The organism is Asticcacaulis tiandongensis, from assembly GCF_006475605.1.
GTDB lineage: Bacteria > Pseudomonadota > Alphaproteobacteria > Caulobacterales > Caulobacteraceae > Asticcacaulis > Asticcacaulis tiandongensis.
In genome coordinates this window covers 1-57,671 of sequence record NZ_SSBC01000021.1, presented here as the reverse complement: position 1 = coordinate 57,671, position 57,671 = coordinate 1, and the positions used below count along the sequence as shown (strand labels likewise).

General features: G+C 54.9%; 50 protein-coding genes, 2 pseudogenes and 1 other annotated feature (1 of these 53 running past the window's edge). Of the genes and pseudogenes, 41 read left to right on the top strand and 11 right to left on the bottom strand.

Annotated elements, in window-relative coordinates; all coding sequences use genetic code 11:
• A protein-coding gene (locus E5201_RS13635; RefSeq protein WP_140986968.1) for a sensor histidine kinase crosses the window boundary here: on the bottom strand, positions 1 to 358 show its start. 422 nt of this gene lie to the left of the window's left edge; 358 of the gene's 780 nt are visible here — the first part of the coding sequence; the start codon lies at positions 356 to 358; its stop codon lies beyond the left edge, outside the window.
• Positions 359 to 621: 263 nt separating this feature from the next.
• Here E5201_RS13635 and E5201_RS13630 point away from each other — a divergent pair, with 263 nt between their 5' ends.
• Positions 622 to 2,334 carry a sensor histidine kinase gene (locus E5201_RS13630; RefSeq protein ID WP_246050799.1) on the top strand — a complete coding sequence of 571 codons (1,713 nt, stop codon included), beginning with the start codon at positions 622 to 624 and terminating at the stop codon, positions 2,332 to 2,334.
• Here E5201_RS13630 and E5201_RS13625 read toward each other — a convergent pair.
• Complete coding sequence (locus E5201_RS13625) at positions 2,331 to 3,317, bottom strand: 2-hydroxyacid dehydrogenase (RefSeq protein WP_140986966.1); 987 nt, start codon at positions 3,315 to 3,317, stop codon at positions 2,331 to 2,333. The two genes, E5201_RS13630 and E5201_RS13625, sit on opposite strands and share 4 nt — an antisense overlap.
• Positions 3,318 to 3,500: 183 nt before the next feature.
• Between E5201_RS13625 and E5201_RS13620 the strand changes: the two genes are divergently transcribed.
• The 9 genes and pseudogenes from E5201_RS13620 to E5201_RS13585 all read left to right on the top strand — a co-directional run bounded on the left by E5201_RS13620 (position 3,501) and on the right by E5201_RS13585 (position 11,785).
• The gene (locus tag E5201_RS13620) at positions 3,501 to 4,121 is read left to right on the top strand and encodes an SH3 domain-containing protein (RefSeq protein ID WP_246050784.1); all 621 of its coding nucleotides are present in this window, start codon (positions 3,501 to 3,503) and stop codon (positions 4,119 to 4,121) included.
• Positions 4,122 to 4,233: 112 nt separating this feature from the next.
• Positions 4,234 to 4,752 carry a 3-hydroxyacyl-[acyl-carrier-protein] dehydratase FabA gene (gene fabA, locus E5201_RS13615; protein ID WP_140986962.1) on the top strand — a complete coding sequence of 173 codons (519 nt, stop codon included), beginning with the start codon at positions 4,234 to 4,236 and terminating at the stop codon, positions 4,750 to 4,752.
• A 29-nt stretch (positions 4,753 to 4,781) separates the two neighbouring features.
• On the top strand, positions 4,782 to 6,002 hold the full coding sequence (gene fabB, locus E5201_RS13610) for a beta-ketoacyl-ACP synthase I (protein WP_140986960.1): 1,221 nt from the start codon (positions 4,782 to 4,784) through the stop codon (positions 6,000 to 6,002).
• A 169-nt stretch (positions 6,003 to 6,171) separates the two neighbouring features.
• Positions 6,172 to 6,987, top strand: a complete 816-nt coding sequence (locus E5201_RS13605) for an enoyl-ACP reductase FabI (RefSeq protein ID WP_140987077.1) — start codon at positions 6,172 to 6,174, stop codon at positions 6,985 to 6,987.
• 2 nt (positions 6,988 to 6,989) lie between these two features.
• Positions 6,990 to 7,559, top strand: a complete 570-nt coding sequence (locus tag E5201_RS13600; RefSeq protein WP_140986958.1) for an ATPase — start codon at positions 6,990 to 6,992, stop codon at positions 7,557 to 7,559.
• Positions 7,556 to 7,723 (top strand): hypothetical protein, encoded by a 168-nt coding sequence (locus E5201_RS14820; protein WP_181404644.1) that lies wholly within the window; start codon positions 7,556 to 7,558, stop codon positions 7,721 to 7,723. Before E5201_RS13600 ends, E5201_RS14820 begins: the two co-directional genes overlap by 4 nt.
• Complete coding sequence (locus E5201_RS13595) at positions 7,720 to 8,118, top strand: metallopeptidase family protein (protein ID WP_246050774.1); 399 nt, start codon at positions 7,720 to 7,722, stop codon at positions 8,116 to 8,118. Before E5201_RS14820 ends, E5201_RS13595 begins: the two co-directional genes overlap by 4 nt.
• A gap of 295 nt (positions 8,119 to 8,413) precedes the next feature.
• A complete protein-coding gene (locus E5201_RS13590; protein ID WP_140986956.1) occupies positions 8,414 to 10,393 on the top strand; it encodes a rhamnogalacturonan lyase in 1,980 nt (659 codons plus the stop codon).
• Positions 10,394 to 10,555: 162 nt separating this feature from the next.
• Positions 10,556 to 11,785: pseudogene (locus E5201_RS13585) on the top strand (IS3 family transposase).
• Positions 10,840 to 10,956: a sequence feature (AL1L pseudoknot), on the top strand. Its footprint overlaps the pseudogene before it by 117 nt.
• On the opposite strand, the gene E5201_RS13580 reads toward E5201_RS13585, so the two are convergent.
• Positions 11,749 to 12,168, bottom strand: a complete 420-nt coding sequence (locus tag E5201_RS13580) for a hypothetical protein (protein ID WP_140986954.1) — start codon at positions 12,166 to 12,168, stop codon at positions 11,749 to 11,751. The pseudogene E5201_RS13585 and the gene E5201_RS13580 sit on opposite strands and share 37 nt — an antisense overlap.
• Positions 12,169 to 12,542: 374 nt before the next feature.
• On the opposite strand from E5201_RS13580, the gene E5201_RS13575 reads away from it, so the two are divergent.
• Both E5201_RS13575 and E5201_RS13570 read left to right on the top strand, forming a co-directional pair.
• Positions 12,543 to 14,897: a TonB-dependent receptor gene (locus tag E5201_RS13575; RefSeq protein ID WP_219993644.1), complete on the top strand. Its 2,355-nt coding sequence runs from the start codon at positions 12,543 to 12,545 to the stop codon at positions 14,895 to 14,897.
• A gap of 77 nt (positions 14,898 to 14,974) precedes the next feature.
• Positions 14,975 to 16,516, top strand: coding sequence for an esterase-like activity of phytase family protein (locus E5201_RS13570; protein WP_219993643.1), 1,542 nt, complete (start codon positions 14,975 to 14,977; stop codon positions 16,514 to 16,516).
• 87 nt (positions 16,517 to 16,603) lie between these two features.
• Here the strand turns inward: E5201_RS13570 and E5201_RS13565 are convergent, their stop codons facing one another.
• The gene (locus E5201_RS13565) at positions 16,604 to 17,782 is read right to left on the bottom strand and encodes a zinc-dependent alcohol dehydrogenase (protein WP_140986952.1); all 1,179 of its coding nucleotides are present in this window, start codon (positions 17,780 to 17,782) and stop codon (positions 16,604 to 16,606) included.
• A 231-nt stretch (positions 17,783 to 18,013) separates the two neighbouring features.
• Between E5201_RS13565 and E5201_RS13560 the strand changes: the two genes are divergently transcribed.
• On the top strand, positions 18,014 to 18,886 hold the full coding sequence (locus tag E5201_RS13560; protein ID WP_140986950.1) for an SDR family NAD(P)-dependent oxidoreductase: 873 nt from the start codon (positions 18,014 to 18,016) through the stop codon (positions 18,884 to 18,886).
• Between the two features lie 125 nt (positions 18,887 to 19,011).
• Here the strand turns inward: E5201_RS13560 and E5201_RS13555 are convergent, their stop codons facing one another.
• A complete protein-coding gene (locus E5201_RS13555) occupies positions 19,012 to 19,899 on the bottom strand; it encodes a LysR family transcriptional regulator (RefSeq protein WP_140986948.1) in 888 nt (295 codons plus the stop codon).
• Positions 19,900 to 19,996: 97 nt separating this feature from the next.
• Here E5201_RS13555 and E5201_RS13550 point away from each other — a divergent pair, with 97 nt between their 5' ends.
• The 6 genes from E5201_RS13550 (at position 19,997) to terL (ending at position 25,157) form a co-directional block, all read left to right on the top strand.
• A complete protein-coding gene (locus E5201_RS13550; RefSeq protein WP_140986946.1) occupies positions 19,997 to 20,719 on the top strand; it encodes an SDR family oxidoreductase in 723 nt (240 codons plus the stop codon).
• A 22-nt stretch (positions 20,720 to 20,741) separates the two neighbouring features.
• Entirely contained in the window at positions 20,742 to 21,092 is a 351-nt protein-coding gene (locus tag E5201_RS13545) for a hypothetical protein (protein WP_219993642.1), read from the top strand.
• Positions 21,093 to 21,856: 764 nt separating this feature from the next.
• Positions 21,857 to 23,323 (top strand): site-specific DNA-methyltransferase, encoded by a 1,467-nt coding sequence (locus tag E5201_RS13540; protein WP_140986944.1) that lies wholly within the window; start codon positions 21,857 to 21,859, stop codon positions 23,321 to 23,323.
• Positions 23,320 to 23,724, top strand: coding sequence for a DUF5681 domain-containing protein (locus E5201_RS13535; RefSeq protein ID WP_140986942.1), 405 nt, complete (start codon positions 23,320 to 23,322; stop codon positions 23,722 to 23,724). Before E5201_RS13540 ends, E5201_RS13535 begins: the two co-directional genes overlap by 4 nt.
• Position 23,725: 1 nt before the next feature.
• Positions 23,726 to 24,766 carry a terminase large subunit domain-containing protein gene (locus E5201_RS13530; RefSeq protein ID WP_140986940.1) on the top strand — a complete coding sequence of 347 codons (1,041 nt, stop codon included), beginning with the start codon at positions 23,726 to 23,728 and terminating at the stop codon, positions 24,764 to 24,766.
• 16 nt (positions 24,767 to 24,782) lie between these two features.
• Positions 24,783 to 25,157 carry a phage terminase large subunit gene (gene terL / locus E5201_RS13525; RefSeq protein WP_181404643.1) on the top strand — a complete coding sequence of 125 codons (375 nt, stop codon included), beginning with the start codon at positions 24,783 to 24,785 and terminating at the stop codon, positions 25,155 to 25,157.
• A gap of 3 nt (positions 25,158 to 25,160) precedes the next feature.
• On the opposite strand, the gene E5201_RS13520 is transcribed toward terL, so the two are convergent.
• Together E5201_RS13520 and E5201_RS13515 are read right to left on the bottom strand one after the other, a co-directional pair.
• A complete protein-coding gene (locus E5201_RS13520; RefSeq protein WP_140986935.1) occupies positions 25,161 to 26,282 on the bottom strand; it encodes a PDDEXK family nuclease in 1,122 nt (373 codons plus the stop codon).
• Positions 26,283 to 26,286: 4 nt separating this feature from the next.
• Positions 26,287 to 27,144, bottom strand: coding sequence for a hypothetical protein (locus E5201_RS13515; protein ID WP_140986933.1), 858 nt, complete (start codon positions 27,142 to 27,144; stop codon positions 26,287 to 26,289).
• Between the two features lie 120 nt (positions 27,145 to 27,264).
• Here E5201_RS13515 and E5201_RS13510 point away from each other — a divergent pair, with 120 nt between their 5' ends.
• From E5201_RS13510 to E5201_RS13455, 12 genes are all read left to right on the top strand, one after another.
• Positions 27,265 to 27,468, top strand: a complete 204-nt coding sequence (locus tag E5201_RS13510) for a helix-turn-helix domain-containing protein (protein WP_140986931.1) — start codon at positions 27,265 to 27,267, stop codon at positions 27,466 to 27,468.
• 92 nt (positions 27,469 to 27,560) lie between these two features.
• Positions 27,561 to 27,854, top strand: a complete 294-nt coding sequence (locus E5201_RS13505) for an RHS repeat domain-containing protein (protein ID WP_219993641.1) — start codon at positions 27,561 to 27,563, stop codon at positions 27,852 to 27,854.
• A 72-nt stretch (positions 27,855 to 27,926) separates the two neighbouring features.
• Entirely contained in the window at positions 27,927 to 28,328 is a 402-nt protein-coding gene (locus tag E5201_RS13500; protein ID WP_140986927.1) for a hypothetical protein, read from the top strand.
• A gap of 46 nt (positions 28,329 to 28,374) precedes the next feature.
• The gene (gene gspG, locus E5201_RS13495) at positions 28,375 to 28,800 is read left to right on the top strand and encodes a type II secretion system major pseudopilin GspG (RefSeq protein WP_140986925.1); all 426 of its coding nucleotides are present in this window, start codon (positions 28,375 to 28,377) and stop codon (positions 28,798 to 28,800) included.
• The gene (locus E5201_RS13490) at positions 28,800 to 29,540 is read left to right on the top strand and encodes a prepilin peptidase (RefSeq protein ID WP_140986923.1); all 741 of its coding nucleotides are present in this window, start codon (positions 28,800 to 28,802) and stop codon (positions 29,538 to 29,540) included. Before gspG ends, E5201_RS13490 begins: the two co-directional genes overlap by 1 nt.
• Positions 29,528 to 31,204 carry a GspE/PulE family protein gene (locus E5201_RS13485; protein WP_181404642.1) on the top strand — a complete coding sequence of 559 codons (1,677 nt, stop codon included), beginning with the start codon at positions 29,528 to 29,530 and terminating at the stop codon, positions 31,202 to 31,204. Before E5201_RS13490 ends, E5201_RS13485 begins: the two co-directional genes overlap by 13 nt.
• Entirely contained in the window at positions 31,197 to 32,414 is a 1,218-nt protein-coding gene (locus E5201_RS13480) for a type II secretion system F family protein (RefSeq protein WP_246050772.1), read from the top strand. The genes E5201_RS13485 and E5201_RS13480 overlap by 8 nt, the downstream gene beginning before the upstream one ends.
• A gap of 215 nt (positions 32,415 to 32,629) precedes the next feature.
• Positions 32,630 to 35,014 carry a beta strand repeat-containing protein gene (locus tag E5201_RS13475; protein WP_140986919.1) on the top strand — a complete coding sequence of 795 codons (2,385 nt, stop codon included), beginning with the start codon at positions 32,630 to 32,632 and terminating at the stop codon, positions 35,012 to 35,014.
• A 52-nt stretch (positions 35,015 to 35,066) separates the two neighbouring features.
• Positions 35,067 to 37,367 carry an RHS repeat domain-containing protein gene (locus E5201_RS13470; protein ID WP_140986917.1) on the top strand — a complete coding sequence of 767 codons (2,301 nt, stop codon included), beginning with the start codon at positions 35,067 to 35,069 and terminating at the stop codon, positions 37,365 to 37,367.
• Positions 37,368 to 37,381: 14 nt separating this feature from the next.
• Positions 37,382 to 39,730 carry a hypothetical protein gene (locus E5201_RS13465; RefSeq protein ID WP_140986915.1) on the top strand — a complete coding sequence of 783 codons (2,349 nt, stop codon included), beginning with the start codon at positions 37,382 to 37,384 and terminating at the stop codon, positions 39,728 to 39,730.
• On the top strand, positions 39,643 to 42,063 hold the full coding sequence (locus E5201_RS13460; protein WP_140986913.1) for an RHS repeat-associated core domain-containing protein: 2,421 nt from the start codon (positions 39,643 to 39,645) through the stop codon (positions 42,061 to 42,063). Before E5201_RS13465 ends, E5201_RS13460 begins: the two co-directional genes overlap by 88 nt.
• Positions 42,064 to 42,080: 17 nt before the next feature.
• Complete coding sequence (locus E5201_RS13455; RefSeq protein WP_140986911.1) at positions 42,081 to 42,410, top strand: ribonuclease E inhibitor RraB; 330 nt, start codon at positions 42,081 to 42,083, stop codon at positions 42,408 to 42,410.
• Between the two features lie 123 nt (positions 42,411 to 42,533).
• On the opposite strand, the gene E5201_RS13450 is transcribed toward E5201_RS13455, so the two are convergent.
• On the bottom strand, positions 42,534 to 43,187 hold the full coding sequence (locus tag E5201_RS13450) for a hypothetical protein (RefSeq protein ID WP_140986909.1): 654 nt from the start codon (positions 43,185 to 43,187) through the stop codon (positions 42,534 to 42,536).
• Positions 43,188 to 43,351: 164 nt separating this feature from the next.
• Here E5201_RS13450 and E5201_RS13445 point away from each other — a divergent pair, with 164 nt between their 5' ends.
• From E5201_RS13445 to E5201_RS13400, 10 genes are all read left to right on the top strand, one after another.
• Positions 43,352 to 43,681, top strand: coding sequence for a hypothetical protein (locus E5201_RS13445; protein WP_140986907.1), 330 nt, complete (start codon positions 43,352 to 43,354; stop codon positions 43,679 to 43,681).
• Positions 43,678 to 44,196, top strand: coding sequence for a prepilin-type N-terminal cleavage/methylation domain-containing protein (locus tag E5201_RS13440; RefSeq protein ID WP_140986905.1), 519 nt, complete (start codon positions 43,678 to 43,680; stop codon positions 44,194 to 44,196). The genes E5201_RS13445 and E5201_RS13440 overlap by 4 nt, the downstream gene beginning before the upstream one ends.
• A 118-nt stretch (positions 44,197 to 44,314) precedes the next feature.
• The gene (locus tag E5201_RS13435) at positions 44,315 to 45,061 is read left to right on the top strand and encodes a hypothetical protein (protein WP_140986903.1); all 747 of its coding nucleotides are present in this window, start codon (positions 44,315 to 44,317) and stop codon (positions 45,059 to 45,061) included.
• On the top strand, positions 45,058 to 45,561 hold the full coding sequence (locus E5201_RS13430; RefSeq protein ID WP_140986901.1) for a hypothetical protein: 504 nt from the start codon (positions 45,058 to 45,060) through the stop codon (positions 45,559 to 45,561). Before E5201_RS13435 ends, E5201_RS13430 begins: the two co-directional genes overlap by 4 nt.
• Positions 45,558 to 46,028 carry a hypothetical protein gene (locus E5201_RS13425; protein ID WP_140986899.1) on the top strand — a complete coding sequence of 157 codons (471 nt, stop codon included), beginning with the start codon at positions 45,558 to 45,560 and terminating at the stop codon, positions 46,026 to 46,028. Before E5201_RS13430 ends, E5201_RS13425 begins: the two co-directional genes overlap by 4 nt.
• 109 nt (positions 46,029 to 46,137) lie before the next feature.
• Positions 46,138 to 48,003 (top strand): type II secretion system secretin GspD, encoded by a 1,866-nt coding sequence (gspD, locus tag E5201_RS13420; protein ID WP_246050770.1) that lies wholly within the window; start codon positions 46,138 to 46,140, stop codon positions 48,001 to 48,003.
• Positions 47,990 to 48,718, top strand: coding sequence for a hypothetical protein (locus E5201_RS13415; protein WP_140986895.1), 729 nt, complete (start codon positions 47,990 to 47,992; stop codon positions 48,716 to 48,718). The genes gspD and E5201_RS13415 overlap by 14 nt, the downstream gene beginning before the upstream one ends.
• 161 nt (positions 48,719 to 48,879) lie before the next feature.
• Positions 48,880 to 49,419: an RHS repeat domain-containing protein gene (locus tag E5201_RS13410; RefSeq protein ID WP_140986893.1), complete on the top strand. Its 540-nt coding sequence runs from the start codon at positions 48,880 to 48,882 to the stop codon at positions 49,417 to 49,419.
• 394 nt (positions 49,420 to 49,813) lie between these two features.
• Positions 49,814 to 54,280 carry an RHS repeat domain-containing protein gene (locus tag E5201_RS13405; protein ID WP_140986891.1) on the top strand — a complete coding sequence of 1,489 codons (4,467 nt, stop codon included), beginning with the start codon at positions 49,814 to 49,816 and terminating at the stop codon, positions 54,278 to 54,280.
• Between the two features lie 14 nt (positions 54,281 to 54,294).
• Positions 54,295 to 54,708, top strand: coding sequence for a hypothetical protein (locus E5201_RS13400; RefSeq protein ID WP_140986889.1), 414 nt, complete (start codon positions 54,295 to 54,297; stop codon positions 54,706 to 54,708).
• 116 nt (positions 54,709 to 54,824) lie between these two features.
• Here the strand turns inward: E5201_RS13400 and E5201_RS13395 are convergent, their stop codons facing one another.
• From E5201_RS13395 to tnpC, 3 genes and pseudogenes are all read right to left on the bottom strand, one after another.
• Positions 54,825 to 55,664: an IS3 family transposase gene (locus E5201_RS13395; RefSeq protein WP_425456585.1), complete on the bottom strand. Its 840-nt coding sequence runs from the start codon at positions 55,662 to 55,664 to the stop codon at positions 54,825 to 54,827.
• A 60-nt stretch (positions 55,665 to 55,724) separates the two neighbouring features.
• Positions 55,725 to 55,868 (bottom strand): annotated as a pseudogene (locus E5201_RS15150) (transposase); the annotation flags it as partial.
• An 18-nt stretch (positions 55,869 to 55,886) separates the two neighbouring features.
• Positions 55,887 to 57,446 carry an IS66 family transposase gene (gene tnpC / locus E5201_RS13390; RefSeq protein ID WP_140986887.1) on the bottom strand — a complete coding sequence of 520 codons (1,560 nt, stop codon included), beginning with the start codon at positions 57,444 to 57,446 and terminating at the stop codon, positions 55,887 to 55,889.
• Positions 57,447 to 57,671: the final 225 nt, after the last annotated feature.

The following is a 57,671-nucleotide window of genomic DNA, read 5'->3' as shown; positions in this document are numbered from 1 at the left end:
GGCTGTCATCGATATGCGACAAAACCGCGTCTGCGGACGGCCTGAGGAGATCGGGTTCGCTTTCAAGGCGTACGATCTCAAGCACATTGTTGAACAAGCCCAGCAATTGCGTGCCGCTGTCACGGATAATACCGGCATATTCCAGATATTCCGGCGCCCCCAGCGGACCATGTAATTCGTTTTTCAGAACCTCGGCAAAGCCTATGATGGAATTGAGCGGCGTGCGCAGCTCATGGCTGGCCATGCGCAAAAAGGCCTGCTTACCCATATCCGTCGTTCCGGTATCGAAAGCGGCGCTATGGGCGGCGTCATCGTCTGCCCCAAACGGCGGTGAGGACGGGTGATCGGACGAAGGCATGTTACAGGGTCCTGTCAGTACAATGCACAGAATACGCGTGCAGATAATTATTGCGCTAACGCAGAGGGCGTTTTCAAGCGGATAATCAGACAAAGGCAACTATGGCTGTGCGTAAGCCTCTAATGAGACATTTCGATTAACTAAAAGCCATTATTATTAGGTTTATACTCCAAATCTTCGCCAATTGCGCGATAGGCTTTCATATAATATGCCTCAATCAGTACAGTTACATTTTTCGCCAGTTACCAAAGGGGCTACACCGTTTGCCGCTTAGAGCTTTGAGGGATTTCAGTCGTCAGGAACACCGGCGCACAGGCGTACGGCTGGGGGTGCTTGTCTGGCATTTCATCTGGACGGGTGTGATGCTGTGCGCCTTTGCCGGATTGCTGTTCCTGCCGGTGTCGCTGTTTGGTCTGATTGCGCTTCTGGTGGCGGGTATTCCCGGTGTCAGTTCCGTTTTATTGCTGTCAAAAAACAACCGGTGGATACGTCCGGTACTGGTCTGGATATGGGGCGGTTGTGCTCTGGTGGCGGTAGGCCTGACCGGCGGCATTGCCGGGCCTCTGGCGGCCTGGGTGGTGATGCCTCTGGCGGCGGCGGTGGCCCTTAATCAGCGTCGGCTGATTTCCCTTGGGGCGGCCTTGAGTTTTACCATTGGTCTGATCGCCATTGCCCTGTCGTTGTCGCATATTATGCCCTTGCCGTCACTCATTGAGCGGTTATGGCTATCTTCGGTGGCTTTTCTGACGCTTATCGGCAGCTTCGGGCTGGCGCTTATGCCTGCCCTGAGGGCGCGGGTTGAGCGCACCCATGATGCCGAGGAAGCGCGGGCGCGTCTGTTCAGGCTACTGAGTGAGCAACCGCAACTGATCGTCTCCCTGACCGACGAAGGCCGCGTCATTTCCGCGTTTGGCGAAGCCCCGAGAGGCCTTGATCTCAACCGTCTGCTGACGCAGGGCCTATACCCCTCGGCGCATGCGCCCGACCGGCTGGCGCTGATGCAGGCGGTCGGGCAGGCCATGACCACGGGGCGGGGTGAGGCGGGCTTTCATCCCCATGCCGCGCTTGAAGCCTATGTGCGCCTGTCGGTGCGTAAGGCCAGCGATGGCCGCCTCTATGCAGTTCTGGCCGATGCGTCCGGTCAAAAGCAACGCGAAGCCGCGCTTGAGGCCGCGCGTTTTGAAGCTGAATCGCTTAATCGCGGCAAGACACAGTTTGTCGCCTCTATGAGCCATGAACTGCGCACGCCGCTCAATGCCGTGATTGGTTTCTCGGATATCATGCGGCAAAAGCTGTTTGGCCCCTTAAGCGATAAATATACCGAATATGCGCAGCTGATCTGGGAATCGGGCCAGCACGTGCTCGATCTGGTCAATGATGTGCTCGATATGTCGAAGATTGAGGCGCAGAAATACGAACTGAGCCTTGAACGTTTCGATGTGCGCGATCCGGTGGCTTCGGCGCTGCGGCTGATTATGGCCACGGCGCAGGAAAAGGGCGTGGCGCTCAAGGCGGTATTGCCGCCGGTGCCGCTTGAGGTCACTGCCGACAAACGCGCCGTGAAACAGATTTGCCTCAACCTCCTGTCCAATGCCGTGAAATTCACGCCCAATGGTGGTGAAATCGGCCTGATCCTGACGGAGGCCGGACGCGATGGCATAGAGATTCAGGTCAATGACACCGGCGTCGGTATTGCCCCCGAAGACCTCGACCGGCTGGGCAAACCCTATCAGCAGACAGGCCCCTTGGAACAACGCGTTATGGGGACGGGGCTTGGCCTGTCGCTCGTGCAGGCACTGGCGGTATTGCACAAGGGTCATATGACCATCGAGAGTGAACCGGGCACCGGCACCAGCGTCAGCGTCATCCTGCCGGTGGCCACGCCGTCCGATCAGCCGGAACTGCCGCTGGAAGACAGCTTAAGAACCATCGCGATACAGGATTACCGGTCGGATAATCCGTTCATTAACCGCTAAAGCATCGCCGGAATAATGCGATCAGGCGGGCGGTGCCCATCCTGAAGCGTCTTGATATTCAGGATGACCCGATCACCCATATCGGTACGCGCCTCGATGGTGCTTGAGGCCATGTGCGGCAGCATAACCGCATTGGGCAGGCCGAACAGGGCAGGGGCAATGGCCGGTGCGCGCTCATAGACATCCAGCCCGACACCGGCGATCTTGTGATCCTTCAGAAGCTGGGCCAGCGCGTCCTCGTCAACGATCTGCCCGCGGGCGGTATTCACCAGAATGGCGTGCGGCTGCAACAGCGCCAGACGTTCGGCATTGAGCAGGTGATAGGTTTCCGGTGTGCGCGGGCAATTGATGGAAATGACATCCATCCGCGCCAGCATCTGATCGAGGTCATCCCAGTAGGTGGCCTCAAGCTCATCGGAAATGCGCGGCGATACCGGCTTGCGGTTATGATAATGCACCTGCATGCCAAAGGCGCGGGCGCGTCGGGCCAGTGCCTGACCGATGCGGCCCATGCCGACAATCCCCAGACGCTTGCCATAGATGCGCCTTCCCATCATGAAGGTCGGCGACCAGGCGGAAAATTCACCGCGCTGCACCGTACCTGCACCTTCGACGAAGCGACGGGCGACGGCGATAATCAGGCCCATGGTCATTTCGGCGGTGTCTTCGGTCAGAACGCCGGGTGTGTTGGTGACAATAATGCCTTTTTCAACGGCCTTGGCGACATCGATATGGTCATGGCCGACGCCAAAATTGGCGATCATCTTAAGCTGCTCGCCAGCGGCGGCAAAAAAGTCTTCGTCAATGCGATCATTGATCGAGGAGACCACGACTTCGGCAGTGGCGGCGGCCTCAAGCAGCTTTTCGCGCGGCATGGGTTCCTTGGTCAGCCACAGGGTCGTGTTGAACAGTTCACGAAAACGCGTCTCGACCCCATCCGGCAATTTGACGGTCATGACAACGTTAAGTTTCTTCGTACCCATAGGCCCTCTTTCTTTTCCCCAGACAACTGTTCTGCCGACGGTTCTGCATAGGCAGGCATTTTTGTTTTTGTAGCTTGTCTTAGGGTCTTGTTAACCAAATCTGAAGCTTTGCAACCGATTCATGTTCTGGCCTTTAAGCCCTTATCCTGTCCGCTGCAAACCGATATGAGCAGATTCCTCTTTATGACCGGATTTTCAAGTCCAGACGGTGTTTTCCTGCGCTCCGCAGCAGACCACACACAGACAAAGATCGTCAAGATAGCCTTGGTTGTGGCTGCACTGATGATAGGGCTGTGCGCCCTGTTTATGGCGGCGCCTGCGCAGGCACAGACGATATATGATACGCCGTCAAAACAGCCGATCCCGCGCTGGGCCAGTCTTAAGTTCAATGAAACCAATGCCCGCTCGGGCCCGTCGCGCGACAACAAGATCCTCTGGACCTATCGCCAGAAGGGCCTGCCGGTTCAGATTATTACCGAAACCAAGGAATGGCGCATGATCTGTGATCCTGACGGCGGGATTGCGTGGGTCAGCAAAAACCTGTTGTCGCCGCGTCGCGCGGTGATGATAACCGGTACGCAGTCTCAGGAACTACGTACCCAGCCAAAAGACGATGCGCGCATCAAATCAAATGTGCGCCCGCGCGCTCTGGCTTTCCTTGATAAATGCCGTGACGGTCATTGTCGGGTGGCCATTGGTCGCGAGAGCGGCTGGCTTGAGGAACGCATTCTGTGGGGCACACAAAGCCATGCAGTCTGCAAGCGGCCGGACATCCTGACGCGGCTTGGGGCCGGAAGAGAGTGAAGGCAGGTTGAAAAAGGGTTGAGCCTGCGCCTCCGGTCGTGTAACGCATCCTTACAACATGTAACTTGATGCCGGATGAGCTTTCATCCGTAGCGATTCTACCGGAGCCTTCATGAGCGAGCGTCCTTCTTCTTTCGATTACGAAGCCCTTTTGGCTTGTTCGCGTGGTGAGATGTATGGCCCGGGCAATGCCCAGTTGCCGGCACCGCCCATGCTGATGATGGATCGCATCACCACCATCACCAAAGATGGCGGCGCCTTCAACAAAGGCTATATCGAAGCGGAGCTGGATATTAATCCCGATCTCTGGTTCTTCGCCTGTCACTTCCTTGGCGATCCGGTCATGCCGGGCTGTCTCGGGCTTGATGCCATGTGGCAGCTGGTTGGCTTCTTCCTTGGCTGGTCGGGTAATCCGGGCCGTGGGCGCGCCCTTGGGGTTGGCGAAGTGAAGTTCACCGGTCAGGTCACACCGAACGTCAAAAAGGTCACCTACCGTATCGATATGAAGCGCGTCATCACCGGCAAGCTGATCATGGGCATTGGCGAAGGCGTTGTGCTGGCGGATGACAAGCCTATCTATAGTGCGTCGGGTCTTCGCGTCGGCCTGTTTGACGCCAAGGATCTGGTTTAGTTTAAGCATAAAGACGAGGAACGGGTTTCATGCGTAGGGTAGTTGTCACAGGACTGGGCATCGTCTCTTCCATCGGTACGGGTGCCGATGAGGTCACCGCTTCTTTGCGGGACGCAAAATCGGGTATCGTTAAGGCGCCTGAATATGCCGAGCTTGGGTTCAAAAGTCAGGTACATGCGCCGCCGACCATAGGCGACTGGACACCGTTCGTTGATCGCCGTGCCGCCCGTTTCCTGTCCGATGGTCTGGCCTATGGCCATGTGGCACTGGAGCAGGCTATTGCCTCCGCCGGTCTTGAAGCCTCTGACATTTCCAATGAACGCACAGGCATCATCTTCGGTGCCGGTGGCCCCTCGACCCGCACCATCGTCGAAGCCGCGCAAACCACGCGTGACAAAGGCCCCAAGCGTATCGGGCCGTTTGCGGTCCCTAAAGCCATGTCGTCCGGCCCGTCGGCGGTTCTGGCGACCTGGTTCAAAATCCGCGGCGTCAACTATTCCATCTCATCAGCCTGCGCGACCTCGGTACACTGCATTGGCGCGGCGGCGGAGCAAATCGCCTGGGGCAAGCAGGATGTGATGCTGGCCGGTGGCACCGAAGAACTGGACTGGACCCTGTCCAACCTGTTCGATGCCATGGGGGCGATGTCCACCAAATATAATGATACGCCTTCGGTGGCTTCGCGCGCCTATGACGTTAACCGCGACGGTTTTGTCATTGCCGGTGGCGCAGGCGCTCTGGTGCTTGAAGAATATGAACACGCCAAGGCGCGTGGAGCTGATATCTGGGCCGAGATCGTGGGCTATGCCGCCAATTCGGACGGCTATGACATGGTGGCTCCGTCCGGTGAAGGGGCAGAGCGCTGTATGCGCGAAGCCCTGCGTCTGGCCGGTGGCCGCAAGATCGATTACCTCAACCCGCACGGCACCTCGACGCCGGTCGGCGACGAAAAGGAAATCGGAGCCATCCGCAATGTGTTCGGCAATGCTCTGCCGCTGATTTCTTCGACCAAATCCCTGACGGGCCACAGCCTTGGGGCCGCCGGTGCGCAGGAAGCCATCTACAGCCTGCTGATGATGCGCCACAGCTTCGCCACCAAAAGCGCCAATATCGACATGCTTGATCCGGCCTTTGAGGGCGTGCCCATCCTGCGCGAACGCCGTGACGGGGCGCTTGAGACGGTGATGTCGAACTCGTTCGGCTTCGGTGGCACCAACGGTTCGATCATCCTATCGCAGGCTGATCTGTAGAATACGCGGGTAAAAGTCCTTCGGCATTCGCCTCAGTGTACTTTTACCTCAAATTGGAAAAGCCGGAAAATCTCTGAAGGGCCGCCCCGAAGAGATTTTTCACGATATTGATTTCGCGGAAAAAGTACACTGAGCGCAGCGAGGGACTTTTTCGCGTACGGAGGTTATGATGGAAGACGGCTGGAAATTCCCCAAAGGCGACCTGATGAAGGGCAAGAAGGGCCTTGTCATGGGCGTGGCCAATGAAAAGTCCATCGCCTGGGGCATTGCCTCGCAACTGGCGGCGCAGGGCGCGGACATGGCCTTCTCCTATATGGGGGAAAGCCTTTTGCGTCGCGTGGAGCCTCTGGCACAATCCATAGGCGTCAAGCATCTGATCGAATGTGATGTGACCGACGATGCCTCGATGGATGCGGCCTTTGCCAAACTCAAAGAGATTTACGGCGAGATCGATTTCGTCATTCACTCGGTGGCCTTCGCCAACAAGAACGAACTTCAGGGGTCGTTTGTAGAAAACACTACCCGCGAAGGCTTCCTGCTGGCGCTGAACGTGTCGGCCTTCTCGTTTGTGGATGTATCGCGTCGTGCGGCCGAACTGATGCCCAATGGCGGCTCGCTGATCACCCTGACCTATCTTGGGTCTGAGCGTGTCATTCCGAACTATAACACCATGGGTGTTGCCAAGGCCGCGCTTGAGGCCTCAACACGCTACATTGCCCGCGATCTGGGTCCAAAGGGCATCCGCGCCAACGCTATTTCTGCAGGGGCCATGCGCACCTTGTCACTGGCGGGCATCAGCGGCGGTCGCGGCCTGCATGCCAAGTCGGGTCAGTTCTCGCTGATGAAGGAAGAAACCTCTATGGAGGGCGTCGCTGGCGCAGCTCTGTGGCTGGCCTCTGACCTTGGTTTCTCGACGACGGGTGAAGTTGTCCACGTCGATGCCGGTTTCCACGCGGTTGGCCTGCCCGAAGACATTCAGGGCTGATTGTGCCGAGGTGCCTGATCATTGCAGGCCCGAATGGTGCAGGCAAAACCACCTTTGCGATGGAATACCTGCCAGAACTGGGCGTCAGGCATTTTATAAACGCGGATATGATTGCGGCTGGCTTATCACCTTTCAGACCTGAAACTCAGGCGGTGACGGCCAGCCGTTTATTTTTACGCGAAATGGAACAGAAGATACAGGCGCGTGACGATTTCGCCTTTGAAACCACGCTTTCCGGTCGGGTTTATCTGAGGCTTATTGAACGCTTGCAAAAGATGGGCTGGTCCGTCGATCTTTATTATCTGGCCTTGCCATCGATTGACATGTCGTTGCTGCGGGTAGCGGAGCGTGTGCGTCACGGCGGGCACGATATTCCTGAGAACGTTATTCGCAGACGTTTTCCGCGCAGCCTGTACAATCTTTTCAACGGCTACACAGACGCGGTTAACCGTTGCAGCTGTTTCATCAATGCAGGCGGTGAAGTGATGCAGGTCTTTGAAAGTGACACGTCAGGTGTTAGAATTGACCATCAAGCGGCGTATCACGCGTTGAAGGAGATGGCGCGAGCATGAGTGAAAAATCTTCCCTTGAGTCTCTTAAGGCCCTGCGCGCACTGCAATCGGCGGCCACCAAGACGATTGAGCGTAAACGCCGCCTCGGGCAATACTGGGTTGTCTGGGATGGTCAGAAGCCGCTGATTGTTAATCCTGAGAATGGCGACGCACCGGTAAAATGAGTTATGCCGCCGCGCCGACCCTTAAGGACATAGACACACTTGCGCGAGAGGCTCTCGCAAAACTGCCGGAGCCTTTTGCCGGTTACCTTAAGGGTGTGGTTCTGATTATCGAAGACCTGCCCTCCGAAGACCTCCTGCGTGAGCTGGAGATAGACGATCCCTTCGAACTGACTGGTCTCTATTCCGGTAGGCCGGCAGAGCATGAGGCCTTCACCGGTGATCTGCCGCCGATGGTGCATCTGTTTCGTCGTCCCATCCTTGAGGAATGGTTAGATACCGGCGTCAGGCTTGAGGAACTGGTCAGCCTGATCTTGATCCATGAGGTCGGCCACAATTTTTGGTCTGTCGGACGCGGATATGGCCTGGCTGGAGGACACCCTCAAGGCCCCGTCTGAAGCCTAGAGCATTTTCCGACCAAGTGGATACCGCTTGGGCGTTAGAAAATGCGACAAAACAAAAGACTTAGAGCCTGATTTCGATTCAATATGAACGAAATCGGCTCTAGGCGCTCGCGCCTGAAAAGGGTTGTAAAGGCCAGAATATCATCAGCAGCAAAAACGCTGCCGCCGGATTTTTACCGGTTGTACGCGGCGGTCTCAAACCTTGATTCTTTTCAGTATTCCGTGTTGTCTACAGACGGAAACCGTCCATAGAGACGTACCAAAAATAATGCCATAAAAAGGGAAACACATGACGGGATTCAAAACAAAACTATGGGCCGGTGCCTCCGCAGCGGTGCTGATGGTCGGATCAGGCGTATCAGCACAGGCGCAGGCCCCTGTCATGCAGGCGGAAGCGCTGGATCGTGGCGTGGTGGCGGTCACCGCTTCAAAGGGCGTGCTGATCAGCTGGCGGGCGCTGGCCAATGACGCTGACGGCCTCGGGTTCAATGTCTATCGTGACGGCAAAAAGCTGAATGTCCGCCCGATTACCGATCGTACCAATTTTGCCGATGAAAAAGGCACAGCCAACGCTGTCTATGAGGTCAGCGAAGTGACTGGCCGGAAGGAAGGCCCGCGCAGCAAGGCCATCACTATCGACGGCTATCTGAACATCCCGCTCAATAAGCCCGCCGACGGCGTAACGCCGGATAACAAGGCCTACAGCTATACGGCCAATGATGCCTCTGTCGCTGATCTGGATGGCGACGGGCAGTATGAAATCATCCTCAAATGGGACCCGGATAATTCACGCGACAATGCCCAGAACGGCTATACCGGCCCGACCTATCTCGATGCCTATAAGCTTGATGGCACACAACTCTGGCGCATTGATCTGGGGCGTAATATCCGTTCCGGCGCGCATTACACACAGTTTCAGGTGGCTGACTATGATGGAGACGGCTTTGCCGAACTGATCGTCAAGACGGCGGACGGTACGGTGGACGGTCAGGGTAAGGTCATCGGCGATGCCCGCGCCAACTGGTTGTCAGGGCCGGGGCCATTTGTACCGATTACTGACCCCTATGCGCCAACCCCGCAACCGGAAGCGACCAACGGCGAGCCGCCGACCCAGAGATTTGCCGGCAGGGCCTTGCACGGGCCGGAATATCTCAGCCTGTTTGACGGACGTACCGGTGCTGTGCGTGACACTATTCCTTATCCGGCGACGCGCGGGCCGAACGGCGACAATCCGACCCCCGAAGAAGCGCAGGCGCGTTGGGGCGATGCCTATAGCAACCGCGCGGATCGTTTTCTGGCCGGTACGGCCTGGCTTGATGGGGTGAAACCGAGTGCCATATTTGCCCGTGGCTACTATACCCTGACCACCGTGGCCGCGATTGATGTGCGCGACGGCAAGCTGGTGAAGCGCTGGTATTTCGATTCCTCAGCCCCGGATGCCCCCAAAGGCTCCGGCGGGCAGGGGAACCACCAGCTCAGCGTCGCTGATGTCGATGGCGATGGCAGGCATGAGATCATCTACGGTGCCATGACGCTGGATGATGACGGCAAGGTTCTATGGAACACTGGCATGGGGCATGGCGATGCCATGCACGTTTCAGCTTTTGATCCGAACCAGACAGGCCTCCAAAGATGGGGTGTCCACGAAAACATGAAGATGTCCGGTAATGCAGGCTCGGCCCTTCTCGATGCCCGTACCGGCGAGGTCATTTTCAAGGTGCCTGCGGATAAAGACACCGGCCGCGGTGCCGCCGGAGATATTGATCCACGCTTTCCGGGTGCCGAATTCTGGGGCAGCAATAGCGATAACCTCTATGACCTGAAGGGCAATGTCATTAGTGACAAACGTCCGCGTCAGCTTAACTTCATGGTCTGGTGGGATGGCGATCTGCTACGTGAAATCCTTGATGGCAACAAGATATACAAATGGGATTGGGAAGCCGGTGAAAGCCGCGTTCTCCTTGAGGCCGCAGGGGCCACCTCCAATAACGGCACCAAGGCCACGCCCGCACTGTCCGGTGATATTTTCGGCGACTGGCGCGAGGAAGTGATCCTACGTGCCGAGGACAACCGGTCTTTACGCATCTATTCCACATCCACTCCGACGACCTATAAATTTACGACCCTGATGCACGACCCGCAATATCGTGCGGCCATTGCCTGGCAGAACACGGCCTATAATCAGCCGCCCTGGCCGTCTTTTTACATCGGCGAAGGCATGAAGATGCCGCCGAAAATCAAGGTTCAGATTACCGGTAAACCCGAATAGATTTTATTCTTTTATGTCCCTGATAATCCGCGTCCTTAAAAGGGCGCGGATTTTTGCACGTTCAGTGAATAGCTTAGGCCTAAATCCAGTGGTTGGCTCACGATCTCTGAAGTGAACCGCGCCGAGTTTGCCGGAGCCCCCAACTCGTGAGAAGTAGGGTCTATGACAAGCAAGACGACAAACAAATTTTCCCCTGAAGTGCGCGTCCGCGCCGTTCGAATGGTGGTCGAGCACGAAGCTGAACATCCTTCCCGATGGGCTGCGATTTCTTCCATAGCCGCCAAGATCGGCTGCTCGGCTCATACGCTCAATGAATGGGTGAAGAAGGCCGAGGTGGACAGCGGTAAGCGTGTGGGTTTTCCGGGTGACGTCGCGGAGAAGATGAAGGCGCTGGAGCGGGAGAACCGCGAGCTCCGTCAGGCGAATGATATCCTGCGCAAGGCATCAGCCTATTTTGCGATGGCGGAGCTCGACCGCCCACTGAAGCGATGATTTCCTTTATCGACGAAAACCGCCCGGTGTTCGGGGTCGAGCCGATCTGCAGGTTACTGCCGATTGCCCCGTCTACCTATTATGAGGCCATCGTCAGACGCAAAGACGTGAGCCGTCTATCGGCCCGCGTTCGACGCGACATGACCATGAAGGTCGAGATACGCCGGGTATTTAACGAGAACTTCCAGGTCTATGGCGTGCGCAAGGTCTGGCGGCAGTTGCAGCGAGAAGGCTACGACATTGCCCGTTGCACTGTGGCGCGGCTTATGAGGGCGATGGGGCTTCAAGGCATCATTCGTGGCAAGCCGGTCAAAACCACGTTGTCGGATAAAACTGCGCCTTGCCCGCTTGACCGGGTGAACCGGCACTTCTTCGCGCCCGCACCGAACAGGCTGTGGTTATCTGATTTCACCTATGTGGCCACCTGGCAGGGCTTTGTTTACGTGGCCTTCGTGATTGATGCCTTCGCCCGCCGCATCGTCGGTTGGCGAGCAAGCCGCTCTGCACATGCGGGCTTTGTCCTTGATGCCCTCGATCAGGCGCTTCATGACCGACGGCCCAGTCACCGCGGCGGACTGGTTCATCATTCCGACCGCGGTTCGCAATATGTGTCCATTCGCTATTCCGAGCGGCTGGCGGAGGCGGGCATTGAGCCATCGGTCGGAAGCGTCGGCGACAGTTACGACAATGCCCTCGCCGAAACAATCAACGGTCTTTACAAGGCCGAGGTCATCCATCGGCGAGGACCGTGGCGTAACTTTGAGGCCGTCGAGTTTGCAACACTGGAATGGGTAGATTGGTTCAACAACAGGCGTCTTCTTGAACCTAGGAAACATTCCGCCTGCCGAGGCCGAAGAAAGATACTACGCAATACTGGACATGCCAGAAATGGCTGCATAACTTAAACCAAACGGTCTCTGGCAAACCCGGTGCGGTTCAATCTCAGTCTCTGTACGCAAGGTTAAACGAATAGTCCCCCGCTCAGCCTCATTAAGGCTGGCAAGATAGGCGGCATCTAAATCAACACGTCGATTGCTTAGCGTCAGTTCTTCACCAATCTCAAGGCGATCAATAGCCCAGGTTTTGGTACGTAGAAAACCCGGATAAGACGCCAGTTCAACGGTGAGGCTGGTCAGGGTTTCAGGGCGACGATTAGCGACAGAAATGGATCGCAGGACCGGGACAGCATTCTGAAAGGAGGCATAGGTCAGGGAGGGTGTGAGATCGGCCTTTATCCAAAAATCATCCGTATGATCATCGTCTGCCGCGTCAATAAATGTCATTACATGCCCTCCACACTGCCAATTGGTTGTATTTATGCAAATATTACAACCTTTGGGCAAGAAAAAAACATGGACAATACCCGCCGGCTTAATAATTGATCCGCTCCAGAATTATGCGGCCGGATCAGGAAATGGGTTCCGGAGTGTGTCACGCTGTGAGACATAAAAGTCACAGTAAGAAAGCTTCCCGTTTTGCTGCACGCATATCACAAAAGCTTCACAGCCCAGCGCTAAGAGCGCGGCGCAAGGGGCAAAAGGATACCTTAATTCCAGCGTAGATGTGATGAGCCTGTCACATCTGTGCGCAGGTCTGCCCCCTGATTTTGTTTTAGCGCCATCCGTTTTCAGGGCGGCGCAATTGGGGATATGATTTTATGAAGTTACGCGCCAAACACCTTTCAGCGGGTCTTGCCTTCCTGCTGTCGAGCACCATGCTGTCCGGCATGGCCTACGCGCAGGACGCCGCCACACAAGGCAGTGCCGAAGCGGCTGAAGATGCCATCGAAATCACGGTTGTCGGCAAGGGGCAGACCCGTTCGGTCTCAACACTGGTTCCGGCCAATCTGGATGTGCTGCCTCCGGGTACCAGCGTTCAGAAGGCGCTGAATTTCCTGCCCGGCGTCAGCGCCCATGCTATTGATGCGCTGGGGGTTAACGAGCAGTCATTATCGTTGCAGGTGCGCGGTTTCAGCACTACCCACCTTGGCTATTCGCTTGACGGTGTGCCGCTCGGTGACGGGGCCTATAACAACTATAATGGGCTGTCGATCAGTCGGGCGCTGATCTCGGAAAACCTGGGTCAGGCCGATCTGGCGACAGGTATTGCCGGTCTCAGCATTCCTTCGACCAGCAACCTTGGCGGGGCGCTGATCTATACCTCCAGCAACCCAAAGAAGTCGCTCGGCTTTAAGGTCAACCAGACTCTGGGCAGCGAAGATGCCACACGCACCTTCCTGCGTTTTGATACGGGCGAGCACAAGGGCTTTTCAGCCTATGTATCGGCGCAGTACAGCGAACAGGATCTGTTCGTAAATCAGGCCGCCTATAACACGTCATATGGCCGTCAGCTCAATGCCAAGGCAAACTATGAGTTCGAACGTGGCAAACTGACTGCCTATGCAAACATCTCGGCGACCAATCAGGCAAACGACACCTATCTGTCGAAAGACTCCTTCTCGCGACTGGGTTGGGATTGGGGTGCCTATGCACCCGATTGGGATGGCTATCTTGAACGCGCCTATTGTCAGGTGACCAATGCACCAGCGGGCAAGTGCGTGACCTCGACCCTGCCGGAAAAGCTTGGGGATGTGACCTTCACCAATGGCCAGATCCTACGTAATGACGAACTCTATTACATTGCCGGTGATTTCAATCTGACCTCATCGATAAATCTGGATGCCAAGGTGTACAGCCACACCAACAAAGGCGCAGGCAATAACTTCATTACCGGCTGGTCCACGCAGGGTACGCCCTCCACGGATGACGATGTGCCGGTACGTATCCGTGACACGCGCTACACCATCGACCGTCAGGGCCTGATTGGTAACGTAAGCTGGAAAGTCGGCGCACACCACATTCAGGCGGGTTTCTGGCGCGAAGATAACACCAGCAGCGCCGCACGCTATATCTGGACCAATGTCAAAGGCCCGTTCAGCCTGGCTCATTATCTGGTGGGACAACCTGATCTGGCGCAGTGGGTTCAGGAGACCGACTGGAAAACCGAGCAGTTCTACGTTCAGGATACCGTGACTCTGCTCAATGACACCCTGAGCATCGATTTTGGTTTCAAGAGCACCCATGCGACATCGGACGCCAAGGCGATCCCGGGCGTGGCCAAGGCAGCCCCTCCGGCCTCCAGCCAGTTTGCGTCGGGCAAGCTGACGGCCAAGGACAATTTCCTGCCGGAAGTGGGTGTACGCTGGGCCCCTGTTTCAGGACATGAAGTCTATGCGAGCTACGCCGAAAACATCGCCATGTTCCAGGGCGGCTTCAAGCTTGGGCCACAATCCGTGTCGCAAGCCGTATGGGACGCACAGGGCAAGTATCTGGAGCCTGAAACGTCCAAGACTATTGATATCGGTTATCGCTACATCAGCCATGCCTTGCAGGTTTCGGTCGCGCTCTATGACGTGGAATTCGAGAACCGTCTGTTGCAATATAACCCCTGTCCGACGAACCAGCAGCAGAATCCCGGCTGCGGCAACTCGTTCCACAACGCGGGCAGCGTCTCAAGCAAGGGTCTGGAAGTCGGTGTCCTGTGGCGTCCGATGCCGGGCGTGAGCTGGTACAACTCGGCCTCGTTCAACGAGTCGGTCTATAACGAAGACCTGAACTGGTGCGCCACCACCTGTGAAGTCAAGAAAACCAAGGGCAAGCAGCAGGTTGATACGCCTAAGGAAATGTTCTCCAGCGTCCTGTCCCTGAAGCGTGGTGGTTACTGGGGTACCTTGTCAGGTAAGTATACCGGTGAACGCTTCTACACCTATGTCAACGATCAGGGCTTCCCCGGTGTCACCACCTTTGACCTTGGGGTTGGGTATAATTTCAATGACACAAGCGTCCTGAGAGGGGCGAAGCTGGCACTGAACGTCACTAACCTGACCGACAAGCGCCATGCGTCGAACTTCGACAACAGCGTCTTTGCGCCGGACGATGCCGCAGGCAACATCAAGGTGTTCCACGCATCGGCACCACGCCAGATGTTTGTGACGCTCGGTTACAGCTTCTGAGCCTTCAGGCGTTAAGCCAATTGTGGCAGGCGGCCCTTTTACAGGGGGCCCGCCCGCACTTTTTTGAGGAATGACCCGTGACGCGATTGCCGATTCTTACTGCACTTACGCTTATGATGATGACCTGTGGCGGGGCGGCTTTCGCGCAAGCCCACGTGGCGCAGGCCTATACGAGGCCGAACCGGACTGAGATTGAAGGTGCAGTTTCGGCGACGCTGAACGGTCAGACCTTTGTCAATCACGGTCTGGTCGGTGCGGGGCGTCTGCCTGCGTCTACGCGCGACTTTCTGGGGGATACGCTGGGCTCGTTTTCCAGCATGGCGCTGCGTAACTGGGAACGGCAGCCCGACGGCAGCTACAGCGGTGAAATATACACCTTGCCGGATCGTGGGCCCAATAATGTCGGCTCGGTTGCGGGCACGGTTGATTATGTCAGCCGCGTGCACAGTCTGCGCCTGACAATGAACCCACAGGGGGATGTGGCCATCCAGCCTGTTGGTGGTTTCAGGTTAACAGATGAAACTGGCAAGCCGTTCACCGGTAAAGACCCCGGTGATCATATCCTGACGCGCAACGGCATTCTGTATCCGTCACCCGCCAGCGGTGAAGGGGCAGGGCGTATCAGCCTTGATTCCGAAGCCATCGCCCTGTTGCCGGATGGCAGCTTCTACATTTCCGATGAGTATGCGGCAGGCATCTATCTGTTCGATGCCACGGGTCGTCAAACCGGTGCCATTCAGACCGTGCCAGCGCTTATGCCTATGACGGACGGAAAGCTGAACTTCAACTCCGAGAAGGCGCCTGATACGGGCCGTCGCAATAATCAGGGGCTGGAGGCGCTCACGCTCACCCCCGATGGTAAACACCTGATTGCCATTTTGCAGAGCGCTACGGTTCAGGACACGGTGGGCAAGAACGCCGCCACGCGCAGCCCGACGCGTATTCTGGTTTATGATATTTCCGAGACCCCCACGCCAAGCCAACCGGTCGGGCACTATGTCCTGCAACTGCCGACCTATCGCGTTAAGGGTGACGGTAAGGCCGCTGATGCAACGGCGGCTCAGTCAGAAGCGGTCGCCCTTAGTGATACGCAGCTTCTGGTGCTGTCGCGTGATGGCAACGGGCGCGGCAAGGGCACGGCTGATCCGACAGTCTATAAGAGCATCCTGCTGATCGATCTTACCGGCGCTACCAATCTGGCGGGCACACCCTATGAGCAATCGACTCAGCCGGTTGCGCGCAATGGTAAGCTTGAGGCGGGCATTGTCCCTGTACAGCAGGCAGAACTGATTAACATGCTCAATCCTGTTCAGTTGCGTCGCTTCGGCATGAACCTTGATGTCACCCCCTCTACGGCGGATACGCTTTCGGAAAAGCTGGAGGCAATGGCTATCGCGCCTGCGTTTGATCCTGACGCCCCAAACGATGTCTTTTTGCTGGTGGGCAGTGACAATGACTTTGGAACGGCAACGGGACGGGTGAACGGGCAAGGGTTTGATGCGGGACTGACTAATGCAAACGGCAGCGGGACGGGAGATAATGACAGTCTGATCCTGATCTATCGTCTGACCCTGCCTGCAGAGCTTATGCGTAAGGCACATAATCTATCCGGATGGTGAATCGCAGCATATCATCGAACGGATTACTGGCGTGCGACCCTAACGATACCTACAGATGCGCAAGAATGCTTCGATAATCGCCGCTGATCAGGGGGTCATTACACATTTGACGCAACCGTCTGCCTTATCACGGAACATGCGGTAGAAGTCAGGTGCATCGTCAAGACTGCCCCGGTGCGTTATCAGGAAAGTCGGGTCAATTTCCCCTTTTTCGATCTTCTCAAGCAGAATGGGCAGATAGCGATGAACGTGTGTCTGTCCGGATTTTAAAGTCAGGCCCTTGTTGACGAAGGCCCCAAAGGGAATCTTGTCGAGATAACCGCCATAGACGCCCGGCATGGAAATGGTGCCGCAACACCGGCATGACAGGAAGGTTTCCCTGACCACGTGCGGCCGGTCGGTCCCGAGCTTAAGGGTCATCTTCACCTTGTCAATAAAGGCATCCAATGATCCATGACCAGCGGCTTCGGTGCCGACGGCATCAATGCAGCGATCAGGCCCCCTTCCGGCCGTCTTTTCCATCAGAATCTCATAGACACCGTTCGATTCCTTTGAGAAATCAATTGTTTCGGTCTTGCCATCACTGCCAGCTAAAGCCAGCCTTTCGGGGACTTCATCAATGGCAATGACCCGTCCGGCCCCGAACATCCACGCGCTTTTTATAGCAAACAGGGCGACCGGTCCGCACCCCCAGACCGCAACCGTATCGCCTGGTTCAATGTCAGCGTTTTCCGCCGCCATGTAACCGGTCGGGAATATGTCACTCAGGAAAAGCACCTGCTCATCATGAAGGTAATCGGGGACTTTGAACGGCCCCACATCGGCGAAGGGTACGCGCACATATTCCGCCTGACCGCCGGAAAAGCCGCCTAACATATGCGAATAGCCAAACAGGCCTGACGGCGAATGCCCCATAAGCTTGCGCGCTGTGGCTTCGTTAGGGTTCGAGCGTTCACAACAGGAAGTGAAGCCTTTCAGGCAAAAAAAGCATTCGCCGCAGGCAATCGTAAAAGGCACGACCACCCGATCTCCGATATTCAGATTCCTGACATCGTCCCCAAGTTCGACGACTTCGCCCATGAATTCGTGCCCGAGAATATCACCCTTTTCCATGGTCGGAATAACACCGTCCAGCAGGTGCAGATCCGATCCGCAGATGGCCGTTGAGGTTACCCGGATGATCGCGTCTCTGGGATGCAGAATCTGGGGATCAGGCACCGTATCAACGCGTACATCACCAACTCCGTGCCAACACAGCGCTTTCATTATGCTTTTCCTTGAATATGAATGGGCAGAGGAACGTAACATGCAGCTTTGTAAAAACATCTGCCTCAGGCCCTGAAACTTAATAAAAAAAGTATTTGGTACATGATTTTCTTCTTTTTTACATAGATGAAGAAATGGCCTCTACTATCCTTGTATTAATTAGTCAAAGTAAATGCCGCAGAGATACACCCAGCTCTCTTTCCCGCAGCATAATTTTGAAAGTATCTGACCATGAATTATGAAGATCGCGCTCAGATTTATCCTGAGGTACGTTTCTCGGGCACGCCTTCGGGACGCCCTCTGGCTGTTATTACCGGGGCTTCGACGGGCATAGGCTACGAATTGGCGATACAGTTTGCTGAGCATGGTTACGATCTGCTGCTGGTATCAGAAAGTGAGGCGGTTCATGACGCCGTGGACCGTCTTGGTATTTATAATGTCGAGGTTATGGGGGTGCGGCGTGATTTGCGTCAGGAAACCGAAATCGACGCTTTCTGTGCGGACATACGCCATATAGACCGACCGTTAGCGGCGATCGTACTCAATGCAGGTGTAGGCGTTGGGGGGAAATTCTTTGAAACGGAATTGTGTACCGAGCTGAATATGATCAGGCTCAACGTGCTGGCCAATGTGCATCTGGCCAAACATCTGGTGCAATATATGATCCTGAAGGGGGAAGGCGGTAAAATCCTTTTCACCTCTTCGGTTGCGGCTACGACACCGGGGCCATATGAAGCGGTTTATGCGGCGACAAAAGCGTTTATCCAGTCCTTTGCCACCGCCCTGCATCACGAGCTTGAAGAAAAAGGCATCCAGGTCACCACCCTGCAACCGGGGCCGACCGACACCAATTTCTTTCACCGCGCCGGTATGGATGACACCAAGGTCGGGGTTTCCGAAAAAGACGATCCAGCGGATATCGCGCGTGAGGCGTTCGAAGGCCTGATGAGTGAAAAATCCAATATCGTTGCTGGCAGCCTGAAGAACAAAATCCTGACGGCGACGGTTATTCCTGAAGCGGTCAGAGTTTCCCAGCATGCGGACATGACAAAGCCGGGAGGCGCGTCAAATGTTCAGGGAGGCCCGCCACCGGAGGCGCGTTGAGGGCGCGCAGGGCCGATTCATAACAAGGATATGGAACAGCCGCCTGAGACCGCTTCATCGGGCCTTGTTTTCCCTCTCAGGGACGTCTGGTCAGTTTCTGGTTTAACGGATGCCCTGACCGAGCTTCACTTCCATTTTCGGACATACTCAATCAGAGCACGCAGCTTGGGCGCCATGTTGCGACGTTGGGGGAAATACAGGAAAAAGCCGGGAAAAGGCGGCAGGAAGTCTTCAAGCAGAGGCACAAGTTCCCCTGTTTCCACATACGGCCTGAAAGTCTCCTCTAATGCGAAAGTGATGCCGCCGCCCGCGAGCGCTGTGCGGATCATCAGGCGTAAGTCGTTGGTGGTGATCTGCGGGTCAACCGAGACGCTGAACGTGGTACCCTTTTCTTCGAACTCCCAGCGATATGGCGCGACGTTTGGTGCCGGACGCCAGCCGATGCAGCGGTGGCGAATGAGGTCACGCGGGTGGGCGGGCACGCCATGGGCCGCGAGATAGGAGGGTGTCGCAACGACACTTTCGCGCTGGTCGCCGGTGAGGGGGATCGCGACCATATCCTGCTCAATCACCTCACCAAGCCTGACACCTGCATCAAAGCCGGCCGCTACGATGTCGAACACCTCATCGGTGACGGTAACGTCGATCGTCACGCCGGGGTTGGCGGCCGTGAAACCGGTCAGCAGCGGCCCGGACAGGAATGGCTCGGCGATTGAGGTCGCGGCGATCCGTAAAAGCCCGCGCGGGGCGGTTACGGCGGCGACATTTTCAAGCGCGGTGCCGATCTCTGAAAGCGGGGACGACAGGGCTTCGTGCAGACGCTCTCCGGTTTCTGTCAACCGCACAGACCGTGTGGTGCGCATCACCAGCGCCGTGCCGAAGCTATCCTCAAGCCGTCGTATCCCCTGACTTACGGCCGAGCGCGTCACGCCGAGGCGATCCGCTGCGGCTCGAAAGTTGTGCTCCTCCGCGACAGCGAGAAAGAGCGGCAGGAGGTTCAGGTCAATTTTCATTGTCCAGATTTTCTAACCATTCAGTCAAGTAACGAGCGAATACCATTACCAGTCATAGGAGTCTATCTTCGCTGAATACACATAAGGAAAACACAGCATGAATAAGATTATTCTGATTACCGGAGCCTCCAGTGGCATAGGCGAAGCTATAGCCCGCGAAATTGGCGGTACGGGCGCTAAGGTGCTGCTGGGCGCACGCAGACTGGAGCGCATCAAAGCCATAGCCGCCGAAATTCGTGATGCAGGCGGCACGGCAGAGGCTCAGGCACTGGACGTCACGGATCTTGGGTCCATGACGGTTTTCGCTGAAACCGCGATGGAAAAATGGGGGCGTATTGATGTTCTGGTCAACAATGCAGGCGTGATGCCGCTATCGCCGCTGGCTGCGGGCAAGCACGATGAGTGGGAGCGAATGGTCGACGTCAATATTAAAGGCGTACTCTGGGGCATTGGAGCGGTGCTGCCGGTCATGCAGGCTCAGGGCAGTGGTCAGATTATCAATATCGGTTCTATTGGTGCCTTACAGGTCGTGCCCACGGCGGCGGTCTATTGTGCGACGAAATTTGCGGTGCGCGCCATTTCGGACGGTCTGCGTCAGGAAAGCGCGAATATCCGTGTCACCTGCGTCAATCCCGGCGTCGTGGAAAGCGAGCTTGCAGCCACCATCACGCATGCGGAAACGAAGGCTGTAATCGACGCCTATCGCGCCATTGCCCTGCAACCCTCAGACATCGCGCGCGCCGTTCGTCAGGTGATCGAGGCCCCGGCAAGCGTGGACACCACCGAAATCACGATCCGCCCAACCGCCTCAGCTAACTGAGGCTAATTGAGGGAGCCATCCCATGACTTTTGCACCGCCGACCGAAGCGGTCATGATTGCCGCCCGCAAGCCCTTGCTTATATTGGCCTTCGTCGTCGTACCAGCGCAGGCGAGCAGGGTGGCCATCTCATTTGATGAAACCGAAGCCCGAAACGAAGCCTTAGTACACGAGGCGTTTGAAGGCTGGGCATCCGGACGCGGTAGCGTCTTCGATCTGCTTTCCCCCGATACTCGCTGGACGGTCCATGGCTCTGACTCGACCGCCAGAATCTATAAGGGCATAGGACTTTATGCACAACGCATCGCCTTCTCTGGTCCGCCGCCTTGCAAGTCCCCTGAAGCCGGAACTGCACCATATCTGGGTCGCCGGTGACCGGGTCGTCATCCGCTTTGACGCCTCAGCCACCACAACGTCGGGGCACTTTATACCAACCAGTTTGTCTGGATATTCAGGATGGAGGGCGGTTCGGTTGTCGAGGCAGAAGCCTTCCTTGATCTCGTTGCCTATCAGCATGTCATCGATAACAACGATCCGCGCTCTCAATGAGCCTGCCCTGCACGACCCTGTGTCGGGCTATGTGGGTTACCGAAGATGGTCATATCCGTCACGAACGGTTGCCCAATAGCTGTTACGTCGTGGCGCAAGGATATCGTGTACTTATTTTAAGATTAACCGGCGTTAATTGGTGGTGGTGTGCGCAGTCGTGGGCTAACCAGTCTCGGTGTGGGTTTTCCCGTGTTTGACGGGATTTAACGGGAATTTCGAATAAATCAGGCCGAATGCTACGGTTTTCCAATGATATTTCCTTTAAACTTTAGACACCTGAGTGCCTAATTCCCGCATTTCAGTTAGCGGGAACTTATCTATCGTCCTTGTGAAATTATACGCCGCATGACGGGAGAAGATAGGGCCATGACGGGCCGGCCCATTTGGCAGTCCATGCGCTCTGCGCCAGACATTTTTTGCTTGTGCCCCTAACCATAACGCTGTTTGATTGTGTCGTTCGGTAACGGACAGACGACCTAGCACCAAGGAGGGTAACGGTCGGATTTAACATCGCTTAGGCGGTGTTGGACCCGGTTTTACCCTTGGCCCAACGCTGCAGAAGCATTTGGTTTAACTTTGGAGTGGTCGTCATGAACACGAACGCAAAACTAAAATCAGATCAGAGTTTCAGAGAGCTGAAGCTTTCTAAAACTCGTGCACGGCGGCAAGCGGTGGAAGCCGCAAATAATAGTGCCGATCTTGCGGCCGCACCGCGCCGCAACGATATTCTGCCGGAACTAATTATCCAGAATGTTGATCTATCGGCCTTGCGCAGTGCGGGCAGGCAGACACGCAAAGTCACAGATGCTCATGTGGTGCGCCTGATGGCATCTATCGCGGATTTAGGGTTCACGGTCCCAATCCTTATTCGTTCTGGTGAGATCGTTGACGGTCATACACGGGTGGAGGCCGCCAGACGCCTGCAATTGACTCAGGTGCCCGCAATTGAAGTTTCCCATTTGTCATCAGCGGAAACACGTAAACTGCGTCTGGCTCTGAACCGGACCGCGGAACTGGGCGTTTGGGATATCGATCAGTTGAAGGTCGAGATGACCGATTTGCTCGATCTTGAGATTGATCTAGGCAGCACGGGTTTTACCGCGCCTGAACTTGATATTATCCTCTTGGATGATCTGAGCGATAACGCGGCGGTGGCGAGAGATGAGTGCGTCCCTGAGGCTTTGGAAAATGAGATTACGCGGCTGGGTGATATCTGGCAGTGCGGCGATCACAGGATTCTTTGCGGGAATGCACTGGAAGCGTTCGCCTACGATCAGTTGCTCGGCGACGTGCAGGTTCAAGCGGTGCTGTCGGATCCGCCCTACAATGTACGTATTAAAGGTAATGTCAGTGGATTGGGCAAAACGACCCACAAAGAATTTGCCATGGCGTCAGGTGAGATGGATTCAGACCAGTGGCAGGCTTTTCTCGACGCGGTTGTCGGTCATTGGGCGCAACGCGTAGGCGAGGGAGCGGTTATCTATGCCTTTATGGACTGGCGGTCGATCGATCGGCTTTATCAGGCAGGCTTTAGGTCCGGATTGAAGCTCATTAATCTCGCTGTCTGGGACAAAGAAGCAGGGGCTATGGGCACGCTTTACAGATCAGCCTATGAACTGGTGGCTGTGTTCTGCAAGGGCGAAACACCGCGCACGAACAATGTGGGATTAGGTCGTCATGGTCGTAATCGCACCAATGTCTGGAAGGCGCCAGGGGCTAACCGTCGGGGGTCATCTGCAAATGCGATGTTGCACCTACATGCCACCCCAAAACCGGTAGAACTGTGTGTCGATGCCATTCTCGACGTCACTCAAAAAGACGATATCGTTCTGGATAGTTTCCTTGGCAGCGGCACGACTTTGATCGCTGCGGAGAAATCTAAAAGACGCTGTTACGGTATTGAGCTTGAGCCAAGGTTCGTTGATGTCTGCATACGGCGCTGGCAGGACTATACGGGTCAGCAGGCTATTTTAGAAGAGACTGGCGAAACGTTTGAAACCGTTTGCGCCCGACGTGAAGCGGCGCAAGCCTCTGCTGACGGGGAGGGATCAGCATGACGAAACTTACCAATTCAGAAGAAACCTCAGATGGTTACAAGGTGGGCTACGGCAAACCCCCTAAGGCGTCGCAATTTAAACCCGGAAATACACACGGCAAAGGCCGTCAAAAGGGCTCTAAGAATTTGAAGTCCATAGTCAACGAAGCCATTGCTAGAAAAGTTTCTGTCCAAATAGACGGTGTAACCCAGAGGGTGCCCAAAAAAGAGGTGTTGGTGCATGCGCTCGTCAATAAGGCAGTGTCTGGTGACCTGAAAGCCATGGGCAAGACGTTAGAACTCATAGAGCGGTATGAGCCGATCACAGAGGATGCAAGTGTATCGGGTGATGAAGCCGTGGCCTACAATCTTGAGGCGCTCAAGCACTATCTAATGATGCGTGGTGAGATGGAGGGGGAATGATATGGCCGATATGCTTGACCTGGATCCTAAACGTCTTGCCGCGACCATGAGGCAACTGGCCCGTGAAGAGTTTAGTATCTTTATTGAGGGGGCTTTCAGGATTCTGCATGACGAACCCTTCCTGCGCACCTGGCATATTGACGCCATTGCGCACCAACTGTCATGTGTGGAACGCGGAGACGTTAAACGTCTGCTCATTACTATGCCGCCTCGCACGATGAAGAGTTTCATCGCCAGTGTCTGCTTGCCGGCATGGCTCTTGGGTCGTAATCCGGCAGAGAAGATTATCTGCGCTTCTTATGCCCATGATCTATCAAAAGAGTTTAGCTATCAAACGCGTAAGCTGATGCAGTCGGAGTGGTATCGTAAACTCTTCCCTGACACGCGCCTAGATCCTAAAAAGAACAGCACTGACGAACTGGGTACAACCAAAGGCGGCTCACGCCTCTCTACCTCTGTAGGGGGCACCCTCACAGGACGCGGTGGGAACTACATTATTATCGACGACCCCATCAAAGCCAAGGATGCTTACTCGGAGACTGTACGTGAAGGGGCAATCGACTGGTTTAAGGGCACGGTTCAGAGCCGACTTAACAACCCTAAAACCGGCCGCATTATTGTCGTCGCCCAGCGACTTCATATGGAGGACTTGCCCGGTTATTTGATCGGCCAGGGGGGATGGACGGAACTGTGCCTGCCGTTGGTGAATGATCGTGATCAGGTTATTTTCTTGACTGCGGATGTGGAAGCTGAGCGTCCTGCTGGTAATATTTTACACGAAGCACGATTTGATGACGCTGTCATCACCAGTTTACGTAAGGAATTGGGGGAGCAGCAGTTTGAAGCGCAGTACAATCAAAGACCGCTACCTCCTGGTGGTGCCTTGTTCAAACTGAGTTGGTTGAAGCGTTATGAGGCCCGTCCGAAGCCGAGCAAGGTTCAGGGTGTCGTACAGAGCTGGGATACCGCCTATGAAATCGAGGATCACAACGATTATAGCGTCGACCTGGGCGGTGTCGGGGGTAAACTATTATCTACTTGACGTATATCGGGCGCACTTGCCGTTCCATGAACTGGAAAAAGCCGTCTATGCGCAGAGAGCAAAATGGAAGGCGGATCTGGTTATTGTTGAAAAAACCGGTTCAGGCATCAGCCTGTACCAGAATATCAACAGGGTCGCGGGTCAGAAGTGGTTGGATGAAAAACGCCCAGCGGGCTCCAAGCAGGACCGGGCTTCACAGCAGACACCGAAGTTTGAGCGAGGCGAAATCTGGCTGCCGGAAGACGCCCCGTGGTTAAAGGCCTTTGAAGATGAGCTCGCCAGCTTTCCGCACGGCAAACACGATGATCAGGTAGATAGTGTTGTTCAGTTTCTGGCTTCAGTGGATACGGGCAATTTGCTTTGGCGGATTAATTTGGCGCGTCGATATTGATCATTATGAAAGGACAGAAAATGTCATTCCGGTGACGGCCAGCTGTGCTAGCCACTGTTTGAACATCCCAGCAACCTCGTCGTTAGCGAGTTGGCTAACTGGGAAGGCTGGGTAACCTTGAAGGTTGGTTGATGAGAGTTGGCCGACGATTGCGGTTAGGTCATCATACAGGCGACGTCGGGTGGCTTCATCTGTAAAAGCCGCAAGCTGGTGGAGGTTACGTAAGCTAAATGATACCTGTGCACCTGAGGCCCAGAGGTGAACGGGCGAAAAAGTCGTGCCGCTTTCATCGGATAGGCTGGCATATAGCGAACCTTGACGGCTTGATATGCCCACATCACCGCCCAGTTGTTCAACTAGGCTGATAAAGGCAAGAGCCCCGTCAAGTGTCTGAGCGCCAAAAGGGGCAATATGGGTTTGAAGCCATTGGTCGCGGGTTATCGGTTCAAGGTGGGTTTGCGTACGCTTGGTGGCAGCGGCACGTTCAGTTTCGCCAATCAGCCGCGGGCTTAGAGTTATGGTCCCATCCTCACCCGTATACCAGCGTAGTTCGACCGCACGCACCTCTGCCCGCATCTGTTCGTTAAGAAACTCAACGATCCGTGCCAGTTCACGGGGTATTTCATCGGCAACGAATACAAGCTTAATTCGTCCAGCCGAAAAGTTTGCATCGACCTGCTGCCAGAATATCTCCGGCGCCTGTTCGCCTATAAAGGCCTGCAATGACTCGCCCGGGTCTTTTCCAGTGGCCAATGTTGTGCGGGCGAAGCTATCGGCAATCTGCCCGGCCTGCCAGTAGGCGGTGGCATTGGCCGCATAATCGAGCATTTGACCGACCACTTCACGGCGTAGGCGCGTGTCCACGGCTCGCTTCAGTTCGACCAGCACGGGGACGGCGTCGCGGGTAACGAACAGATGGTCGACTGACCAGCGTCCGGATCTATTATCTCTGTCGGAAATACACTGTTCCCGGCGGATGAGAAGCAGATCTCCATCACCATCGGTGATTAACTCCGGATATCGAGCAATGAGTGCTTGCATGTGGTCCTCCGTCTCAGGTGCGGACGGCATCATGCGTTTAAGGCCGCCTTTGGCATCGACCATATAGATGAACCCCTGTGCCATAGCTTTAAAGCCCTACTGATGAGGCCGGGTCACTATATTCGCCCACTACCCAGACAAAGCTTTGTAAGTCGATATGGTCGCGTGGGCTTAGTTCACTGATTTCTCTTTGGGTCATGGCCATCATATCTAAGAGACTGGCATAGACTTCAGGCCTTAATTTCGGGCTGTAGTCCTGAGCAAAGCCATGCCCTACACGGACGGCAAAGTCGCATGTGACCAGCGGCTTGAGGAACATATGGGCGTCAGGCCGCCACAAAAAGGGCAAATAGGTCACGACGGTCCATTTGGCATTGTCCTCAACGCTCAGCAAGCGTTCCATGATCCTTAAAGCAGAATCGATGTCACCTATAGCAAACGGGGCTGACGCCTGAATGAAGTTATCCGCATCTGGACCACGGAGTAGGGGCTGGAGACGGGCTTTCTCAAAAGGTGACAAGAGATTAGTGGCGCGAAACACCGACAGCACGGCTTCTCCGAGCCCTGTCTCGGTCAAGGCCTGTTCGAGCGGCGCCGTCTCATCCAGTTTTGCCTTAGCGGAAAGCTTGTAGTTGCGTTCCGTCTCGCCAAAGGCCGTGGAGCTAAACCCATCTGGAAATAAACTGCGAAATCGCTTTATGGCCCCTTCAAAGCCAAAATAAGCCTCACTGGCCTGGCCTATACGACTGCGCAGCTCTTTCCATACGTCGTCAGGATCATGACCTGTGACTCTGGCTTTCTCACTGCCGCCCGCTATCAGTAAGCCGACATAATAATCGCCGGTATGTACCAGCCGTAATGTCACCTGACCTATGGCCTCATTACGTATGGTCTTTAATTTTATTCCGGGTCCGATAACCGGTTTGATGATGTCTGTTTCCGACATTGGCACTTCCTTGTAGTCAATCAGTGACACGCAGTCACGCTTGCTACGCGAGAGAAGTCAACCACGATTGTCACTGATCGTCTGTAGATTGATCGTCTGCAAGGTTGGCACGATCCCTGTGTGGATATCAAACAACGCCTTGCCCTGAATCTTCGCCGCCTACGCCAGCAAAAAGGTTGGTCTCAGGAGGCGTTTGCCTTCCATGCAGACATTCACCGCACCTATATCAGCGATCTGGAACGCGGGGCACGCAACCCAAGCCTCACCATCATAGAGAAGCTGGCGAACACGCTCGAGGTTAAGGCCGGAGAACTGGTGGATTAACTCTTTGGTGTGCGGAAATGACATTGCTACTAGGGCGAGACTCTTGACAAGATGATCCGCACTATCGAAGGGTGCTTTCGGTAAAGATGGGCGTGGCGGTGCCGAAACAGTCAGCTGGTCTAGGAAAGTTAGGGGGCATCATGGTCTTGGAAGCATTAGTTATATCCGCTGCATTATCGACAATCAGCATGGCTAGTGAAACGATTTATAGTCACGATACCTTAGGACGTGTCATTACGGTTTCATCGACCAATGGAACGCATGTGGAATACCAGTATGATGCGGCGGGCAATCGCATTCAAAAGGTTGTCACCGCATCCCCCGTAACAACCGGAAAATTTATGGTCTTGCCCCTGAGCGGATATGTTGTCATTCCCGTCCCGTGAGCCTGGTCAGGATTCTTTCACACACTAATTAATCAGCATATTTTGCATGTAAGTCGATATTGTGGGGCCTTTATGAATAAAATTATCAAATCCGTTACATTCGGTTTGGTTGTTGGTCTTGGCGCACTAGGTTCCGCAAGTCACGCCGCGAATTCGTCCGGAGCAGTGCCATTGAACACAGCCGGACAACCCCTGTCGTCCGCGTCTGCTCAAGTCGTACAGCAAGCGCATGTCACCGTGATTGAATCCAGTTATATGCCCTCTCTCGTGGCTTTTATGATTGATCAGGCTGCAGGAAGCTGTGCTGCTGGCAGTTTTCTGAAATGGTACGGGGTTGGTTTGGAGGCTGCGGATAGACGCGAAAACGCTCAGGCCGTATATGCGTCACTTCTAACGGCCTTGGCCGGGAACAGAACGATTAACCTTGTCGTGCAGGACACAGACTGTACGGTCACGGTAATGCAGATTAACTAACCTGACCTGTCCGATATTAAAGGTGCGCGAAGCTGAAGGGCCGTTTATGAAACCGGATACTGAAGACCGTGAGGGTGGTTATACGCTGACCGAGATGCTGGTGGTTATCCTGATCATCTCATTGATTGCGGCTGTACTGACACCGTCCCTGCTGGGTCAGCTGAGCCGGTCGCGTGCCAAGACGGCTGAATTGCAGATTGATACCACAACCGCGGCTATCGAGATGTTCCGGGATGATACCGGACGCTATCCGACTGAGACTGAAGGGCTAGGCGTTCTGGTACAGGCACCGGACGATGCCGGATGGTTGGGGCCGTACCTCAAGTCCGAAAAGGCGCTTAATGATCCCTGGGGGCGGCCTCTGGTCTATGCCACATCACCTGAGGGTGGGGTCACGGTCACCTCTCTCGGTGCGGATGGCAAGCCGGGTGGCAAGAGCGTCGATCAGGATATTGTCGGGCGCGTGCAGTAGTGTCCCTGTGGCTCGGTGGGCTGGGGGTAATTATCGGCGTCGTTGTCGGGTCCTTTGCTGCCACCGTTGCGGTGCGAGCGGGCAAGGGGCAGGGCGCTCTGTCAGGGCGTTCCGCCTGTGACCACTGTGGGGTGTCGTTAAGGTTTGTCAGGACCATACCCGTCGTTTCCGGTTTGTTAAGTGGCGGGAATTGTCATGCCTGCAAGGGGCCCATTGATCCCTTGCATATGGTCGGAGAACTTGCGGGGGCTATTATTTTAGGTCTCGTGTGCCTGTGGGTACCGTTGCCACAGCTTGTACCCTTTGCCTTACTCAGTCTGTGTCTCCTGACCCTTGCCCTGATCGATAGCCGTATCCAGCGCCTGCCTGATCCGTTGGTACTTGCGGTGGCTGCCTTAAGTGGGGGGATAGCCCTTATGGACGGCGTGGGTGTTTTTAATCTGCTGGTCGCCGTTTCTGTCGGAATCGGGCTGTGGTTGATCCGTTTTGTGCTGGAAAAGCGCAGTGGTCAGGCCGCGCTTGGCCTTGGGGATATTAAGCTCTGTGCGGCTTTGGGCCTCTGGCTTGGGCCTTCCGTCGTGCATGTCTTGCTTCTGGCGTCAGTTTCGGGTCTGGTCTATGCTCTGGTCACCAGACAAACCGGGCGCATGGCTTTCGGGCCTTTCCTTGCAGGCGCCGCCCTGTGTATTGGACTGGTGCCTTATAGCCCGTGGGCAGAGGGGATGGCGTGGTGGATCTGAACCTGACAACCGAACCGGTACGCGCGGATGTCCTCGACTACCTGATCGATAGTGGCGCGCTCCTGTCCGAAGCGCTGGCCCGCGCTGAGGTCGTCGCCCGTCGCTCAGGGCAGAGTGTGGAAACCGTCCTCAACCAGTTGGGTCAGTTATCGGACGAAGATCTGGCACAGGCCTATTCGCGTGTAACTGGCCTGCCCTTATGGGACCCGCAGACAGAACCGGCTGAGGTCGACCCGGAGATACTGGGTATTGGCCCTGAGTTCCTGCGCAAGGTAAGGGTCGTCCCCATTCGTCTGGAGGCCGACGCCCTTGTCTGTGCCGCCTGTGACCCGTTTGACCTCGAGATGCGTGAAGGGTTGGGCTTCGCGGTAGGCTTACCGCTCAGGTTCTCTATTGCCCGTGTTATGGACTGGCGTGCCACAGTTGAGGGACGCAGCGAGACCTCCGGTGTTTCAGATGAACAGCGCATCGAGCGTGATCTGGCATTGGTCGAGGACAGTTCCGTCGAGGGGCAGGCCGTGGAACTGGTCAATATGGCCTTTGCCGCGGCCGTGGATCGCGGCGCCTCGGATATTCACTTTGAGCCCCGACGCCATGATCTGCTGATCCGTTTGCGGGTCGATGGCCGTTTGCTGGACCTTATGACCGCCAGCGTTGATGTCGCCGGTCCGGTCGTCTCGCGCATCAAGGTGTTGTCCAGTCTCAATGTCGGCGAACGCCGCCTGCCTCAGGACGGGCGCGCCTCGTTTGTCAATGCCGGACGTGCCATTGATGTGCGTGTCGCCACTTCACCGACCGTCTTCGGTGAAGGAGCCGTGCTGCGGCTTCTGGATCGTACACAGGCCCCTCAGGACATAGCCTCCCTGAAGCTTCCGGCATCGGTGACCGATCTGCTTGAACGGGCAGTCAGAACCCCGCATGGTCTGTTTCTGGTCACGGGTCCGACCGGTTCCGGCAAGACGACCACCCTCTATGCCCTGCTGGCGGCCTTCAAAGGGCAGGGGCGGAAAATACTCAGTGTCGAAGACCCGGTGGAACGGCATTTTGAGCATGTGTCCCAGACACAGGTTCAGCCGCAGATCGGCCTGACCTTTGCCCATTGTTTGCGGTCCTTCCTGCGACAGGATCCCGATGTGATCCTCGTCGGGGAAATCCGCGATGCCGAAACCGCCGCCATTGCCGTTCAGGCGGCCATGACCGGCCATCTGGTGCTGGCCTCCGTCCATGCCAATACGGCTCTGGCGGTCGCGCCGCGTCTCAAGGATATGGGCGTGGAACCCTATCAGCTGGCGGCCTCCATCAAGGGCGTCATGGCCCAGAGGCTGGTCAGGCGGTTGTGCCCGGCTTGCAAGGCCGAGGCAGAACCCTCGGAGGCATTACTGGCCTTCGGTCGGCAGTTGGGGGAAACTCTGCCAGAGAAGGTTTATACCCCTGTCGGTTGCCCGAAATGTCGCGGGGCCGGATATTCCGGCCGGATTGTTCTGGCCGAAGGCCTGTGGGCTGATGGGCCTTTCCTTGAGATGATCAGTGAAGGCGCCACACTGGAAGCGCTTAATGCCTATGGGCGAAATGCCGGTCATCGGACCATGGCGCATGAGGGCTATGCGCAGATATTGAACGGACAGTCCACGCTTGAGGATGTGCTGGCGGCGACCGATGGCTGAGACAGCTTACACCTACAAGGCCGTGGATGAGGCAGGTCGCACCAAACGGGGTGTGCTTCATGCCCGTGACGAGGCCGACGCCTTTGCCCGACTGCGCGGGCAGAGACTGTCACCGGTCTCGCTGAAGGCGCAGAAACAAACCGGAGCATCAGCCTCATTGTCAGAGCGCTTTCGCCTGACCGGAGGACGCGCAGGTGTCTCTGCCGCCGGTCTGGAAACCTTTCTCCTTAATCTCTCAGTCCTGTTGCGTTCGGGCGCAGATATCCGCACCGCCCTTCAGGTGCTGGATGATGGCGGGGGCGGGCTGAAGGCGGTCTCGGGACGTATTCTCGGCGGGGCGGGTGTAGAGGCGGCCCTGACGCCGGTTTTTCCGGCACATCTCAGGCATCTGGGTGCGCTGATCGGGGCCGGGGAGGCACGCGGTGACCTGCCTGCCGGTCTTGAGGCGGCCGCGCAGGTGCTGACCTCACGGCGGCTGATCCGCCAGCAGCTTCTGGAGGCTCTGAGCTATCCGGCCTTTGTATTTGTCACGGCCATTGTCGCCATGGCGGTCATTCTGCTGGTCGTGGTACCGGCCATTGCGCCTCTGCTGTCAGAAAGCGGCCAGTCTGTACCGGTTTATTTCCAGCTGGTGATTGCCTTAAGTGAGGCCTTGCAGGCGGGCTGGGTCTACCTGCTGACAGGCTTAGCCATAACCACTGTCCTTCTGATCCTCGGCTGGCGATACGGCAGTGTGCGGCCGGTACTGGAGCGATGGTGGCTTGATGGTCCGCTGTCGGCCATATCCCGTAACCTTGTCTATGGAGGCTATGCCAGAGCTCTGGGCGAAAGTCTGGCGGGCGGGGCGGGTATGACTGAAGCCCTGAGGTTGAGCCACAAGACGGTGGGCCTTGCGCCTGCACGGGAAAGACTGGACCTGGTGCTGACCGCGGTGCGTCAGGGACAGCATCTGTCCGAAGCCCTGAGGAGCGTGAAGGGGTTTCCGACAGCGGTACTCAAACTGACGGAAGTAGGTGAGGCGTCCGGACAGCTTGGTCCCATGCTGTCACGCGCAGGAGAACATGCGGAAGCGCAAGCCTTGCAACGGATTGCCAGACTGTCGAAGGTTCTGGGGCCGGTTCTGATCTTAGGCCTTGGTCTGATGATTGCCGCGCTCATGGGGGGCGTCCTCACCGCACTCACCGATATAGGCAGTGTAGCGGGGGCTTAAGGGACAAGAGTCAAAAAAACGCAGTTATAAACAGAAATGCGCATTGTTGTGTGCATTTCCGAGCGGTGCCATCTTGACGTGTAGCGCAAGCTGGGCTTGTTTAAGGTGGCGGGTATAATAATACAATAGGGGGCGCGTTGAAAACCTGTCCGGGAATCTGTGGCTATCTGTACCGTTTCCTGTCGGGATGGGTTCAGGCAAAGCGTTTTTCGCGTATGTCGCTCTCCGTTATGGCGGGCCTGCTGTTGACGGCCCCGGCCACTCAGGCCGGAGATACGTCCTATAGCTATGACGCGCTTGGCAGGGTCATTCAGGTCACCTTTCCCGATGGAAGCTCAACCGCCTATCAGTATGACAGTGCGGGCAATCGTTTGCAGGTCACGCGCACAACTATTGCACCGACGGCAGGCGCTGTGTCGATGTCGGTGGCCTATAACGGGTCGGGTACCGCCGCCTTGCTGCCCGACGGTAACTGGACGTCTTTAGCTATTGTAACCCCTTCGTCTAACGGCACAGCCTCCATCAGCGGCACAACGGTTACTTTTGTGCCCAATACCGGTTTTCATGGCAGCACAAGCTTTACCTACAGGGCGGTAGGGCCCGGCGGGAACAGCACCCCCGCAACGGTGAGTGTCACCGTGGCCACTCCTGCGGCCCCGACGGTGAGTAATGTGGCGCTTACCACGGCCTATAATACAGCGGGAACCGCGACTTTGACGCCGACAGGCGCCTGGACCGGGTTATCGGTCGTAAGCCAGTCGAGTAACGGAACGGCGACAATCAGCGGTACAACGGCAAGCTTTACGCCCACTGCTGGCTTCCATGGCAATACGAGTTTTACCTATCGGGCGACGGGCCCCGGCGGTAACAGTGCGCCTGCGACGGTCAATGTGACGGTTAATGCGCCGGCGGCACCGACGGTCAGCAATGCTACGCTCACCGCGGCCTATAATATGCCCGGTTCTGTGACGCTTGCGCCCGGTGGGGTCTATACCAGTCTGGCGGTCGTAACCCAGTCATCGAATGGTACGGCGACGATCAGCGGCACGACCGCGACCTTTACCCCGAACGCAGGCTTTATCGGCACAACCAGCTTTACCTACAGGGCGATTGGGCCCGGTGGAAACAGTTCCCCTGCGACGGTCAATGTGACGGTGAATGCGCCCGCAGTGCCAACCGCGGGTAATGTGTCATTGAGTACGGCTTATAATACAGCCGGTTCTGTGGCGCTGGCACCGGGGGGAAGCTATACCAGTCTGGCGGTCGTGACCCAGTCATCCAATGGTATGGCGACGATCAACGGCACAACGGCAACCTTTACGCCGAATGCCGGCTTCCATGGCGCTACCAGTTTTACCTATAGAGCTGTTGGTCCGGGTGGAAACAGCGCGCCTGCGACGGTGACAGTAAATGTGGCCGCCCCGCCGGCACCAACGGTTAGCAATCGAACGCTCAACACCAGTTATAACACGGCCGGTTCTGTCGCTCTGGCACCAGGCGGAGTCTATACCAGTCTGGCGGTTGTGACCCAGTCACCCAATGGCACGGCGACGATCAGCGGCACAACGGCCACCTTCACACCGAATGCGGGCTTCAGCGGGACGACAAGCTTCACCTACAGAGCGACAGGTCCGGGTGGAAACAGTGCGCCTGCGACGGTTACTGTAAATGTGGCCGCTCCGCCGGCACCAACGGCTGGCAATGTGTCACTGACTACGGCGTTTAATACGGCCGGAACTGTCACGCTCACACCGGGCGGGGTTTATACCAGTCTGGCGGTTGTGACACAGTCATCCAATGGTACGGCCACAATCAGTGGGACAACGGCCACCTTCACACCGAATGCGGGCTTCAGCGGCACGACAAGCTTCACCTACAGGGCGGCAGGACCTGGCGGTAACAGCGCAGCGGCCACGGTCAGTGTTACAGTTCAGGCGCCACCAGTCATTACACTCAATGTGACCGGACGGGCTAACCTTCGTACCCTGGCCAACAACAACGGCTATACGGGAAATGCAACGGCGCGCTACCAGTTTGTGGTGCCAACCGGCACAACCATTATGGGCGCTTCCGGCGGCGGCAATGCCATTGAGACCGGCACCTGGCCTGCAGGCGTGACCCTCACACTCGTAATCAATGGGAACGTCTACGGCGGGGGCGGGACAGGGGGGCGCGGCAAGTGTCAGTGGGAGACCCACACGAATCTTAACGGCGGGAATGGTGGCAATGGCGTTAATGTATCCACTCCGATTACGATCACCGTAAATGGCACGCTTAGAGGCGGCGGTGGCGGTGGCGGTGGCTCCGATGTCGTCTGGGATGATATCTATTCATTCTGCGGCGGCGGCGGCGGAGGTGGTGCGCCCAATGGCGGCGGTGGCGCACCGGACGGCAGCACCGGTTCAGTAACGGCAGGCGGTGCAGCGGGTCAGGGTGAGGTATCTTCTTACAACTGGTCAACCGGTGGCGCTGGGGGCGCATTGGCAAATGACGGGGAATATCCAATATCGTGGGCCGGTGGCGGTGATGGTGGGGCAGCGGGTTTGAGCGTCAAAGCTAACGGGCATGCCGTAACTATCAACGGATCAGGCTCTTATTAAAAGAGTACTGAGCGCAGAGCGCGGCAAAACTTTTTAAAGGGGAAAGGGCATCATGTCCGCGATTGGAAATAGCCTTGCACGACTTGGTGCTTTTAATGCGCTCATCCTGTTGGCGGGCCTGGTGCCGGGTTTTGCACTGGCAAATACGGCCCCCTCTAAGGGATTGATGATCCATAGCCCCAATACTACTGACGAAAACGGGGTGGATTTGGGGACTGGACAGTTTGTCCCGCCCAAGCCTATGGCGCAAATAGGGAGCGGGCAAAGTTCTCTGACAGAAACTTCAAGTGGCGCACTATTTCCCATTGGTAGCAACTACAAGGGCGGGATTACTCTGGTCGATAGATACAGCCCTAGAACCTATGAAGTTTATGCTAACCACACGAATAAGGATGACGGCGTCGTTCATGTGTATTTTAACGGGTATTCCAAGATTTTTGAGTGGTCGTGGTCTGAAAACCGCTATATTGCGCAGGACGGCAGTGCAGATACTTTAGCCGTAGATCCAATGGCCATGCCAGGCCAAAGGACATCGGGGGCCATTTTAACAACATCAGACGGTACCAAGGTCGAGTTCGGGCCGCATGGGCCTTATGACTTTGGTGTAGATGCCATATTTACGGCTGCCAGCAAGATTATAAAGCCGGACGGTGAGGTCATTGGAATTCAATATGAAGATGAGTATATCCATACGGGATTTACTCAAGGTGACCATTTCCCTCAGTTTCCTCCATATTACTATACAAAAGGTTATTTGCGTACCGTGCATAGCAGCCTTGGATGGAAGATGTTTAATGATAATAAGGAGTCTTCGGCTTATAAGCTTGGCAATATAATGGTAGCGGGAACTGGGACATATGTATGGATTGGTTCTTCCGATCATGCAAAACAATGGCAACCTTTGCAAAGCTACATACCGTATCCTACCAGTGATCCAAGGCAAGAATTTTACAAGGAAAAACATATTAATACTTTAAGTTTCTCGGGAATGGGAAATTATTATAAATATAAAGAATTTACGGAAAGACGCTGGAGCCAGATGTGCAACGTTGCAAATTTCGTCGTTGCTCAGGAATATGTTGCAGCAGATCACCCTTATTGGGATAGGGTCGACGAGCCGGGCGAATGTTATACTAATTTAGAAATGATATTTAAAGAAAAAGAAGAGATATACAGCGTCGATAATAAACTTCTTTACACTGTTCAGTATGCCCCCCTGCCTAATAATTTTACGGTCTATAATAATATAGCTTCTATTGGTGGATGCTATGGCCTGAGCGTTACAGTAACCTGTGTGCAGTCGGTGACAAGGGCTGGACAGACATGGACTTATAATTGGTCCAAGGTTTCCGGCTCCCACCACTATCAGGTTGATATTGAAGACCCTGCGGGCAATCACAGAATTGTCGTGACCACACATGATTACAGGTTAGGGACCCGCATCATTTCCGATACAGACGGTCTCGGGAGAAAAACTTCGTATCAGTATGACGGCCAATATCGGCTGACGAGGGTAACATATCCGGAAAATAACTACACGATCTACGAATACGACACTCGCGGCAATTTGAAGTTCGTAAGGAGTTATCCCAAGATCGGTACGACGCCCATTGTCACAGAAGCTTCTTATCCGTTGTCCTGTACAGAGGCTACGGCTAAGGTATGCAACAAGCCGGTCTGGGTGCGTGATGCCCTGGGCAATCAAACCGATTATACCTATGATCCGGCTCATGGTGGTGTATTGACCGAGACGGGTCCGGCTGATGCCAATGGGGTGCGGCCCCAGACACGTTATGCCTACACACCATTTCCTCCGTCTTTTTCGATCTATTCCGTCACACCTGATATTTGGCGGTTAATAAAGATATCGACTTGTTTGACAGCTACTACGGCTAATCCAGCCTCCTGTGTAGGGACGGTAAATGAGCAGATTAAAGAATATGCCTATGCTCACCCTAATTTGCTTCTGACATCCGAAACCGTGCGCAATGGTAACAGTACTGTTTCGGTGACGACGAGCTATACCTATGACCATCTTGGCAATACGGTCATAGTCGATGGCCCACGCACGGATGTGGATGACCGGATTTATAAAACCTATGACGCCCAGCGCCGTCCATTACTCGAGATTGGCGCGGAACCTGATGGAAATGGTGCGCTGAAGCGTCCGACGGTGAAGCATTATTACGATCTGGACGGGCTAGAAACCCGTACCGAGACGGGTACGTGCGGTACTGTTACGATGAGCGGGGGGATGCCCACCGGATGTTCCGACTTCGTCTGGACGTCGGCGAAGAAGATGACCTATGACGCCGTTGGGCGTCTGACGAAGACCGAAGTGATGCAGCCATGAGGCCGGGGGTGGGGATGATGAAATTTGTGACACGGAAGCCACTCGCATCTGTTTTAATAACCGGTTTTTTGTTGACCAGTGTTTCCGAAATTGCTCTGGCGAGTACGGATCATGTGTCCAGTATGCGCACCCATGCGCCTTCCAGTCGTGATGTTAACGGTGTGAACCTCGGAACTGGCCAGTTTATGCCGCCGCCCGTGTCGGTGACCATTGGCTCTAGCACCAGTAACTTGTCAGAATCTATTACCGGATCCGACTTTCCGACAGGGAGTGTATTGGCTGGCGGCATTACGTTTGCTGATCCCTATAGTTACGCCAATGAGACCCAATTTGCCTTAACGGTAAATAAGGACGAAACCTATGTCCGCATCTATTTCGGGGGCTATAACAAAACGTTTCTATGTTCGTCGAATGTGTGTGCTGCTGATGATGGCAGCATGGATAGCCTTGAAGGCGGCACAGAACCTACTGGATTTTTCCATGGTGCGGTCAAGCTAACCACTTCAGATGGCACGATCGCACATTTTAATGGCCTGCAACCTGTAAGCCCTTATTCATACGTTATGCCTAGTGACATGGGGGTTGATGCCCGATTTGCAATTTTGACCAAGCTGGTAAAACCGGATGGCGAAACGGTTCATATTGTATACGACCAGACACAGGTTCAGTCAGGTTATGATTCATCTGCACAGTTGATGGGGCGCCCGCCGGAATTTTACGTAAAGAGCTATGTGTCCAATGTTTACAGCAGCGCAGGGTTTTCCATGTGGGGTAGTTCCACTGATGCATGGAGTGTATATACGCTGACAAATCAGTCCGCGCCCAGTGGAAGTAACGCTGATGTCACCATCGGTGGAACCGGTGGCTTAAGTGGTGAATATCCGTTTGGACAATTCCAGAACGGATCAATCGTGACTATTAGCGATATTTACTATTATTGGGATATGCGTCAGATAAAAGGTCTCATGGTAAGTCTGTCAGGAGAAAATGACTCATATTACTATCACGAAAAGGTAGAAGATAGATATCGGAATATCTGCGAAGACAATTTTGGTGGACCGGGCGAATATACGTTTACCGGAAATAGAACAGCGGATATATTTATTCCGTTACCTAATGGCTTCGCAGATTGCATAGAGGCAAGTTTTGATCGTTATTTGCATCAGGTCAAAATTAAGAACACTTCCGGTTCTGTTCGGACTCTGGTTGATTATTATTTGCCTATCGATTCTGTGGTGTGGAGCCAGTTGGGTTTTTTGGGTGGTTGTCGGGGGCAAACGGCACGCGGCGCATCGGAAACTTGTGTCAGGCAAGTTACACGTGGCGGAGGTGTATGGAAGTACACATGGTCTCGTGTTGCGGGAATGATAGACCGTTGGCAGGTGGATATAGAAGACCCTGACGGTAATCATCGGATTGTGCAGACGAGCTACGATGTTGTCATGGGGACACGTATTCATTCGGATACCAATGAAGCCGGACAGACGACCCTATATGAATACGCAGATGGGGTGCATCTGACGAAGGTTACTTTTCCGGAGGGGAATTATGTCACCTATGAGTATGACCGCAATCGCCTGACATATGTCCGCGAGTATCCCAAGGCTGGCAGTACTCCTAAGGTTACTCAGGCCTCTTATCCTTCGACCTGTACAGAGACTACAGCCAAGGTTTGCAACAAGCCGGTCTGGGTGCGTGATGCTCTCGGCAAGCAAACGGACTATACCTATGATCCGGCCCATGGCGGTGTGCTGACCGAGACGGGGCCGGCGGATGCCAATGGGGTTAGGCCACAAATGCGTTATACCTATACGCAATATACTGCGCCATTAGCGATGGTGCCTAATACGCCTAACATCTGGCGGTTGACGAAGGTGTCGACCTGTTTGACGGCGACGTCTGGCAATCCGGCGTCCTGTGTGGGTACGGCCGATGAGCAGATCACCGAGTTTGCCTATGCTCATCCGAACCTGTTCCTGACCTCCGAGACGAAGCGTAATGGTAATAATACGGTCTCTACAACCACGAGCTATGGCTATGACTGGATAGGTAATACGGTCATGGTCGATGGTCCACGCACGGATGTGGATGACACGGCATATAAAACCTATGATTCCCGCAGACGTCCAATATTGGAGATCGGTGCGGATCCTGATGGTGGCGGTGCGCTGAAGCGTCCGACGGTGAAGCATTATTACGATGTGGATGGTCTTGAAACCCGTACGGAGACGGGTACCTGCGGCACGGTGACGATGAGCGGGGGGATACCCACCGGATGTTCCGACTTCGTGTGGACGTCTGCGAAGAAGATGACCTACGACGCCGTTGGGCGTCTGACGAAGACCGAAGTGGTGCAGCCATGAAACCGGGGGCGGTGATGATGAAACGGGTTTGGGGAACGCTTGCCTTTGGTCTGGGGCTTCTGGCTCTGCCGGTGCAGTCAGAGACCGTGCTGAGTGTGACACAGATCAGCTATGACGCTGTGGGCAGGCCTGAATGTGCGGCGGTTCGGATGAACCCGTCTGTCTATGGCTCCCTGCCGGCCAGTGCCTGTACACATTCATCTGCGGGAACACATGGCCCTGACCGGATTACGAAGACCGTCTACGATCCTGCCGGTCAGGTGACACAGGTGGTGCAGGCGTTTGGTGTAACGGGTGTGCAGCGGGTCTATTCGACCTTCAGCTATTCACCCAACGGCAAGATCATTGACTCCATCGATGCCAATGGCAACCGCACGCGCATGACCTATGACGGGTTTGATCGCCTGACGGGCCTGAACTATCCCTCGACCACACGACCGTCGGCCTTTAATCCGGCGACACAGGCAACCGCCCTGTCCACGGCCGGCGCACACAGCACAACGGATTATGAAACCTATACTTATGATGCCAATGGCAACCGCCTGACACACCGGCGTCGGGATGGTCAGGTTATCGGGTTCCAGTATGACAATCTGAACCGCGAGGTGTTCCGCGATATTCCAGACGGGACGGCGAAGGATGTCTATATCCGCTATAACCTGCTGGGGGGCATCATTCACAAGCGCTTTGCTTCCCATAGCGGGGCAGGGGTGTCCTATGCCTATGATGCGCTGGGTAGGGTTACCTCAACCACGGATATGAATAACCGTACGGTCAGCTATCTGTACAATCAGGCATCAACACGTGAACGTCTGACCTTCCCCGAGACCGCGCAGTATCTGACCTATGGTGTGGACTCTCTCAACCGCCTGACCGGTGTGACGCACCCGACCGCGGGTAGTCTGTTTACCCAGACTTATAACAACAACGGCCTGAGATCAGCGCTGAACAAGACGGGTGGCTCAACCAGCTACAGCTATGATGCGGTAGGTCGCCTGACAGGGATGAACCTCGATCTGGCCAATACGGCCCATGATGTGAACTGGACCTTTGCCTATAATCCGGCGAGCCAGATCACCACCCTGGGGGCCAGCAGTACCGCCTATGACTACAAGGAACTGGCCGCTTCCACCGTCAACAAGACCTTCGATGGTCTGAACCGTGACACGACCATAGCGGCTATGCCGGGGGGTTATGATCTGCGGGGCAACCTGACGAAGGATGGCGGCCGTACCTTCACCTATGATGTGGAGAACCGTCTGTTGACGGCTACGGGTGGTGGAGCCAACCTGACGCTGGAATATGATCCGGAAGGCAGATTAAGCAAATACACCTCAGGCTCCACGGTCACGACCTATCTGTATGACGGGGTAAACCTGATCGGGGAATATAACGGCTCGACGGTTCTCAGGCGCTATGTGCATGGCACGGGTGTGGATGAGCCTGTGGTGTGGTTCGAGGGTAGCAATATCGATGCCACAAGCCGTCGTTACTTCTACCAGAACTATCAGGGCAGTGTGATTGCCTATACCAACGGTTCCAGCGTTCTGGCTGAACTGTACAAGTACGGTCCCTATGGAGAGCCGAAGAACGCCACAAACGGCGAGGGCTGGAGTGGGGCGAAGTTCCGTTACACCGGCCAGGCAACCCTGCCAGAGGCGAAGCTCTACTACTACAAGGCCCGGGTCTATGATCCCGAGTTCGGTAGGTTCCTCCAAACCGATCCGATCGGCAGTGAGGATGACCTGAACCTATATGCTTACGTAGGCGGGGATCCGATTAACGCAACTGATCCGACGGGAACATCGGGTAGACGCACTCGGCATCAGGAGCGTCCGCATTCTGAAGCTCAGCGACTGCAGAATTATGAGCGTAATAATAATGAAATAAGACGTATTGACCCTAATCATCCATCCTTAACGTCTGCTGCACCTCCAAGGTGGGTGCCAAGTGCAAGAGATATTAGAAATCAAACGAGGATTCTCAATGATCTTAGGGGGCAGGAAGCGACACGTGGGCGTGAGAACGAAGCGCGTCAGGTTGAGAGCTATATTAATAGCAGAAATAGATTACGTGAGGAGACTGGTTCGTATACAAATATTTTCGAAAGTGGAACTGTATATCATGGAAAGGGGTCACGGTTAAGATCTCAAGAGAGCGCTCGTCAAGTTGAGAGACGTACAGGTGACGCGCATGTCGGAACCGATTGGACTCCGTCAGAAAATTTTCGTCGAGCATTTAAAGATGAATCTAAACGTATGGAGGGCCAAAACCCAAACTATAACAGGATTCGTTCGCCTGGTGATAGATATAGAATTGAAGATGGTGAGTAGTTATTTTAGGAGAGACAATGTCTGAATTTCCAGAAGATGAAAATGGAATCGTATTGAGAAGAATGAAAGAGAGTGGGGATGATTTAAGCTTGAAAAGAACTATAAACTTCTCAGTTGTTTTTTACACGCATATCAATGCAGATATATTTTGCAATAAATTTAGTCCATATGCAGATAGCATGCATATTAATTATACTGAAATGGGCTCCTTACCCATTTGGGATGTGACCGTAGATAAGTATATGCTGCCCTCTTATGATGAAATTACATGTTTTGAATTAAAGATCGCAGAATTTGCTACGCCATTAAACGGCCATAACGATGGTTGGGGATGTTTCCAAAAATGATATCTGATTTTTTGTGGAAAGCCTCTCCTGAATTAAGGGAAATATTATACCTCTTGCGAAGGGAAAAATGGGGACTCGATCGAAGATTCACTCACTCTGTTTCAGGTTCCTGTTAACGTTCTCTTATCCCCCTCCCGGAAACCTCACTCTTACATTCGCCTGCCCGAAGGCCATGAGATAGGGTCCGCACTGTGAGAGGGCCATGATGGCCTGATTTTCCGAGCGCATAAGCTGATCGGTGAGGGGGGCGCCGGGTTCGCGTTCGATCTCCGGCGGTTTGGCCAGATTGCCCAAGGGGGAGAAGGTGACCTTAAGCGTTACCGGTACGGTGTTTTTATCGGCAAGCCGCTTCCAGCAGGGTTCAATGGCTTTCCACAGATCACTCGGCGGCTGACTGGCTTGGGCCTCGGATGTGCTGCCGGTCGGATCACCCTGTGAGGCTGGTGCGGATGGTGCAAACATATCCTCGCCCAGGGCCTCGGAAGCTGACATCAGGGTCGGCTGTCCCGTCCACAAGGGTTTCACGCTGCTGCTGGCCGGTGTTCGCTCGACCAGTGGCATGAACTTCATAAAGGGTGAGTCTGTTGACTGCGGTGAGGTATAGCTCGTCGTTGCCGGTGACGGACTAACCAGAGACACATCCATGGCAATCTCTGCCCCCAACAGTGTGCCGGTATCCAGACCGTCAAGGCCGTCCATCGGGGGATAATGCTCTGACGGGAACAGAAAATAGGCCATCAGGCCGGCATGTACGAGCAGGGTAAAGCCTGCACCCATGAGTACACGCTTGCTAAACGGTTGGTTTGTTCGGGTTCCCCTCATGCGGGTGAAGGTACACGCTTTGTTGTGACGGGCAAACTGATCTGATAGGCTAAGATACAAAGAATATGGGGTAAATTTCGTCTATGGACGACGGGGCAAACAGGGACTCTGGCTTTGTCATGGTTGACGCGCTGATCGGGGTGATGATCAGCAGCCTGATGCTGGGCATTGTCCTGACAGCCCTGAGCCTGTCCGGTCAATATAGCCAGACGGCCAGCCGTCAATCTGAGGCGCTTCTCGTGGCCCAGAAACTGTTTGCCGTTCTGCCCCGACAGGTGGGTGACTATAGCGGCACCGAGGGGAAGATGATCTATCAGGCAGGTGTGCGTGAAGAAAAATTCGGCCCGCAGGTGCTGTGCCGCATCAACCTGACACTGAAGCCTGTCCGCTCTGCACAGACCTACCGCTTCGAAGGCCTGCGCTGGTGTCACAGGGTGCAGAGCCTATGAGCGAGAGAGAGACCGATCAGGGCTTTACCCTGACAGAAACCCTGATCGCGCTGTTGCTGATCAGCCTGTCACTGGCCGGTGTGTTGCAGGTCGCGCGTCTGGTGGCCCGCGGTCAGGATCGGGTGACTGTGATCAGGGACCTGGGCCGTGAACAGCGTAACGCCGAAACCGATTTACGCCGCCAGATCGCGCCTCTGGAACCTTTGCGGGTCGCGCACCTGTCAGGGGACGGGCAGGGGTTCAGCTATGACTGTCAGGAGGAGGCCCCTTGTCGGGTTGTGACGCCGACAGGCTACCGTCTGGCCTACGTCATCGCCGGTCAGGAATATGCCCGTTGGTCATATGACAGCCTTACCGAAGAAGAGGCATCAGAAGTTGTAAATGAACGTCTTGCAGGCTTGATCTTGTACGATGAAACAGGCACGGTGGCGACAACGGTGGAACTCAGGATTGATCATCCGGCGGATTGCCAATTTGACATGATCACCCGCCAGTGCCGGTGGCCTGAACCTTGAGCGTTTTCCGATCTGTTAGGATCAGATCGGCGCTCAATTCTCGTTTTATCGCGCATCTTTGTCCAAAAAGATGCGTCACACTTTTTGGGATGCGTTCGCGCAGAGGGGGAGCACAGGAATGAACGCGCTGAATGCGCCGTCTGCGGCCAAACCCTTTACCCGTATTGTCAATGTTCCCTCGGCCCTGCCGTGGGATCAGATGCGGGCGGCGCGTCTAGAGGCGCACCATACGTCGCCTGTAACGGCCGCCTCAAGTGGGCTGGCCCCAACTATTGTGGTGCGGCGGCTGTCTCCCTGGCGACCGGGGCAAGGCGGGCGGTTTGTCGCCATCTACCTAAAAGGGCAGGAAGCGGCCGAAGGTTTAAGCTTCACTATCGAGGTGCAGGGTCGGCCAGTATCGATTGTCGTGCCGTCACGCCGCAAACAGGCCGAACAGCTCCGACAGCAGGCCACAGTAACGGGTCTGATTTTGCTGACCCTTGTGTGCTTAAGCGGGCAGGTGGCCCTGACGCTCAAACGACGCGCGGCGGCGGAAGCCGAACTGGCGCGTCTGGAACAGGTGGTGGAGCGTACGGCAAGACAGATCAGCACAGGGGCCACCGCACAGGCCAATGCCCGCACCCTTGAGGAGATCGGTGTCAGAGGTCGCAAGGCGGCTGATGTACTTGCCGCCCTGCAGACGGTGACCACGGCAAAGAACCCGCATGCACGGATAGACAGCTTTCTGTGGGAGGGGGGTGACTGGGCCTTAGAAGTTAAAGGTGATGCGGCCCCGTTGAATGAGGGCAGCGTATCGATGCAGAAGGCCGACCGGCCGGTGCGCCGGGATACCTGGCTGTGGGTAAGCTACGGAGCGGGCCAATGAGCCTGACGAACCTGTTGAGATTGCTTGCCGGTAAGCCTCTGGCGGTTCTGGCCGGTGTGGCCATTGTTGTTCTTAGCTTGGTCCTGTTGTGGCTTGGGCGTCCGACAGAGGCCGAGACGCGTCTGGAGACACTGGAGACCAGACTGCAGGCTTTACAGCGCACCGCCAGCCTCAAGGGCGATGTCGCTTACTTCGGGCCGGGGTCGGTCTGTGCCGGCAAGCTGAACGGGGTCTGGCAGGATCAACTGGGCCTTGCTGTCAGTGGCGCGGGGCTTGAGATTGCCGATATCAGTGTCGGTACCGCTGTGGCGACCAACACAAAGGCCCCGCTCATGGCCCATCCGGTCAGGCTGAAGGCCTCAGGGGCCTATGAGGCGGCGGTCTCGACGCTTGAGGCTATCGATCGCTTCCGTCCGGTTTTATATATTGACCGTCTGGCCTTGCGTAACCGTACCGATCGCGTCGAACTGGAACTTGAGGGGCGGGTGTTTTGCAAATGACCGGCCTGAGCTTCTCCGACATCAAAACGCTCTCGTTCGGTATGGCTGGTGCTGCCCTGCTCGGCACCGCTCTGTTGCTGCTGGTGGATCCGACCGCAGAGGATCAGGCACGACTGACGACCATAAATGATAGCCTGAAGCGTCTGCCCAAACCGGCGCAAGCGGCACAGGCGCAAGCGCCGGACACCTCGGTCATGCTGCAAACGCCGATCTTCATCATGTCCACGGGACCAGCCGCCTATAAGGAGGCGGGTGTGCGTCTGCTTGGGGTGGCTATATCACCGGGACGCAAGGCCGCACTGGTGTCCATAGATGGCGGGCCGGAACAGTGGATGCGGGTCAATGAACTGCAGGGCGATATCCGGTTGCTGGAAGTGGGGCCGAGATCGGTGCGCTTTGATACGCCGGTCGGCATCCGGACGGTGGACTTCAGCGCCGAGGCGGCAGCGCAGGCGGCGAACAATTGACGCCCGTTTAGTGACGAACGAATGACAGAAGTGTTGCGTAAGGCGGCGGGCCTGACAGGCACGAAACAGAGATACCTTTAAAGGGCGGATGATGGGGCTGATAAGAGTAGTGGGTTTGATATGTGTGCTGGTGTTTGGCACCCCGATAGGGAGTCTGGCACAGAGTGCCGGTGCCCAGACCTATGTCTATAATTTTCGTGACGCAGAGATCTCGCAGGTTGCCGACGAAGTGCTGGGGCAGGGCCTGAGAGTGGCCTACCGGGTTGATCCCGGTGTCACCGGACGCATGAACTTCCACATAGAGCAGCGCCTGAGCGCGGCGCAGCTGCTGGCGGCCTTTGAAGGGGCGTTGAATGCCTATGAGGTGGTTCTGGTCAGGGAAGGGGACTTTGTCGTCCTCAAGTCCCGCAAGTCGGCCCAGATCGGTGCCAGTATCAACACTGATGGCGGTGCGACCGCGCGTATCGGTTATCAGGTACGCGCCGTGCCCATTCAGTATGCACTGCCGAGTGAAATCGCCAAGGTGCTGACCAGCCTGTCACGCGACAAGCTCGTATTGTTCAGTTCCGATGATCTGGGCCTGTTGCTGCTGGGCGGTACGCATGACGAGATTGAAACCGCCCTCAGTTCGGTGCGCCTGTTTGACCAGAGTCCTTTGACCGATGCGCGGATCCGCTATTATCCGCTGTATAATGCCAGTGCGGCTACCGTCTCAGCCGATCTCGGACAGGTGCTGAAACAGGCTGGCGCCCACGGGGTGACGGTCATGCCCCTGCGGCGGCTGAACGGCTTGTTTGTCTTTTCCAAATCTGCCGAAGCGCTTGATCAGGTGCAGAACTGGGTCACCCGCCTCGATGTCCCCTCCAATGACGAGAGCCTGAAGGTCACGGTCTATCGCCCAAGGGGTGCTTCAGCCGAAGCCTTGGCCAAGACCCTTAACGAGGCATTGGGCTTCAGTACAACAGGAATGTCAGGTGGCAGCGTGTCTACGAGCACGTCTGTTGGTACCTCCACCACCAGAGAAACGGTCTCTGCGTCTGCACCGTCGGCTGCCTCCTCATCACTATCACAGGGCTATAGCGACGAGGCCATGCCGCGTATTGTGGCGGACAAGGACACCAACAGCCTGATTATCTCGGTGCCCGAATCCCTCCGGCCGAGAGTCATGGCCGTACTGGCTGAGATTGACCGTGAGCCCGTGCAGGTGTTTATCGAGGCCTCTATCCTTGAGGTGACTCTCAACAACGAGTTCAGCTTCGGTGTTGACTGGCAGACCATCAATGGCAGCCTGTCGATCAGCAACTATACGACCGAGGCCACGAACTTTGCCCCTGTGGCACCGGGCTTCTCGGTCAACTATCTCAGAAGCGATATCAAGGCGGCAATTAATGCCCTGAGCTCCAAGTCGGACGTGCGTATTGTATCGGCACCCAAGATCACCGTGCGTGAGAACGGCACGGCCCTGCTTCAGGTGGGGGATCAGGTGCCGATCATTGTCCAGAACGCCCAGTCGACCAGTAATGGCGATGCGCCGCTGATCAGCACGATTGATTATCGTGATACCGGCGTCATGCTGAAGGTCACCCCGCGTATCCTCAGTGATAACCGCGTGTCGATGGATGTGACACAGGAGGTCAGTTCTGTGGCCCGAACCCAGACCTCGGGCATTGACTCACCCACCATCCGGCAACGGCGCATGGAAAGCAGTCTGATCATTCCTGAAGGCACGGTTGTGGCTCTGGGTGGACTAATTTCCTCGTCACAGAGCGAAGGCGAGGGCGGGGCACCGCTTCTGAAAGACATTCCGGTGTTCGGTAATCTGTTCAAGCAGCGCACACAGACGGCAGACCGTACGGAACTGGTGGTGCTGATACAGGTTAAGGTGATCCGCGATAATGCCAGCTACGATCAGGTCTGGCCAAGCCTCGGGGCGGATATCCGTGAACTGATAGGGCAGGGCTTTGTCCCGTTCTGACAGTGCCGGAGATGGTGGCGGTGATAGGGTCGGAAGCTATGCCAAACACAGTGCCAGAAACAGTCACGCAGACAAGGACTGCGGCTATGCGGCCCTGAGCGCACTGATACTGTGCGCTATCCTGTCGGTGTTGTGTGTCGCGGTGCTTACCTTAAGCCAGCAGGAGAAGCGGCGTTCGGATCGTCAGTTGCAGGCTTATCGGACAGAGGAGGTGCTGAATGAGGCCTTGCTTTCCATTACGTCGGACATACTGCTAATGGCGCAGGAGGCGCGTCTCGAGCGCGATCTGACGATACAGGGCCAATCTGTTAAGGTCATTGCCGAGCCGGAAGCCTATAAATGGCCGATAGATCAGGCGCAGGAAGTCAGCGAAGTGGCGCTGGTCCATAAAACGCAAAGCCTCAAAAAGGATGATCTTCTGGCACTGATCGGCAGTCCGCCGGCAGATACAACAAACACCTTACACTGGCCAAGAAATGACTGCGTCAGGCGGCTGTTCTCACCCTATGGCTATGCCTCACCGACAGAAGAGCCACGCACCGATACATCATCCACCACGGTGCGTTCAAAGGATGGGCAGATCTGGCGCCTGAGGGCTATCACGGGGCAAATCATACGGGAACAACTGGTGCGCTTTACCGGTGATCCGGTCAAAGCCTACGGTGTAATCGTCTCCGAAGATTACAGCCTAGCAACCCTGCCGGAGTGTGGTTAGGGCAAGGCTGAACACTTTTTGAAATTGCCCCCTAGACAAGAAACTTCTCCTGATTGGTGCATTGCATATAAACTTCCCTCTTGACGGGAATGACATAACGCGGTTGTCTGTTACCAAGAGATGAAACCTCGAGTTTCGAGAAACATACAGGGGCGGGGGGAATGTCACGGAAAATCTATGGCCGTGTGGCCATTGTCGGGGTGATCTGTGCGGTCGCCGGAGCCTCCAGCGTTATGTCGGGGAATACTCAATACAGTTACGATGCTTTGGGGCGTGTGACATCGGTCTGTTATCCCGACAGTACGAAGATCACCTATCAGTATGATGCAGCCGGTAACCGCACCCAGATTGTAAGGGCCGCCACAGGTACGGGCGGAACCTGCACCTCTGGCAGCGGTTCGTCATCGTCGTCTTCATCTTCTTCCGGAGGCGGGGGCGGCAGCAATACGGCACCTGTCTGTACCAATCAGACAGTAAACATGGGATATATTCCCGGTGCACCTGGGATATCCATTACGATTACGGCCGCTCAGGTTATAGGCCGTTGTACAGATGCGAATGGCGACACACTCATCGTAACTTCCCCCGCTATGCCGCGGACCTTTACGATTGGTGCCAATCAGACGGTCCATACAAACTTCACCGTATCAGACGGGAACGGCGGCACAGGTACCGGCACAATCACCTATATTCGTAACTAGGGGGAGCATATGAGACTTCTCAAACAGGTATTTTGCTTAACAACTGGACTCTTGATGATGGCGAATGTCGCGCAAACACAAACGACTGAGTTAACTTGTCAGAATTTGGTCATTCCCCTGTCGGGGTTACCTGAGGAAACGGGCGTGGCCTTTGAGCTTTTACCCGAGCATCTTACAGCTCAATGTAAGTCTGTTAGTGGATCGAAGATCACTCTGAGCTCACCCGAGGGCGGGCTTCATATAGATATACCGGCACAGACAACAAAGACATACACTTTCACTGTGAAAGACAAAATCGGAAACACAACTTCTGCGCAGGTCATAATTAGTCGAGAGTGAATTTATTACTTAAAGTGAATTATAAATATTCTTTGTAACATTAGAGGGGTGGGTCATGAGAAATTCTGTATATCTGAAAAAAATGTTACTCTCCCGAGCAGGATATTTAGCACTTTCATGGCCGTTATATGCAGGAATCGCCACTCCCTGCACAACTTGGGCGCAAATACCTCCCCCACCAGCAGCTCGTGCTGTTGATGATAACGGCATAGACCTAATTACTTTGAGTCCGACTTACAGTATCGCCAACCTTTCCATTGGTACGCCTGAAAGCGGACTGAGCCGAACGTCTAGTGCGCGTGCTTTTCCATATGGAGATAATCTATTCGCCGGGTTAAACGCCAGCTACAACTTTCCAGATCATGCCAAGCGCGTAACGGCCACATTCGGTGACGGAGCCGAGATGTTCGGTTGGAATACCCCCAGTAAATCCTCATACTCCGGATCAACCATAACTCGCCCCGACGGGACATTATACACTTATGATACGAATTTAAAAAATGAATCAGGCGTAGGCTATAACGAAGGTCTTTTAAAAACCATTCACAGACCGGATGGAGAAATCATACGGTTTTATTATTGGACAGTGAATATTCCTTCGTCGACTGTTACATCTGGTGGAATAACTATTACCTATCCCGCAAGAGTTATTCGTAGTCTGAAGAGTGTTTCCAGCAATAAAGGTTGGATGATAAGATACACACCTGTTAGCACCACGGATGCTACGGTTAGCCGTGTATCTAAAATAACAGCCATTAATACTTCGGTGGATTTTTGCGATCCCGAAGCGATCCAATGTACATTCAGTCAAACATGGCCGAGCACAACATATACATACACAACAGAGAATAATAGAGGCAGAGTTAATGTCCCCGTCGTTCAAGTTAAAGACTCACTGAACAGAACATGGGTTTACGATTATGCAACGGTAATAAATAGTCCTTCACACAGTAGCGGGAAAGCATATGAGATTGCCGTCTCCTATTCCAGGTCCCCGCTGGGAGTAGAAAAATATCAGAATATATTGGGTAAAATAGAATTTTGCTGCATCTCAGTTGCCAATCCCAATGCTGGTCCATCTCAACCATCGGGGTGGGATTTTCCGTATTGGGACTTAATCAGGCAATCCACGGTAAGCAACTACGCCTTTGCGAAGACCAGCACCAGTGGTCTCGCGCCCAGGCTTGGCGATAACACTGTACAACACACCTATTATACGACGAACGATCCATCGGGCAAAAAGAAATGGACTTATACTCCAACTACGGGAACCCAGCCTACGCCTTATGCGCCGTGGTTTGGATCGGGCTCCAGAACAATTAGTGTTAAGGATCCATTTAACAACACTACCATCATAAAGAGTAACTATGACAGGTCTCAAATAACAGAGATAAATAACCCTAACGGATTTATTCAGTCATATAGTTATTTGAATATGATCGAACCGAATATAAATATATCCAGTGCAATAGATTCCCCTGAGGGAAATTATGTGTATGACAACCGTTATAATATCATAGAACATAAAACGAAAGCAAAGCCGGGATCGGGATTAACAGACCGGATTATAAGTGTTTTTTATGATCCAAATTGTGTTAATATAAAAATCTGCAACAAACCCGTGTGGGTGAGAGATGCGCTTAGCAATCAAACAGATTACACGTATTCTCCGGTACATGGCGGTATATTGACAGAAACCCTTCCTGCGGATGCTAATGGTATACGTCCGCAAAAACGGTACACATATCAGCAATATCGGGCGAAAATAAAGAACGCTCTTGGTGTTCTTGTGGATTCCGATCCTATATATCTTGTGTCAAGCATATCCGAATGCACCTTGGCTGCGACCTGTGCGGGCACGGCAAATGAGCGCATTACATCATTTGAATATAACCACAACAATCTGTTCAAAACTGCCGTTACGGTGTCTTCGGGCGATGGCGTTACGGTTTCCGGAACCACTTATGAATATGACGTTGTCGGGAACTTGATTGCCGAAGATGGCCCCTTGCCCGGTACCGTTGATAAAAGCTACTATCGTTATGACCTCGCACGTCAGAAGACGGGAATGATTGGCCCGGATCCTGACGGCAGCGGCCCGCTTCTGAGATCGGCAGAACGCTATACTTATAATTTGGATGGGCAACTGAAGCTGGTCGAGAAAGGGCTGGTGGCTGGTATTACGGACACGGATTGGGCCAACTTCCAGTCTGTGTCACAAACAGAGACGGTTTATGATCCCTATGGTATGCCCACTGTTGTAAAGGTCAAGGACGGCAATACCGTAATCTCCCTGACTCAAACCTCTTATGATGATGACCTGCGGCCCTTGTGTGTGGCCACACGGATGAATCCGGCCGTTTATGGTACTCTGCCGGTTAGCGCCTGCACTTTGTCTGCTCAGGGCCCGCATGGTCCGGATCGTATTATCCGCTATGCATATGACAATATGGGAAAGGTGACAGAGGTTAAACAGGCTGCAGGGACGCCGATCGAGCGTTTTTATGCCCGCTATACCTATGCTCTCAACGGATTGAAAACATCAGAGCGGGATGCAAATAATAACCGTACGACACTGGAATACGATGGCTTTGACCGTCTGAGCAAACTGCGTTACCCGGTAACCACGGCAGGCGCAAACAGCTCCTCCACGACCGACTACGAAGCCTACACCTATGATGCCAATGGTAATCGCCTGACACACCGGCGTCGGGATGGTCAGATCATCGGGTTCCAGTATGACAATCTGAACCGCGAAGTGTTCCGCGATATTCCGGGCGGGACGGCGAAGGATGTCTATATCCGCTACAATCTGCTGGGGGGCATCATCCACAAGCGCTTTGGCTCCCACAGCGGGGCAGGGGTGTCCTATGCCTATGATGCGCTGGGTCGGGTGACCTCTATCACGGATATGAATAGCCGCACGGTCAGCTACCTGTACAATCAGGCCGGGGCCAGATCACGCCTGACCTTCCCTGAGACCGCGCATTACCTGACCTACAGTGTGGATTATCTCAACCGCCTGACCGGTGTGACACATTCGACCGCGGGTAGTCTGTTTACCCAGACCTATAACAATAATGGTCTGAGATCAGCCCTGAACAAGACGGGTGGCTCAACCGGCTACAGCTATGATGCGGTGGGCCGCCTGACGGGGATGAACCTCGATCTGGCCAATACGGCTTATGATGTAAACTGGACGTTTGCCTATAATCCGGCCAGCCAGATCACCACCCTGGGGGCCAGCAATGCATCATACGAATATAAGGAACTGACGGCCCCCCCACCGGATAACAGGGTTTATGACGGCCTGAACCGTGACACGACCTTTGCAGTTATGCCGGGTGGTTATGACTTACGCGGCAACCTGACCAAGGATGACACCCGCACCTTTACCTATGATGTGGAGAACCGTCTTCTGACGGCCACGGGGGGCGGTGCCAACCTGACACTGGAATATGATCCGGAAGGCAGATTGAGCAAATATACATCGGGCAGTACGGTCACGACCTATCTGTATGACGGTGTAAACCTGATCGGGGAATATAACGGCTCGACGGTTCTTAGGCGCTATGTGCATGGCACAGGTGTGGATGAGCCTGTGGTGTGGTTCGAGGGCAGCAATATCGACACCACAAGCCGTCGCTATTTCTACCAGAACTATCAGGGCAGTGTGATTGCCTACACCAATGGCTCAAGTGTTCTGACGGAACTGTACAAGTATGGTCCCTATGGTGAGCCGAAGAACGCTGCCAATGTGGAAAGCTGGACGGGAGCAAGTAAGTTTCGCTACACCGGCCAGACCATAATGCCCGAAGCAGAGCTCTACTACTACAAGGCTAGAGTCTATGATCCCAACTTGGGAAGGTTCCTACAGACGGATCCCATCGGGTCAAAAGACGACCTCAACCTCTATGCATACGTCGCAGGGGATCCCATAAATGGTAAAGATCCGACGGGGACAGACTGTGTGACGGCAGATAGTAAAACTACATGTACTTCTGTAAATTATAAAGTTTCATTTACCCAACAAAAAGGTTTTGTAGATTTTACCACAGAATCAAAAAACTATCATGCTTATAGCGTTACAGCCAAAAGCAGCAAAAATGTAGAAGAAACAAAAAGGTATGTTGAAAATAATCCTACACCTGGATCACCCAAACCTGCCAGCGTGGAGGGCACTAAAAATGACGCTACGCCTGTTATTGGCGGGTTAGTTCCTCAAGCTATTAGCCCGGTAACTTCATTTATCGTAACTAATGAAGTAAGTGGAAAAGAGGTGGTTGTGAATGTAACAACATCTGGGCACCCGCTTGAATCAGGTATCGTAGTCCGTGAAGTGAACCAAACTAGTGACGGCACTATAATTAATAATTGGGGTGAAGGTACGGCCTCTCTGCAATCACCTAGCTCACCGTTCGCAGACATGATTAATGGCGTTTGGGAAGGGCAAAAGCCTCGTTCAGCACCCGCGCAATCGCCATCTCCATATTGTACAGCAAAAATTGGACTAGGATGTTAAATTCGAGGTCAGCAATGTTAAAACATTCCACCATTAGATTAATTGCAGCAATATTTATATCTCCCATAACGCCTGGAATATTATTTTTATTTGTATCTATTTTTGGCAATATTTCAGAAGGTGTATGGGCGTTGAAATTATGTGCTATGTTGGGGTATCCAGTAATTATTGTAATTGGAATTCCCGCACACTTATTCTTTGTTAGTGTAAATTTGAGAAATTTATTGATATATAATATTTTTGGAGTTTTTGTATCTACATTAATTTCATTTATTATTTTTTACAAAAATATAATAAACATGTTTTCATTTGGTGATGGTGGAATGTCAGTGATATTTATATTTTTAGTCTCCATATTTATTGGCGTTCTGGTCTCTACAGTTTTTTGGTTAATCGTTAGGCCAGATCGTGAACTCCCAGTGAGTTGATTTTTGCTTCTGGGCCAAATCTTCAAGTTATATCTACGCCGCGAATTGGGCCACTCGCCCGTATTTCCCGCCATGTGTAGCGCTGAGTATTGACCTGCCCCCTGCCGATCCCTCAGTCATAACGAGAGTCTGGCGGTATAATATTCATGGGTTTGTTGATGGGCAAGCGCGCCGTGCGCGGAGCTATCCAACAGCTCGAGCGCTCGGCGTGCGGCGGCCGGTGTTTGGTTGTCCAGGGAAGAGTGCGGCCTGACATTGTTGTAGTCATACCGCCACAAGGCCAGCTTACGCCGTGCATCGGCTAAGCTGTCGAAGATTTCCTCGTTGAGCAGTTCGTCGCGCAGGCTGCCATTGAAGCTCTCGATGTAGGCGTTTTGCTGTGGTTTGCCCGGGTCGATATAGTGCCAGGCAACGCCATTGCGATTGGCCCAGTCCAGGATGGCGCGACTGGTAAACTCGGTGCCGTTGTCTGAGACGATCGACGCAGGCTTTCCATACAGACGCACCAGCGCATCGAGCTCACCTGCCACCCTTGCGCCAGAAAGGCTTGTATCGGCGACCAAACACAGGTTTTCGCGGCAGCAGTCGTCGTTGACCGCGAGGATGCGGAAGCGACGGGCGCCAAAGGTGTCAGACAAAAAGTCCAGCGACCAGCGATCATTCGGACGAAGTGAGGTTGGGATCGGCGTACGTGAGCCCTGAGCGCGTTTGCGACCCCGGCGTCGGCGCACCGATAACCCTTCCTCGCGATAAAGCCGGTAGAGCTTCTTATGGTTCATTCTGATGCCTTTGCGTGCCAGCATGACACCGACGCGGCGGTAGCCGAAGCGTCGGCGCTCTGTGGCAATCTTCTGCATTTTCCTGGCGAATATCCGGATGATCCGGTGGCGCTTCGCGGCGGACCGTTTTTGTATCGACACCGACGAGCCGGCAGGCCCGGCGCTGCGAGATGTCATGATCCCGCAGAGCCCTGAGCGCTGCCTCGCGCCATTGCTGTGGTGTCGTCAGGGCTTTCCCAGAAGATCTTTGAGCACGACATTGTCGAGCATGGCGTCTGCCAAAAGCCGCTTCAGCTTGGCGTTCTCATCCTCAAGCGACTTCAGCCGCCGAGCTTCAGATACCTCCAGGCCGCCGTATTTTGCTTTCAGTTTGTAAAATGTCGGTAAGCGGTGTTTCGTTCACACCTTGACGGCGTAGTTCCAAGGAAGAAGGTGTTCGATCTGGCTTTGCTTATGTCCGCCCGCGATGGCCCTTAGGGTGTTGGTCAGGTAGGCATGGGGATCGATACCGCTCAGTTTGCACGTTTCGATCAGTGACGCGATGATGGCCCAGTTCTGGGCCCCGGCGTCATGGCCGGCAAAGAGGGCATTTTTCCGGTTCAGCGCAATAGGCCGGATCGTGCGTTCAACACTGTTGTTGTCCAGTTCGATACGGCCATCGTCGAGGAACAGGCAGAGACCCGACCAGTATCTGGCGATGTAATTCAACGCCTCACCCAGCGGCGATTTGGCGGCGACACGGCTGCGGTGGGTGTTGAGCCACGCTTCTATATCGGCGATTAAGGGGGCTGATCGTAATTGCCGGGCGGCCAGTCGGGTCTCTGGGGTGCCGCCGCGGATGTCCGTTTCGATCTTGTACAGATCAGCCATATGCCTGAGGCCTTCTTCGGCTATCGGCGCAGGGCCATTGCGGGTGATCTCGAACAGTTTGCGGCGGGCGTGCGCCCAGCAATAGGCCAGCCGTATCTGCGGGCCGATACGGTCGGGTGCGATCAGGCGATTATAACCGGCATAGCCATCCACCTGCAGGATACCGCCGAAGCCCTGCAGGATACCGCCGAAGCCCTGCAGGATATGTTCGGCATGTTGCCCGCCGCGTCCGGGGGCATAGGTAAAGGCCACACCGGGCGGTGCTGCGCCCTGCCACGGTCGGTCATCGCGGGCCAGCGCCCAGAAGTATCCGGTTTTCGTTTTGCGGGCGCCGGGATCAAGCACAGGGGCGCGGGTTTCATCCATGAAGAGCTTGGTGGATCGCTTCAGATCAGCGATCAGGGCGTCGAACACCAGGCGCAACTCGAACGCGGCGCGACCAACCCAGTCAGCCAGCGTAGACCGATCAAGGTCAATGCCCTGACGGCTATAGATCTGGGCCTGCCGATACAGGGGCAGATGGTCGGCATATTTACTGACCAGCACATGGGCCACAGTCGCTTCCGTCGGCAGGCCACCGGGAATGAGGCGCGCCGGAGCAGAGGCTTGAGTGACGCCATCCGTGCAGGCCCGGCAGGCATATCTAGGGCGGCGGGTGACGATGACACGGAACTGCGCCGGGACCACGTCCAGCCGCTCGCACCTGTCTTCACCAATGCAGTGTAAGCCGTTGCCGCAGGTACAGATCAGACTGTCAGGCTCAATAACTTCCTCGATACGGGGCAGATGCCCGGGTAACCCTCCGCGATTGACGGCGCGTGGCTTTGCTGGCCGTTTGCCGCCAGGCGCATCAGCCTCCTCCTCAGCATGGATCGCGGCAATAGCGGTTTCCAGATCCTCCAGCGCCAGCTCAAACTGATCCGGATGGCTCTTCTCGGACTTCCGCCCGAAGGCCGCTTGCCTGAAGGCCGCAACCAGTTTCTCAAGTCGCTCGATCCGCTCATCCTTGCGCAGATTACGGGCCTCAGAAGCCACCAGCATGGCTTTGAGAACCGCTATGTCATCAGGCAAGTTGGCGGGGTTGAGCATGGCGGCAATCTAACAAAATCCGCTTACGACCGCCTACCTAAAAGGTCCACCGAGTCATCTTGTCGCAGCTATTCCACGGCCTCGGGTGCACGCGCTTCTAGGCTCAGGACCCATTGATTTTGTTGTAGTGATCTGATTCATGCTCCTGAGGAGTGTGGATTATGAGTGACCTTTATTGGCTGACGGACGAGCAGATGGCCCGGCTTCAGCCTTATTTTCCCAAGA

What these genes read in the sequence shown, in the direction of transcription:
- E5201_RS13540 (WP_140986944.1), top strand. Translation starts at nt 21,857, where the DNA reads ATGAACACGAACGCAAAACTAAAATCAGATCAGAGTTTCAGAGAGCTG.
- E5201_RS13535 (WP_140986942.1), top strand. Translation starts at nt 23,320, where the DNA reads ATGACGAAACTTACCAATTCAGAAGAAACCTCAGATGGTTACAAGGTG.
- E5201_RS13555 (WP_140986948.1), bottom strand. Translation starts at nt 19,899, where the DNA reads ATGAAAATTGACCTGAACCTCCTGCCGCTCTTTCTCGCTGTCGCGGAG.
- E5201_RS13590 (WP_140986956.1), top strand. Translation starts at nt 8,414, where the DNA reads ATGACGGGATTCAAAACAAAACTATGGGCCGGTGCCTCCGCAGCGGTG.
- E5201_RS13575 (WP_219993644.1), top strand. Translation starts at nt 12,543, where the DNA reads ATGAAGTTACGCGCCAAACACCTTTCAGCGGGTCTTGCCTTCCTGCTG.
- E5201_RS13620 (WP_246050784.1), top strand. Translation starts at nt 3,501, where the DNA reads ATGACCGGATTTTCAAGTCCAGACGGTGTTTTCCTGCGCTCCGCAGCA.
- E5201_RS13410 (WP_140986893.1), top strand. Translation starts at nt 48,880, where the DNA reads ATGTCACGGAAAATCTATGGCCGTGTGGCCATTGTCGGGGTGATCTGT.
- E5201_RS13405 (WP_140986891.1), top strand. Translation starts at nt 49,814, where the DNA reads ATGAGAAATTCTGTATATCTGAAAAAAATGTTACTCTCCCGAGCAGGA.
- E5201_RS13460 (WP_140986913.1), top strand. Translation starts at nt 39,643, where the DNA reads ATGTTCCGACTTCGTGTGGACGTCTGCGAAGAAGATGACCTACGACGC.
- E5201_RS13470 (WP_140986917.1), top strand. Translation starts at nt 35,067, where the DNA reads ATGTCCGCGATTGGAAATAGCCTTGCACGACTTGGTGCTTTTAATGCG.
- E5201_RS13550 (WP_140986946.1), top strand. Translation starts at nt 19,997, where the DNA reads ATGAATAAGATTATTCTGATTACCGGAGCCTCCAGTGGCATAGGCGAA.
- E5201_RS13455 (WP_140986911.1), top strand. Translation starts at nt 42,081, where the DNA reads ATGTCTGAATTTCCAGAAGATGAAAATGGAATCGTATTGAGAAGAATG.
- E5201_RS13465 (WP_140986915.1), top strand. Translation starts at nt 37,382, where the DNA reads ATGATGAAATTTGTGACACGGAAGCCACTCGCATCTGTTTTAATAACC.
- E5201_RS13545 (WP_219993642.1), top strand. Translation starts at nt 20,742, where the DNA reads ATGACTTTTGCACCGCCGACCGAAGCGGTCATGATTGCCGCCCGCAAG.
- E5201_RS13595 (WP_246050774.1), top strand. Translation starts at nt 7,720, where the DNA reads ATGAGTTATGCCGCCGCGCCGACCCTTAAGGACATAGACACACTTGCG.
- E5201_RS13445 (WP_140986907.1), top strand. Translation starts at nt 43,352, where the DNA reads ATGGTTGACGCGCTGATCGGGGTGATGATCAGCAGCCTGATGCTGGGC.
- gspG (WP_140986925.1), top strand. Translation starts at nt 28,375, where the DNA reads ATGAAACCGGATACTGAAGACCGTGAGGGTGGTTATACGCTGACCGAG.
- E5201_RS13435 (WP_140986903.1), top strand. Translation starts at nt 44,315, where the DNA reads ATGAACGCGCTGAATGCGCCGTCTGCGGCCAAACCCTTTACCCGTATT.
- E5201_RS13580 (WP_140986954.1), bottom strand. Translation starts at nt 12,168, where the DNA reads ATGACATTTATTGACGCGGCAGACGATGATCATACGGATGATTTTTGG.
- E5201_RS13440 (WP_140986905.1), top strand. Translation starts at nt 43,678, where the DNA reads ATGAGCGAGAGAGAGACCGATCAGGGCTTTACCCTGACAGAAACCCTG.
- E5201_RS13395 (WP_425456585.1), bottom strand. Translation starts at nt 55,664, where the DNA reads ATGACATCTCGCAGCGCCGGGCCTGCCGGCTCGTCGGTGTCGATACAA.
- E5201_RS13565 (WP_140986952.1), bottom strand. Translation starts at nt 17,782, where the DNA reads ATGAAAGCGCTGTGTTGGCACGGAGTTGGTGATGTACGCGTTGATACG.
- E5201_RS13450 (WP_140986909.1), bottom strand. Translation starts at nt 43,187, where the DNA reads ATGGGTGCAGGCTTTACCCTGCTCGTACATGCCGGCCTGATGGCCTAT.
- E5201_RS13515 (WP_140986933.1), bottom strand. Translation starts at nt 27,144, where the DNA reads ATGTCGGAAACAGACATCATCAAACCGGTTATCGGACCCGGAATAAAA.
- E5201_RS13605 (WP_140987077.1), top strand. Translation starts at nt 6,172, where the DNA reads ATGGAAGACGGCTGGAAATTCCCCAAAGGCGACCTGATGAAGGGCAAG.
- E5201_RS13625 (WP_140986966.1), bottom strand. Translation starts at nt 3,317, where the DNA reads ATGGGTACGAAGAAACTTAACGTTGTCATGACCGTCAAATTGCCGGAT.
- fabB (WP_140986960.1), top strand. Translation starts at nt 4,782, where the DNA reads ATGCGTAGGGTAGTTGTCACAGGACTGGGCATCGTCTCTTCCATCGGT.
- E5201_RS13520 (WP_140986935.1), bottom strand. Translation starts at nt 26,282, where the DNA reads ATGGCACAGGGGTTCATCTATATGGTCGATGCCAAAGGCGGCCTTAAA.
- fabA (WP_140986962.1), top strand. Translation starts at nt 4,234, where the DNA reads ATGAGCGAGCGTCCTTCTTCTTTCGATTACGAAGCCCTTTTGGCTTGT.
- E5201_RS13400 (WP_140986889.1), top strand. Translation starts at nt 54,295, where the DNA reads ATGTTAAAACATTCCACCATTAGATTAATTGCAGCAATATTTATATCT.
- E5201_RS13560 (WP_140986950.1), top strand. Translation starts at nt 18,014, where the DNA reads ATGAATTATGAAGATCGCGCTCAGATTTATCCTGAGGTACGTTTCTCG.
- E5201_RS13530 (WP_140986940.1), top strand. Translation starts at nt 23,726, where the DNA reads ATGGCCGATATGCTTGACCTGGATCCTAAACGTCTTGCCGCGACCATG.
- E5201_RS13500 (WP_140986927.1), top strand. Translation starts at nt 27,927, where the DNA reads ATGAATAAAATTATCAAATCCGTTACATTCGGTTTGGTTGTTGGTCTT.
- E5201_RS14820 (WP_181404644.1), top strand. Translation starts at nt 7,556, where the DNA reads ATGAGTGAAAAATCTTCCCTTGAGTCTCTTAAGGCCCTGCGCGCACTG.
- E5201_RS13430 (WP_140986901.1), top strand. Translation starts at nt 45,058, where the DNA reads ATGAGCCTGACGAACCTGTTGAGATTGCTTGCCGGTAAGCCTCTGGCG.
- tnpC (WP_140986887.1), bottom strand. Translation starts at nt 57,446, where the DNA reads ATGCTCAACCCCGCCAACTTGCCTGATGACATAGCGGTTCTCAAAGCC.
- E5201_RS13425 (WP_140986899.1), top strand. Translation starts at nt 45,558, where the DNA reads ATGACCGGCCTGAGCTTCTCCGACATCAAAACGCTCTCGTTCGGTATG.
- E5201_RS13475 (WP_140986919.1), top strand. Translation starts at nt 32,630, where the DNA reads ATGTCGCTCTCCGTTATGGCGGGCCTGCTGTTGACGGCCCCGGCCACT.
- E5201_RS13480 (WP_246050772.1), top strand. Translation starts at nt 31,197, where the DNA reads ATGGCTGAGACAGCTTACACCTACAAGGCCGTGGATGAGGCAGGTCGC.